46 protein-coding genes, 1 tRNA gene and 1 other RNA gene (2 of these 48 cut by a window edge) are annotated in these 57671 nt (G+C 71.4%); 12 read left to right on the top strand and 36 right to left on the bottom strand.

Annotated features, from left to right (window positions below):
- The 3 genes in view from AOQ37_RS27705 to AOQ37_RS27695 are tightly spaced (each overlapping or abutting the next) and all read left to right on the top strand, a layout consistent with a single transcriptional unit that may run on beyond the window.
- Positions 1–984: the 3' portion of a betaine/proline/choline family ABC transporter ATP-binding protein gene (locus AOQ37_RS27705; RefSeq protein WP_062648024.1), read on the top strand. It extends 267 nt beyond the left edge of the window; the window shows 984 of its 1251 coding nt (coding positions 268–1251); its start codon lies beyond the left edge, outside the window; it ends in the stop codon at positions 982–984.
- Entirely contained in the window at positions 981–1844 is an 864-nt protein-coding gene (locus tag AOQ37_RS27700; protein ID WP_062648022.1) for an ABC transporter permease, read from the top strand. Before AOQ37_RS27705 ends, AOQ37_RS27700 begins: the two co-directional genes overlap by 4 nt.
- Positions 1841–2812, top strand: a complete 972-nt coding sequence (locus AOQ37_RS27695; RefSeq protein ID WP_062648020.1) for a glycine betaine ABC transporter substrate-binding protein — start codon at positions 1841–1843, stop codon at positions 2810–2812. Before AOQ37_RS27700 ends, AOQ37_RS27695 begins: the two co-directional genes overlap by 4 nt.
- A gap of 16 nt (positions 2813–2828) precedes the next feature.
- Here AOQ37_RS27695 and AOQ37_RS27690 read toward each other — a convergent pair whose 3' ends face one another.
- From AOQ37_RS27690 to AOQ37_RS27675, 4 genes are all read right to left on the bottom strand, one after another.
- Positions 2829–3620, bottom strand: coding sequence for a S16 family serine protease (locus AOQ37_RS27690; protein ID WP_062648018.1), 792 nt, complete (start codon positions 3618–3620; stop codon positions 2829–2831).
- Between the two features lie 272 nt (positions 3621–3892).
- The gene (locus AOQ37_RS27685) at positions 3893–4543 is read right to left on the bottom strand and encodes an IclR family transcriptional regulator (protein WP_062648016.1); all 651 of its coding nucleotides are present in this window, start codon (positions 4541–4543) and stop codon (positions 3893–3895) included.
- 418 nt (positions 4544–4961) lie between these two features.
- Positions 4962–6764, bottom strand: coding sequence for a DEAD/DEAH box helicase (locus AOQ37_RS27680; RefSeq protein WP_062648013.1), 1803 nt, complete (start codon positions 6762–6764; stop codon positions 4962–4964).
- A 184-nt stretch (positions 6765–6948) separates the two neighbouring features.
- Entirely contained in the window at positions 6949–8424 is a 1476-nt protein-coding gene (locus AOQ37_RS27675) for an MFS transporter (protein WP_062648011.1), read from the bottom strand.
- Between the two features lie 219 nt (positions 8425–8643).
- Between AOQ37_RS27675 and AOQ37_RS27670 the strand changes: the two genes are divergently transcribed.
- Positions 8644–8715 (top strand) — tRNA-Cys (locus AOQ37_RS27670).
- A gap of 158 nt (positions 8716–8873) precedes the next feature.
- Here the strand turns inward: AOQ37_RS27670 and AOQ37_RS27665 are convergent.
- On the bottom strand, positions 8874–9281 hold the full coding sequence (locus AOQ37_RS27665) for a hypothetical protein (protein ID WP_062648009.1): 408 nt from the start codon (positions 9279–9281) through the stop codon (positions 8874–8876).
- A 386-nt stretch (positions 9282–9667) separates the two neighbouring features.
- Positions 9668–10141 (bottom strand): hypothetical protein, encoded by a 474-nt coding sequence (locus tag AOQ37_RS27660; protein ID WP_159401374.1) that lies wholly within the window; start codon positions 10139–10141, stop codon positions 9668–9670.
- Positions 10142–10876: 735 nt separating this feature from the next.
- Between AOQ37_RS27660 and AOQ37_RS27655 the strand changes: the two genes are divergently transcribed.
- Positions 10877–13312, top strand: a complete 2436-nt coding sequence (locus tag AOQ37_RS27655; protein WP_062648005.1) for a DUF8508 domain-containing protein — start codon at positions 10877–10879, stop codon at positions 13310–13312.
- A 32-nt stretch (positions 13313–13344) separates the two neighbouring features.
- Here the strand turns inward: AOQ37_RS27655 and AOQ37_RS27650 are convergent, their stop codons facing one another.
- From AOQ37_RS27650 to AOQ37_RS27605, 11 genes are all read right to left on the bottom strand, one after another.
- Entirely contained in the window at positions 13345–14583 is a 1239-nt protein-coding gene (locus tag AOQ37_RS27650; protein WP_062648004.1) for an SUKH-4 family immunity protein, read from the bottom strand.
- A 257-nt stretch (positions 14584–14840) separates the two neighbouring features.
- Positions 14841–14969, bottom strand: coding sequence for a hypothetical protein (locus AOQ37_RS41885; RefSeq protein WP_267888021.1), 129 nt, complete (start codon positions 14967–14969; stop codon positions 14841–14843).
- Complete coding sequence (locus AOQ37_RS27645) at positions 14966–17278, bottom strand: xanthine dehydrogenase family protein molybdopterin-binding subunit (protein WP_062648002.1); 2313 nt, start codon at positions 17276–17278, stop codon at positions 14966–14968. Before AOQ37_RS27645 ends, AOQ37_RS41885 begins: the two co-directional genes overlap by 4 nt.
- A complete protein-coding gene (locus tag AOQ37_RS27640) occupies positions 17275–19056 on the bottom strand; it encodes a 2Fe-2S iron-sulfur cluster-binding protein (RefSeq protein WP_062648000.1) in 1782 nt (593 codons plus the stop codon). Before AOQ37_RS27640 ends, AOQ37_RS27645 begins: the two co-directional genes overlap by 4 nt.
- Positions 19053–19946, bottom strand: coding sequence for an FAD binding domain-containing protein (locus AOQ37_RS27635; RefSeq protein ID WP_062647998.1), 894 nt, complete (start codon positions 19944–19946; stop codon positions 19053–19055). The genes AOQ37_RS27640 and AOQ37_RS27635 overlap by 4 nt, the downstream gene beginning before the upstream one ends.
- Before the next feature lie 237 nt (positions 19947–20183).
- Positions 20184–21875 (bottom strand): beta-N-acetylhexosaminidase, encoded by a 1692-nt coding sequence (locus AOQ37_RS27630; protein ID WP_062647996.1) that lies wholly within the window; start codon positions 21873–21875, stop codon positions 20184–20186.
- A 1-nt stretch (position 21876) separates the two neighbouring features.
- Positions 21877–22722 (bottom strand): carbohydrate ABC transporter permease, encoded by an 846-nt coding sequence (locus AOQ37_RS27625; protein WP_062647994.1) that lies wholly within the window; start codon positions 22720–22722, stop codon positions 21877–21879.
- Between the two features lie 11 nt (positions 22723–22733).
- Positions 22734–23681, bottom strand: coding sequence for a carbohydrate ABC transporter permease (locus AOQ37_RS27620; RefSeq protein ID WP_062648437.1), 948 nt, complete (start codon positions 23679–23681; stop codon positions 22734–22736).
- A 32-nt stretch (positions 23682–23713) separates the two neighbouring features.
- Positions 23714–25009: an extracellular solute-binding protein gene (locus AOQ37_RS27615; RefSeq protein WP_062647992.1), complete on the bottom strand. Its 1296-nt coding sequence runs from the start codon at positions 25007–25009 to the stop codon at positions 23714–23716.
- A gap of 234 nt (positions 25010–25243) precedes the next feature.
- Positions 25244–25546: a DUF3039 domain-containing protein gene (locus tag AOQ37_RS27610; RefSeq protein WP_062647990.1), complete on the bottom strand. Its 303-nt coding sequence runs from the start codon at positions 25544–25546 to the stop codon at positions 25244–25246.
- Positions 25547–25588: 42 nt separating this feature from the next.
- Positions 25589–26161: a YqgE/AlgH family protein gene (locus tag AOQ37_RS27605; RefSeq protein WP_062647988.1), complete on the bottom strand. Its 573-nt coding sequence runs from the start codon at positions 26159–26161 to the stop codon at positions 25589–25591.
- A gap of 279 nt (positions 26162–26440) precedes the next feature.
- Here AOQ37_RS27605 and murA point away from each other — a divergent pair, with 279 nt between their 5' ends.
- A complete protein-coding gene (gene murA, locus AOQ37_RS27600; protein WP_062647986.1) occupies positions 26441–27787 on the top strand; it encodes a UDP-N-acetylglucosamine 1-carboxyvinyltransferase in 1347 nt (448 codons plus the stop codon).
- A gap of 160 nt (positions 27788–27947) precedes the next feature.
- Here the strand turns inward: murA and AOQ37_RS27595 are convergent, their stop codons facing one another.
- The 11 genes from AOQ37_RS27595 to AOQ37_RS27545 all read right to left on the bottom strand — a co-directional run bounded on the left by AOQ37_RS27595 (position 27948) and on the right by AOQ37_RS27545 (position 43563).
- Positions 27948–28229 (bottom strand): HU family DNA-binding protein, encoded by a 282-nt coding sequence (locus AOQ37_RS27595; RefSeq protein ID WP_004000874.1) that lies wholly within the window; start codon positions 28227–28229, stop codon positions 27948–27950.
- A gap of 339 nt (positions 28230–28568) precedes the next feature.
- Positions 28569–29987 (bottom strand): NAD-dependent malic enzyme, encoded by a 1419-nt coding sequence (locus AOQ37_RS27590; RefSeq protein ID WP_062647984.1) that lies wholly within the window; start codon positions 29985–29987, stop codon positions 28569–28571.
- A 425-nt stretch (positions 29988–30412) separates the two neighbouring features.
- Complete coding sequence (locus AOQ37_RS27585; RefSeq protein WP_062647982.1) at positions 30413–32791, bottom strand: HelD family protein; 2379 nt, start codon at positions 32789–32791, stop codon at positions 30413–30415.
- A gap of 64 nt (positions 32792–32855) precedes the next feature.
- On the bottom strand, positions 32856–33638 hold the full coding sequence (locus AOQ37_RS27580; protein WP_062647981.1) for an anti-sigma factor family protein: 783 nt from the start codon (positions 33636–33638) through the stop codon (positions 32856–32858).
- Positions 33639–33688: 50 nt separating this feature from the next.
- On the bottom strand, positions 33689–34210 hold the full coding sequence (locus AOQ37_RS27575; protein ID WP_010039908.1) for a sigma-70 family RNA polymerase sigma factor: 522 nt from the start codon (positions 34208–34210) through the stop codon (positions 33689–33691).
- Positions 34211–34545: 335 nt separating this feature from the next.
- Complete coding sequence (locus AOQ37_RS27570) at positions 34546–35121, bottom strand: CGNR zinc finger domain-containing protein (RefSeq protein WP_062647979.1); 576 nt, start codon at positions 35119–35121, stop codon at positions 34546–34548.
- A 323-nt stretch (positions 35122–35444) separates the two neighbouring features.
- Positions 35445–36620 carry a uroporphyrinogen-III synthase gene (locus AOQ37_RS27565; protein ID WP_062647977.1) on the bottom strand — a complete coding sequence of 392 codons (1176 nt, stop codon included), beginning with the start codon at positions 36618–36620 and terminating at the stop codon, positions 35445–35447.
- A gap of 99 nt (positions 36621–36719) precedes the next feature.
- Positions 36720–38114: a nitrate/nitrite transporter gene (locus AOQ37_RS27560; protein WP_062647976.1), complete on the bottom strand. Its 1395-nt coding sequence runs from the start codon at positions 38112–38114 to the stop codon at positions 36720–36722.
- A 310-nt stretch (positions 38115–38424) separates the two neighbouring features.
- A complete protein-coding gene (locus AOQ37_RS27555; RefSeq protein WP_062647974.1) occupies positions 38425–39753 on the bottom strand; it encodes an acyltransferase family protein in 1329 nt (442 codons plus the stop codon).
- Complete coding sequence (locus AOQ37_RS27550; protein WP_078890385.1) at positions 39753–41876, bottom strand: bifunctional polysaccharide deacetylase/glycosyltransferase family 2 protein; 2124 nt, start codon at positions 41874–41876, stop codon at positions 39753–39755. Before AOQ37_RS27550 ends, AOQ37_RS27555 begins: the two co-directional genes overlap by 1 nt.
- Positions 41877–42741: 865 nt before the next feature.
- Positions 42742–43563 carry a hypothetical protein gene (locus AOQ37_RS27545; protein WP_062647973.1) on the bottom strand — a complete coding sequence of 274 codons (822 nt, stop codon included), beginning with the start codon at positions 43561–43563 and terminating at the stop codon, positions 42742–42744.
- 701 nt (positions 43564–44264) lie between these two features.
- Here AOQ37_RS27545 and AOQ37_RS27540 point away from each other — a divergent pair.
- From AOQ37_RS27540 to AOQ37_RS27520, 5 genes are read left to right on the top strand one after another with little or no spacing between them, the layout of a single operon-like run.
- The gene (locus tag AOQ37_RS27540) at positions 44265–45578 is read left to right on the top strand and encodes an extracellular solute-binding protein (protein ID WP_062647972.1); all 1314 of its coding nucleotides are present in this window, start codon (positions 44265–44267) and stop codon (positions 45576–45578) included.
- Positions 45575–46540 carry a carbohydrate ABC transporter permease gene (locus AOQ37_RS27535; protein WP_062647971.1) on the top strand — a complete coding sequence of 322 codons (966 nt, stop codon included), beginning with the start codon at positions 45575–45577 and terminating at the stop codon, positions 46538–46540. Before AOQ37_RS27540 ends, AOQ37_RS27535 begins: the two co-directional genes overlap by 4 nt.
- Entirely contained in the window at positions 46537–47367 is an 831-nt protein-coding gene (locus AOQ37_RS27530) for a carbohydrate ABC transporter permease (protein WP_062647970.1), read from the top strand. Before AOQ37_RS27535 ends, AOQ37_RS27530 begins: the two co-directional genes overlap by 4 nt.
- Positions 47368–47396: 29 nt before the next feature.
- Positions 47397–49667 carry an alpha-xylosidase gene (yicI, locus tag AOQ37_RS27525; protein ID WP_062647969.1) on the top strand — a complete coding sequence of 757 codons (2271 nt, stop codon included), beginning with the start codon at positions 47397–47399 and terminating at the stop codon, positions 49665–49667.
- A complete protein-coding gene (locus AOQ37_RS27520) occupies positions 49667–50683 on the top strand; it encodes a LacI family DNA-binding transcriptional regulator (RefSeq protein WP_062647968.1) in 1017 nt (338 codons plus the stop codon). The genes yicI and AOQ37_RS27520 overlap by 1 nt, the downstream gene beginning before the upstream one ends.
- On the opposite strand, the gene AOQ37_RS27515 is transcribed toward AOQ37_RS27520, so the two are convergent.
- The 6 genes from AOQ37_RS27515 to ftsE form a co-directional block, all read right to left on the bottom strand.
- Entirely contained in the window at positions 50670–51032 is a 363-nt protein-coding gene (locus tag AOQ37_RS27515) for an immunity protein CdiI family protein (RefSeq protein WP_062647966.1), read from the bottom strand. The two genes, AOQ37_RS27520 and AOQ37_RS27515, sit on opposite strands and share 14 nt — an antisense overlap.
- An 86-nt stretch (positions 51033–51118) precedes the next feature.
- Positions 51119–51505: a transfer-messenger RNA gene (gene ssrA, locus AOQ37_RS27510) on the bottom strand.
- A 158-nt stretch (positions 51506–51663) separates the two neighbouring features.
- Positions 51664–52212 carry an SsrA-binding protein SmpB gene (gene smpB / locus AOQ37_RS27505; protein WP_062647964.1) on the bottom strand — a complete coding sequence of 183 codons (549 nt, stop codon included), beginning with the start codon at positions 52210–52212 and terminating at the stop codon, positions 51664–51666.
- Positions 52213–52305: 93 nt separating this feature from the next.
- Positions 52306–53478 (bottom strand): S41 family peptidase, encoded by a 1173-nt coding sequence (locus AOQ37_RS27500; protein WP_078890384.1) that lies wholly within the window; start codon positions 53476–53478, stop codon positions 52306–52308.
- A gap of 67 nt (positions 53479–53545) precedes the next feature.
- Complete coding sequence (gene ftsX / locus AOQ37_RS27495; protein ID WP_062647960.1) at positions 53546–54463, bottom strand: permease-like cell division protein FtsX; 918 nt, start codon at positions 54461–54463, stop codon at positions 53546–53548.
- A gap of 60 nt (positions 54464–54523) precedes the next feature.
- Positions 54524–55213 (bottom strand): cell division ATP-binding protein FtsE, encoded by a 690-nt coding sequence (ftsE, locus tag AOQ37_RS27490; RefSeq protein ID WP_020132390.1) that lies wholly within the window; start codon positions 55211–55213, stop codon positions 54524–54526.
- A 236-nt stretch (positions 55214–55449) separates the two neighbouring features.
- Here ftsE and AOQ37_RS27485 point away from each other — a divergent pair, with 236 nt between their 5' ends.
- The gene (locus tag AOQ37_RS27485) at positions 55450–55644 is read left to right on the top strand and encodes a hypothetical protein (RefSeq protein WP_062647958.1); all 195 of its coding nucleotides are present in this window, start codon (positions 55450–55452) and stop codon (positions 55642–55644) included.
- Positions 55645–55731: 87 nt separating this feature from the next.
- On the opposite strand, the gene AOQ37_RS27480 is transcribed toward AOQ37_RS27485, so the two are convergent.
- A complete protein-coding gene (locus AOQ37_RS27480) occupies positions 55732–56607 on the bottom strand; it encodes a hypothetical protein (RefSeq protein WP_062647956.1) in 876 nt (291 codons plus the stop codon).
- A gap of 271 nt (positions 56608–56878) precedes the next feature.
- A protein-coding gene (gene prfB, locus AOQ37_RS27475; RefSeq protein ID WP_062647954.1) for a peptide chain release factor 2 crosses the window boundary here: on the bottom strand, positions 56879–57671 show its 3' portion. Its footprint extends 314 nt past the window's final position; the window shows 793 of its 1107 coding nt (coding positions 315–1107); the start codon falls outside the window, past its right edge; the stop codon is at positions 56879–56881.

Genomic DNA, 57671 nt, shown 5'->3' with positions numbered 1-57671 from the left:
CGCAAGGTCGGGTACGCGATCCAGTCGTCCGGCCTCTTCCCGCACATGACGGTCGCGCAGAACATCGCGCTCGTGCCGAAGATGATCGGCTGGCCGAAGGGGCGGATCCGGGACCGGGTGGAGGAGATGCTCGACCTGGTCGGGCTCGACCCCGGCGAGTTCCACGGCCGCTATCCCCGGCAGCTGTCCGGCGGACAGCAGCAACGGGTCGGTGTGGCACGGGCGTTGGCGGCCGATCCGCCCGTCCTGCTGATGGACGAGCCGTTCGGCGCGGTCGACCCGATCACCCGCGACCACCTCCAGGACGAGCTGATCCGGCTCCAGCACGAACTGCACAAGACGATCGTGTTCGTCACCCACGACTTCGACGAGGCGATCAAGCTGGGCGACCGGATCGCGGTGCTGCGCGAACGCTCGCACATCGCCCAGTTCGACACCCCGGAGGCGATCCTCACCAACCCGGCGGACGACTTCGTCTCCGGATTCGTGGGGGCGGGGGCGGCGCTGAAGCGGCTCAACCTGAGCCGGGTGCGGGACGTGGAGATCACCGACTACCCGACGGTGACCGTCGACGACCCGCTCCAGACCATCTTCAACAAGCTGCGCTCCAGCGGTACCAACGAGATCCTGCTGCTCGACCAGCGCAGACGGCCGTACAAGTGGCTGCGCCGCGGCGACCTGATGCGGGCCAGGGGCTCGCTGGCGCGGGCCGGAACCCTGGTCAGCGACACGGTGACCCGGGACGCCACCCTGCGCGACGCGCTGGAGGCGGTGCTCACGGACAACACCGGGCGGGTCGCGGTCACCGGGCGGCGGGGCGAGTACATCGGGGTCGTCGACATGGAGACGCTGCTGAACTCCGTCCACGAACTGCTGGAGGCCGACCGGCTGGAAGCGCTGGAGGCGCAACACGAACTGGAGGAGGCCCGGGCCGCGCAGACGCACGCGGAACAGGAGGGACCGGGCGGAGAGGCGAAGGCATGAGCACTCCCGACCTGGACCAGAACGCCGGCGGCAGGGCCGGCCCGGCCGGGACCGCCGGGCCGGGCGACGGGACCGAGGGCGAGCCCGGGGAGACCAGGACGCGGCCCCAGGCGCCGCCCCGCCGCCGCCTCACCTGGCAGAAGCTGACCTTCCTGCCCGCCTTCCTGGTCGCCCTGCTGCTCGCGACCTGGCTGTGGTTCCAGCAGGCGGACCTGGACCCGATCTCCGAGAACGCGCTGTCGAACGGACAGGTGTCGAAGGCGCTGTGGCAGCAGGTGCAGCTCACGGTGATCTCCACCTTCTTCGTGCTGATCATCGCCATCCCGCTCGGCATCCTGCTGACCCGGGGCTCGCTGCGCAGGGCCACGCCGTTCGCGATGGCCGTCGCCAACATGGGGCAGGCGACACCCGCGATCGGTCTGCTCGCGCTGCTGGTGATCTGGCTGGGCACGGGCACGAAGGCCGCCCTGATCGGCATCATCGCCTACGCGATCCTGCCGGTGCTCGCCAACACCATCGCGGGCCTGAAGTCGAACGACCCGACGCTGCTGGAGGCCGCCCGCGGCATCGGGATGTCCGCGCTGGGCGTGCTGCGCAAGGTCGAGCTGCCGCTGGCCGTCCCGCTGATCCTGGCCGGGGTGCGCACGGCCCTCGTCCTCAACGTCGGCACGGCGACCCTGGCGACCTTCGGCGGGGGCGGCGGCCTGGGCGTGCTGATCACCACCGGCATCACCAACCAGCGCATGCCGGTGCTGGTCCTGGGCTCGATCCTCACCGTCTCGCTCGCCCTGCTCGTCGACTGGCTGGCCTCACTGGCGGAAGTGCTGCTGCGGCCGCGGGGACTGGAGGTGGACGCGTGAAGCGCTCCCGCCCGGTGATCGCCGGGACGCTGGCGGCACTGACCGGCTGCGCCCTGGCCGGATGCGGGCTCACCAGCGGCTCCCCCATGGTCGACGACGTCTCGCCCGGGTCGATCGGACAGGGTGAGCCGCTCGAGGGCGCCCATCTCACCGTGACGTCCAAGTCGTTCACCGAGAACCTCATCCTCGGCGCGATGATGGGCATCGCCTTCCAGGCGGCCGGCGCGGACGTCCTGGACCGCACCGGCATCCAGGGCTCCATCGGCTCGCGCGAGGCGGTCAGGAACGGCGACGCCGACGCCATGTACGAGTACACCGGCACCGCCTGGATCACCTACCAGGGCAACAGCGAGCCCATCCCCGATCCGCAGGCGCAGTGGCAGGCCGTGCACGACGCCGACCTGAAGAACGGCGTGACCTGGCTGCCGCCGTCACGGCTGAACAACACCTACGCGCTGGCGATGAACCAGGCCAACTTCAAGAAGTACGGCACCAGGACGCTGTCGCAGGTGGCCGCGCTCTCCAAGTCCGACCCGCAGGCCGTGACGCTCTGCGTGGAGAGCGAGTTCGCCAACCGGGCGGACGGACTCCCGGGCATGGAGAAGGCGTACGGGATGTCGGTGTCGGCGTCGCGGATCACGCAGATGGACACCGGGATCATCTACACCCAGATCCAGAAGGGCGCCTGCACCTACGGGGAGGTGTTCACCACCGACGGGCGCATCAAGTCCATGAACCTGGTGGTGATGGACGACGACAAGAACTTCTTCCCCAACTACAACGCGGCCCCCGTGGTCAACTCCAAGACGCTGAAGAAGTGGCCGGCGATCGCGAAGGTCATCGACCCGGTGACGAAGAAGCTGGACAACACGGTGGCCCAGGACCTGAACGCCAAGGTGGACGTCGACGGGGAGGACCCCCACCAGGTGGCCCTGGACTGGATGAAGAAGGAGGGGTTCGTGAAGTAGCGGGGGGCGCGGCCGCCTAGCAGCTCGGTACCGAGCCCTTTCCCTTCTCCAGGGCCGTCAGTGCGGTCACCGTGCCCTTCAGGGTGGTGACCGGGATCAGCCGGAGGCCCTTCGGCAGCTGGGCCTTGGCGTCCGCGCACTCGGCCTTCGGCACCAGGAACACGGTCGCCCCGTCCCGCCGGGCGGCCTGCGTCTTCAGGGACACACCGCCGACGGCGCCGACCGTGCCGTCGGCCTCGATGGTCCCGGTACCGGCGATCGTGCGACCGCCGGTGAGATCGCCGCCGCTGCCGTCGCCGTCGAGCTTGTCGACGATGCCGAGCGAGAAGAGCAGCCCGGCGCTGGGGCCGCCCACATCGGACAGCTTCAGCGTGACCTCGATGCCGTCGTCGCTGCGGCCCAGGTACTTCAGCGCGGCCTCGGTCGCGGCGTCCTGGGACTGCTCCATCTGCTCGGTGTTGTGCCGCTCGATCTCCTTGGTGGTCTCCCCGCTGGGGTAGACGGAGTCGCGCGGCATGATCGCCTGGTCGGTGGCGAACCAGCTGTCGATCAGGTCGGAGAGCCTGACGTCGGTGTCGGGGTTGGTCGCCTCGATCGTCGTCATCCGCAGCTGCCCGGTCGTCTTCCGGACCGGCGCGCCGGTGATCGTGATGACCGGGGTGCCCTTGTTCTCGCCGAGGACGTTCGCCGTCATGCCCGGCTGCGCCACCGAGAACGGCAGCGGTGCGAACGCGGCCGCCGCGAGCAGCGCCACGAGCGGCAGAGCGCAGACGGTGAGGGCCTTGGGGCGTGAGAGGCGTGAGAGCACGAGGTCAATCTAACGTGACCACGAGTTCCCGCTCGCGGCTGGAGGCATACGGGGGCGGCCCGGGGCGACGGAGGGCGGCCCGGGGGCTGGGTCGCCGCCCGGTCCGCGGCAGGGCGGTCGCGAGGCAGGCTCCTCGCCTCCCCGGCTTCCCGCGCCTCCCGCGCCTCCCGCGTCTCCCGGCTTCCCCGCCTCCCCCGCCTTCGTCGGCCGTCACGTCCGTTCATGCGCCCCGAGATCCTCGGGGCGCCGGCGCGGTACGGCGGCGTGCCGCGTCAGCGCAGGGCTTCCGCCACCTCCCGTGCCGCGTCGACGACCCGCGGTCCCACCCGCTCCGGCACCGAGTCGGCCAGCATCACCACGCCCACGCTGCCCTCGACGCCGGTCACGCCCAGCAGCGGAGCCGCGGCCCCGCTCGCGCCGGCCTCCAGATCGCCGTGCGTCAGCGTGTAGCCGGGTTGGTCCGTCGGACGCACCGGGTTCTGCCGTCCGAAGAGAATCGCCCGGCCGGCGGCACCCCGGTCCAGCGAGTGCCGGAACCCGGCCCGGTAAGCCACGTGATAGTCCGTCCAGGACGGCTCGACGACGGCGACGGCGAGCGCCTCCGTCCCGTCCACCAGGGTCAGGTGCGCGGTCGCCCCTATGTCCTCGGCCAGCGATCGCAGCGCGGGCAGCGCGGCCTCCCGCACCAGCGGATGCACCTGGCGGCCGAGCCTCAGCACCCCCAGGCCGACCCTGGCTCGCCCGCCCAGGTCACGCCGTACGAGTGCGTGCTGCTCCAGCGTGGCGAGCAACCGGTACACAACGGTCCGGTTGACGCCCAGTTTGTTGGAAAGTTCGGTGACGGTCAGCCCGTGGTCGGTGTCGGCCAGCAGCTTGAGGACCTTCAGTCCTCGATCGAGCGTCTGGGAGGTCTCCGCGGTCACGACGCCCACTCCTTAAGTGGTGAGGTCGGCAACCTCCGTCGCGGCGGATGCGTCACCGAGTCCCGTCAGTGACGCGCTTCAGAGGCCGCCGATCGACAGATGGGCCGGCGTGTCCGGGCCCAGTCGCTTCACGGCTGCGCTCCGCGGCGGCGCTGCCACGGGGCGTGTGCGTAGCGGGACAGTAGCGAAGCCGGTTCGCTGAGCGGAAGGCTCCGTCCAGAATCCGGTCACTGGCCGGTATGGACTACTTGCATTTATCCCGATACGTACGGAGCGTCACGCCACGACTCACGCCCCCGCCAGAGACCCACGAAGACCCACGGAGACCCACGGAGACCCACGGAGGTCCCGCAGCGGTCCCGCAGAGGCCCGGCAGAGGCCCGACGGGGGTGCGGGAGCGGGGGTGGCACGGGCACCCTCACTTCATCCGGGTCGCCCACTCCTGCACCTTGGCGATGCGCTGCCGCAGCTGCCCCGCCGTCGCCTCCGCGCTCGGCGGCCCACCGCACACCCGGCGCAGCTCGGTGTGGATCACACCGTGCGGTTTGCCGCTCTGGTGGACGTACGCCCCCACCATCGTGTTGAGCTGCTTGCGCAGCTCCATCAGCTCCTTGTGCGAGACGACCGGCCGCCGCTCGGCCGGCAGCTCCAGCAGGTCCGCCTCGGTGTCCGGCTTCTTGCGGCTGTGCGCGATCTGCTTGGCCTGCCGCTTCTGGAGCAGCATCTGCACCTGGTCGGGCTCCAGCAGACCCGGGATGCCGAGGTAGTCCTGCTCCTCCTCGCTCCCCGGGTGGGCCTGCATGCCGAACTCGGCGCCGTTGTACATCACCCGGTCGAAGACGGCCTCGGACTCCAGCGCCTCGAAGGCGAACTGCTCCTGCTCGCCGGTGTCCTCGTCCTGCTCCTTGTTCGCCTCGTCCATCTCCTGCTCGGACTCGGCGTACGGATCCTCCTCGCCCTCCTTCTTGGGCTTGTCGAGGGCGTGGTCGCGCTCGACCTCCATCTCGTTGGCGAAGGTGAGCAGGTCGGGCACGGTCGGGAGGAAGACGGAGGCGGTCTCACCGCGCCGCCTGGACCGCACGAAACGCCCGACGGCCTGGGCGAAGAAGAGGGGTGTGGAGATGGTCGTCGCGTACACCCCGACGGCGAGCCGGGGCACGTCGACGCCTTCCGACACCATCCGCACCGCGACCATCCAGCGGTCGTTGCTGCCGCTGAAGTCGTCGATGCGGCTGGACGCGCCGGTGTCGTCGGACAGGACGAGGGTCGCCTTCGTCCCGGTGATCTCCCGGATCAGCTTGGCGTAGGCGCGGGCCGACTCCTGGTCGGAGGCGATGACGAGCGCGCCGGCGTCCGGGATGGCCTTCCTGACCTCGGTGAGCCGCTGGTCGGCGGCGCGCAGCACGCTCGGCATCCACTCCCCGCGCGGGTCCAGCGCCGTACGCCAGGCCTGGCTGACCGCGTCCTTGGTCATCGGCTCGCCGAGCCGCGCCGCGATCTCGTCGCCCGCCTTGGTCCGCCAGCGCATGTTGCCGCTGTAGGAGAGGAAGATGACGGGCCGGACGACCTGGTCGGCGAGCGCGGACCCGTAGCCGTAGGTGTAGTCGGCCGCCGACCGCCGGATCCCGTCGTTGCCCTCCTCGTACGACACGAAGGGGATGGGATTGGTGTCGGAACGGAACGGCGTACCGGTGAGCGCCAGACGCCGGGTCGCCGGCTCGAAGGCCTCGAGGCAGGCCTCGCCCCAGGACTTGGAGTCGCCGGCGTGGTGGATCTCGTCGAGGATGACGAGGGTCTTGCGCTGCTCGCTGCGGTTGCGGTGCAGCATCGGGCGGACGCCGACACCCGCGTACGTCACGGCGACACCGTGGTAGTCCTTGCTGAGCGGGCCCGCGCTGTACTCCGGGTCCAGCCGGATCCCTATCCGCGCGGCCGCCTCCGCCCACTGCTTCTTCAGATGCTCGGTCGGCGCGACCACCGTCACCTGCTGCACGACATGGTGGTGCAGCAGCCAGGAGGCCAGGGTCAGCGCGAAGGTCGTCTTGCCGGCGCCGGGTGTGGCGACGGCCAGGAAGTCGCGCGGCTGCTCCTGGAGGTACTTCTCCATCGCCCCCTGCTGCCAGGCCCGCAGCTTGCTCGCGGTGCCCCAGGGGGCTCGGCCCGGGAAGGCCGGTGACAGGTGGTGGGAGTGGGAGGTGGAGGAAGCGGCGGTGGTAGTCACGGTCTCCGGGTTCAGGGTCGGGCGGGCTGCTCGGCTCTCGGCTGCGTATGACAACCGGGCCACCCTACCGGCGGCCCGACACCGTCAACGAGCGAACGAGGCCGGGTCGTGTCCGGGTGGGACTGAGGTCACAGAGACGGACGGCGCCGGCTCGGCACGCGCAGCACCGCGACCCGGCCCGATGTCAGCGTGGCCGCGCCCGCAGCCGTGTCGTCACCCAGGCCCCGAACAGCGCGACGGCCGCCATGGGCAGGAAGACGGCGGCGAAGGCGGCCGGATGCGAACCGGCGGCGCTCGTGGCCGTCGCCGCCGTCGCGTGCGCCACGCTCCCGCCACCGAGCGCCGCGAAGGCGGCACCGCCCGCCGCCAGCAGCAGCACATTGGACAGACCGTCCGAGATCTGGAGGGCGGCGGAGTTGGCCCCGGCCTCCGCGGGAGCGGACAGCTTCAGCAGCAGCACGCTCGACGCGGCGATCACCAGCCCCATCCCGAAGCACCCGAAGCCCCAGGCGACGGCCACGGTCCAGACGGGTACGGAGTGGATCAGGACGCTGGGCGCGGTGGCGATGGCGGCGGCCGTCAGCACCATCCCGAGGGCCATCAGCCGCTCCCGGTACGGCTCCGCCCACGGACGGGACTGCACCCACGACCCGAGCGCCCAGGTCGCCCCGCCGGCCGCGAGGGAGAACCCGGCCAGTGTCGGGCTCAGCCCCCGCTGCGTCACCAGCATCAGCGGCACGAAGGACTCGGCGGCGACGAAGGACCCGGCGGCCACCCCGCGCAGCAGCACGACGGACGGCAGCCCGCGGGCGGCCCGCCAGGTGCCGTGCGGCAGCAGCCCGAGCACGGCGGGCACGAGCAGCGCGACGCCCGCGGCGCCGGGGAGGAGGGAGACGGGCCGCAGGTCCTGGGCGGCGTACTGGAGCAGTCCGGCGCCCAGCGAGATGCCGAGGGCGAGCCTGATCCGCCGCCGGTCGAAGGCGCCCGCGGTCAGGCCCTCCACGGGCCCGCCCGCCCGCCGCCGTATCTGCGGCAGCGCGAGCGCGAGCGGAAGCACCACGAGGGCGGGCGTCCCGAGGAAGACCCAGCGCCACCCGAGCCGCTCGGTGACCGCACCGGCGGCCAGCGGCCCGACCACGGACGGCACGACCCAGCAGGCGGCGAACGCGGCCATGATCGCGGGCCGCAGCCGCTCCGGGTAGGCCCGACCGACGACGACGTACAGGGCGACGATCACCAGCCCGCCGCCCAGCCCCTGCACGGCCCTGCCGAGGATGAACACCCACATGCTCCCGGCGCTGCCGGAGAGGAGCAGCCCGGCGGCGAAGGCCGCGATGCCGCCGCCGAGCGCCCCGAGCGGTCCCCGCCGGTCCGACCACTGCCCGGCGAACACCATCCCGAACAGGCTGGTGGTGAAGTAGCCGGAGAACGCGAACGCGTACAACGCCACCCCGTCGAGCTCGCGCGCCGCCACCGGCATGGCGGTCCCCACGGCGGTCGCCTCGAAGGCGATGAGCAGCACCACGGAGACGATCCCGATGGTGAGGGCCCGGTAGGACCGCCCGAGAACGGTCTCGCCGGCCCGCTCCACGGCGGCGGCGGACGGAGGGGACGGGACGTCGTCGGCGACACCGGTGTCGCGGGGTTCGAGGGCAGCCATGGTCGCCAGCGTAAGGTCCGCAACCGACATTGACCCCTGTCGGAAGGCGGGTCCCGGCCCGGGACGATGGTCCTACGACCACCGCCCCGCACCCCCGCTTCATGAACGGCGTGTGGCAGTCCCGTTGCGGCCCCCGCGTCCCCCTTGAGCCCCGTCCCTCCCCGCCCGTACGGTCGACGTACCGAGTTCGGAAAGGGGCCGACGCCCCGCACCCGACCCGGCCGTGTGCCCGAGTGGCTTAGGGACTCGCCTGCAAAGCGAGGTACGTGGGTTCAATTCCCGCCACGGCCTCTGACCGGCCTGACCGGACGGAACGAAATGGGCGGCACCCCCGAGGGTGCCGCCCATTTCGTTCCGCCGTCTCAGTTCCTCGGCCGGCCTCAGAGGTTCGACGACCACGAGGAGAGCGGCGCAGGACTCACGGGGACAGCTCCGCCCCTGCGGACCGGCTAGTGGTCGTTGACGTAGTAGTGCGTGGTCACACTGCCGTAGTCCGGGCCCAGCCAGACCGCGACGCTGATCGAAGTGTCCTCGGGGAGGTCGTAGATACCCCCCTGCGAAGCACGAGCCGAGGCGCATGCGCCCTCTCCGCCCGAGGCGGTGAGTGTGTAGCGGATGTGATACGCGCCGCTCGGGTACTGGACGGCGATCTGGACCCGGGGAGAGACTCCGTCGGCGTCCGTGTCACAGACCGAGACGATGTCGCCGTACTCGGCGATGTAGGCCGTGCCACCCGGATTGGAGTCCGAGGTCGTCCACGTGTGGTCCCAACCACCGCTGGGCGGATCGACGGTCGCCGATGCCGACGTCGCGTTGGCGAGTGCTCCGCCGGTCAGGATCACGGTGGTTGCGACCATGGCCGCAATCTTCTGACGCATCATGTACCCCCTGTTTTTGCTCGCTCGGTCATTCCGGCGAGCCGTAGTGACCCTACGTCAGGTGGGCATATTTTTCGATCATTTTTTTTACCGTGACATCGCGGACCACCTCGCCTCCCCTGCTGTTCCGTGCTTTGGTGCGGATTTTGGGGAATTACCCGGTAGCGACATGACAAATGGGAGGCAGTAACGAATGCCCACCCCCCTTTGAAAGAAATTCGAAAGAAAAAGAAAAGGGCGGCACCCCGAGGGGTGCCGCCCTTTCGTCGTCGGCCTGTCGTCGGCGTGTCGTCAGCCTGCGGAGCAGAGGCCGCCGTCCGGGCGGAACATCACCCAGGTTAAGTGGGCCCTGTCGGCTGTTCGTCTCAGCTCTCGGTCGACTCCGCTTCCTCCGCCGTTTCGTCCAGGTCCAGTTGGGCCTGCACCCGCCTGATCAACGCGTGAACGTGCTTCATGTCGAGCGGAGTCCGCCCCAGCGCGGCCCGGAGCATTCGCAAGTCGTGGCGCAGGGCACCTCGCGTTTCCTCGGAGCTCAGTTCCAGCAGTTCGAGCCGGTCCAGCAGACCACTGAGCGCCTCCAGGAGCGCTGTCCGACAATTCTCCTCGACACTGGTCAGGGTCCCGTTTCGCCGGTCGGCCATGTTCATCGGCGAGGACTCCCACGGCGGTTGGACCGAAAGGGAACGCTTGCCGCGCGGGGAGTCGCTCCCCGGTTCCGGCAGTGTCCGAGCCCGACTCGTCTGATGCGGCCCGGACGGCTCCCTCGTCGTGTTCTGGGTCACCGTGCCGTTGTTGAACGCCAGCTGGCTGTTGGTGATCTGTCCGAGGAACACCACCATCAAGCGGTCCGGCGCGTCGGCGCCCGGGGGCCGCATCCCTGCGAGCGAGCCGCCAGGGGCGGAGGGGGAACCCGTACCGGGGTCCGGAGTCCGGATCCGCTGCCGTTCCTCGACACGCTCCGCCCGACTGCGCGGTGCAGTCGGCTGTCGCTTCACCTCGGGCGCAGCCCGCTGCCCACGCGGTGAGGTCGGCTGCGGCCTCACCTCCGGCGTCACCGTCCGGGCAGCCCGCTGCCCACGCGGTGAGGTCGGCTGCGGCCTCGCCTCCGGCGTCACCGTCCGCTGTCCAGGCGAGGACGTCGGCTGCCGCTTCACCTCAGGCGAGGACGTCGGCTCCCGTTGTCCCGGGGGCTGTGCAAGCGGCCGCGACACGCGCTGTCGGCTGGTGGACCGAACCGGTTTGAACCGCGCACTGGTCATGTAAACCCCCACAGTGCAAGTGACTTCCCCAAAGCCTAGCGAACCTGGCTCACCGACCAGTGGCGTGTGGGAGACGTGAGGTGTCGGCGCCTTCCCTGTCTCACAGTTGTCGGTGACATCGCGTAGGACCGGATCCAGCGGCACGGGTCGGCCTCCTCGATCCGCCGGCCACACCCGCCGCCACGGCGACACTCACCTTTCCGTTCCTCCGAATTAACCTGCGCCCCCTTAACAACCACCTCTCTACGCGCGTAACTTGAGCCGGATCCCCCACACCGACATCGGCCGTACACGACGTACGAGGAGACCTCCAGCGTGTCCAGATCCGTAGGGAACAGACCCCGCCGTGCCGCCTGCGCGCTCATCGCCGTGGGTGTGGCGAGCGCGTTCGCCATCACCTCGCTGCCCGCCGCCTACGCGGCGCCGTCCGCCTCCGCGGTGATCTCCGAGGCGTACGGCGGGGGCGGGAACTCGGGGGCGACCCTGACCCGGGACTTCGTCGAGCTGGGCAACGCGGGGTCGGCTGCCTACGACCTGGCCGGGTACAGCGTGCAGTACCTGCCGGGTGCGCCGTCGGCGTCCTCGCTGTGGCAGGTGACCACGCTGAGCGGGACCGTCGCGCCCGGCGGGCGATTCCTCGTCGCCGAGGCCGCCGGCACCGGAGGGAGCACCGCGCTGCCCACCGCCGACGCCACCGGGACCATCGCCATGAGCGCCACCAGCGGCACCCTCGCGCTCGTCTCCGGCACCACCGCCCTGACGTGCAGAACGGCCGCCGACTGCGCCGCCGACAGCCGGATCGTCGACCTGGTCGGCTACGGCAGCGCCCTCGTACGGGAGGGCAGCGGGCCGGCCGCCGGGGCCTCCAACACCGCCGCCGTGGCGCGCGGCGCCGCCCTGGGCGACACCGACGACAACGCGTCCGACCTGGCGGCGGGAGCCCCCACGCCGGTCAACTCCGCCGGGCAGACGCCCGGTTCGGGGGACGGTGGCGGGGACGGCGGCGGCGATCCGAGCACGCCCGGTACCGTCCGCGTCCACGACATCCAGGGCACCACCCGGCTCTCCCCGCTCGCCGGGCAGAGCGTCGGCCGGGTGCCGGGCGTCGTCACCGGGGTGCGGACCTCCGGGTCCAAGGGGTACTGGATCCAGGACCCGGCCGCGGACGCCGACCCCCGCACCAGCGAGGGCGTGTTCGTGTACACCGGGTCCGTCACCCCCACCGTCGCCGTCGGCGACTCCGTGCTGGTCAGCGGCAAGGTCAGCGAGTACTACCCGAGCAGCACCAGCCAGTCGGTCACCGAGCTCACCGCGCCGACCACGACCGTGCTGTCCGGCGGCAACGCGCTGCCCGCCGCCGTCACCGTGGACGCCACCAGCGTCCCCGGCGCGTACATCCCCAGGGCCGGGGGCGGCAGCGTCGAGTCGCTCGCCCTCGAACCGGGCGTGTACGCGCAGGACTTCTACGAGTCGGCGGAGGGCATGCGGGTCGCGTTCTCCGACGCGCGTGTGGTCGGCGCGAGCGACGCCTACGGCGAGCTGTGGGTGACCGTCAAGCCGGACGAGAACGCCACGCCACGCGGCGGGACCCTCTACTCCTCCTACGACCGGCCGAACACCGGGCGGCTGGAGGTCATGTCGCTCGACACCACCTCCGCCTTCCCCTCGGCCGACGTCGGCGACGAGCTGTCCGGCACCACCACCGGGCCGCTCGACTACTCCACCTACGGCGGCTACAACGTCCAGGCCACCCGGCTCGGCACGCTGGTCGACAACGGGCTGAAGCAGGAAGTGACCCGCCGGCAGAAGGGCGGCGAGCTCGCGGTCGCCACGTACAACGTGGAGAACCTGGACGCGCTGGACGCCCAGGAGAAGATCGACCGGCTGGCGCACGGTGTCGCCGTCAACCTCAACTCCCCCGACATCGTGGCCCTGGAGGAGATCCAGGACGACAACGGCGCCACCGATGACGGCACGGTCACCTCCGAGGCCACCCTGAAGCGGTTCACCGACGCCATCCGCGCGGCCGGCGGCCCCCGCTACCGGTGGCGCTACATCGCCCCCGCCGACAACCAGGACGGCGGCGAGCCCGGCGGCAACATCCGCCAGGTCTTCCTCTTCAACCCCGAGCGGGTCTCGTTCACCGACCGGGCCGGCGGTGACGCCGTGACGGCCACCGGCGTGGTGAAGACCAGGAAGGGCGCGAAGCTCACCGCCTCCCCCGGGCGCGTCGACCCGGCCTCCGGCGCCTGGGACGACAGCCGCAAGCCGCTGGTCGGAGAGTTCGTCTTCCACGGCGAGACGGTCTTCGTGATCGCCAACCACTTCACCTCCAAGGGCGGCGACCAGCCCCTGCACGGGCGCTACCAGCCGCCGTCGCGCAGCTCCGAGACCCAGCGCCAGGCGCAGGCGGCGGAGGTGAACACCTTCGTCGAGTCCCTGCTCGCGGCGGACAGGAACGCCAAGACCGTGGTGCTCGGCGACCTCAACGACTACGAGTTCTCGCAGACCGTCGGCACCCTGACGGCCGGCCAGGTCCTCAAGCCGCTGATCACCACGCTGCCGGCCGCCGAGCGCTACACCTACGTCTACGACGGCAACGCGCAGACCCTGGACCACATCCTCACGAGCCCGGCCGTCACGCACTACGACTACGACGTGGTGCACATCAACGCCGAGTTCGCCGACCAGGCCAGCGACCACGACCCGCAGGTCGTGCGGATCGACGTCGGCCGGTGCCGCAAGGGCTGACCGCGGAGCGGACGACCGGTGCGGGCGCGGGGCTACGCGTACAGGCCCCCGCCCGCCTCGTCCTCGAAGACGCCCGGCCAGTACCGCTCTCCGTCGTCCGTGGGGACGGAGGGGACCGGGGTCGGGTCGCAGGCGACCGGGTCGACCGCGGCCAGGGTGCGGGACATCGTCTCGGCGAGCTGGTCGTAGGCGTCGGTCAGCCGGTGCACCGCGTCCAGGGCCCGCTCCCGGCGGATCAGCCAGAGGGTGAACGCCAGCGTGGAGATGTCGGCGTTGAGCGGGCGCAGGCCGAGGTCCGGCTCGCTCCAGCTCAGCACCGCGCCGGTGGCGCCGTCGACGACCAGGCTGGTGTCCTCGAGGAGATGCCCCAGGCGGATCAGCCGGCCGGCGTTCGCGGGCAGCAGTTCCTCGGTGAGGTCGCCCGCGCGGTCGTCCGCGTAGTACTCGGCGAGGGTCTGGAGCGGCATGTCGGTCTCCAGCGAGAACCAGACGACCTCCTCCGGCAGGCCCACCTCGCGCAGAAAACGGCGGGTCGGCGCGTGCGTGAGCGCTCGCGGGCAGTCGACGTCCTCGAAGCGGACGATCCCGCCGGCGCCGAACTCCTCGTCCAGGAGCCGGACCGGCAGATCCAGGGCCAGGCCGGACGCCGTGCCCGGACCCGCCACCAGTGCCAGCGGGCGGATCACCGCGGCCAGCTTCCAGAAGGGGCCGGACGCGCCGCCCGTGTCCCGCGCGCCCTCCTCGAAGACGGCCAGCAGCTGCTGCGACGCCTCCGCCACCGCCTTCGGCCCGAGCCGGCTCGCGTAGCAGGCGAACTGGCCGCGCAGGGCCGCCAGTTCGTCCACCGCCGTGGCGAAGCGCACCAGCTTCTCCAGGGAGGGCGCGAGCGGGCGCGGGTCCATCAGGTCGGGGCGGTCGTGCAGGAAGTACGTCGTGGAGATCTCGCCGGTCATGCCGTCGAGCAGGACGGACTCCGTCTCGCGGCCGTCGGCGCCCAGGAGGCCGCCGATCACCAGCCGGTCGCGCAGCTCGGCCGCGAGGCGGCCTTCGGGGTCGCCCGTGGAGTCCCCGACCGTGCGCAGACCGTCCGTGCGCAGCGCCTCGAACGTCAGCAGGCCGGCGTCGCCAGGCGTCGCGGGCAGGCCGGGGCCGGTGAGCCAGCGGCGCGTCGGCGCGTGCGTGACGTACGGGGAGAGCTCGTCCTCGGTGAGGACGATCGTCGTCGTGGCGGTGGTCCTGGTCGTGGTGGTCCTGCTCCTGGTCGTGCCCATCGGATCCCCCGTGCGGAAAGTTGCGTGCGCCGTCCCACTGCTCCGCAGCCTATGCGGCACCACTGACAACGGCTCTGACCAGCGACCGCACCCAGGACACACCCAGCACACCCGTCACCGGTCCCGCACTGACAGACGCCGGGGCGGCCCCGCGCGTTCCCTCTCCGGAGCGCGCGTTCCCTCTCCGGCCCGATCGGCCCCCACCGGACGGCTCGGCCCGATCGGCCCCTTTCCGGACCGATCGGCGCGATCGCCTCTCAGGTGAGGTACACGCCGCCCAGCACCACGACCACCGCCGCCACCACGAACAGCGCGATCCAGCCCAGCAGCCTGCCCACGCTCGGCGGGGGCTCGTACTGCCGGGAACCCGGCTCCGGCGCGCTCACCGGTCCGTCACCACCGCCGCCTGGGGCCTTATCGGCAGCCGGTTCACCGGGCGGCCCGTGGCGGCCCGCACGGCGGAGGCGATCGCCGCGGGCGAGGTCACCACCGGGACCGCGCTGGCGGCCTTCGCGCCGAACGGGGCGACCACGTCGCGTTCCTCGACCAGCTTGACGATCCGGATGTCCGGGGCGTCCAGGGCCGTGGGCAACGCGTAGCCGGTGAGGTCGGGGTGGCGGATCAGGCCCCTCGGCGTGCGGAGGTTCTCGGTGAGCGCGATGCCGACGCCCTGCGTGACCCCGGCCTCGATCCGCGCGGTGAGCTGCGCCGGGTTGAGGACGCGGCCCACGTCCTGGGCCACCGCCAGTTCGACGACCCGGACCGAGCCCAGCTCGATGTCGACGTCCACGACCGCGCGGATCGCGCAGAAGGCGAGGCCGACGAAGGCGTCGCCCTGGCCGGCCGCGTCCAGCGGCTCGGTCGGGTGCGGGCGGCACTGGGCCGTCGCCCACAGCTCCTTGCCGCGCATCTCCTCCGTGACGGTCGTCGACAGGACGCCGTCGTACGAGGTGATCTTGCCGTCGGTGATCTGGAGCAGCTCCGTGGACATGCCGAACTTGTGGGCCAGGGGCTGGAGCAGCTGGGTGCGGACCATCTTCGCCGCGCGTTCCACGGCGCCGCCGGACACCCATGTGTGGCGCCCCCGGCAGCCGGGGCCCGCGGGCGGCTGGTCGGTGTCGACGGGGGCCACGTGGACCTCGTCGACGCCCAGCGTCTCCTGGACGATCTGGCGGGCCAGCGTCGTGAAGCCCTGTCCCGTCTCCACCGCCGCGCACAGGACCGTCGCGACGCCGTCCTGGACCTTCACGGTCGCCGTGGAGACCTCGTCGGCGCCCTCCGCGCCCAGCATGTGCACCATGCCGAGCCCGTAGCCGACGCCCCGGCGCACCGCGCCCGGTTCGCCCGCGCCCTCGGGGCCGCCGGGCAGCAGCCAGTCCTCCTCGGGCGTGTCCTTGGGGAGCGCCGGAAGGGGGAACTCCTGGACGGCCCGGAGGAGTTCGGCCACGGGCGCCGGGCAGGTCACCGTCTGGCCGGTCGGCAGGACGTCCCCGGTCGCCATGGCGTTGCGCAGCCGCAGTTCCGCCGGGTCGACGCCGAGCTTCTTGGCCAGCTTGTCCATCTGCGCCTCGTAGGCGGCGCAGACCTGCATCGCGCCCTCGCCGCGCACATGGCCCGACGGCGGGTTGTTCGTGCGGACCGCCCAGCCCTCGATGAAGGCGTTCGGGACGACGTAGGGACCGCAGGCGAACGAGACGGCGGCGGCGAGGGCCTCGGCGGAGGTGTCGGCGTACGCGCCCGCGTCCAGCAGGATCTGCGCCTCGACCTTCACCAGCCGGCCCTCGGCGTCGGCGTGGTGGCGGTAGCGCAGCAGCGTCGGATGTCTGTGGGCGTGCCCGAGGAAGGACTCCTCGCGGGTGGCGGTGAGTTTCACCGGGCAGCCGGTCTTCAGCGCGAGCAGGCCGAGCGGGAGCTGGAAGCCCTGGTCCTCGCGGTCGGCGGTGGCACCGGGCACACCGGTGACGACGATCTTCACGCGCTCGGGTTCGAGGCCGTAGCAGGCGGCGGCGGTGTCGCGGTCGGTGTGCGGGTCGGTGGAGGCGAGGTACAGCTCCACACCGCCGTCGGGTCGGGGCACGGCGAGGCCGGCCTCGGCGCCGATCGGGGCGGGGTCGGCGCGGCCGATGCGGTACTGGCCCTCGACGACGACGTCGCCCGCCGCGGACGGGTCGCCGTGGTGCAGCGGGATGTGCCGGATCAGGTTGCCGTCGGGGTGCAGCGCCTCCGCCTCGAAGGCCTGCTCGGGGTCGATCACCGGGTCGAGCACCTCGTACTCGACGATGACGGCCGCGGCGGCCATCCGCGCGGTGTCCGGGTGGTCGGCGGCGACGGCCGCGATGGGCTCGCCGTGGTGGCGTACGACGTCGGAGGCGAACACCGGGCGGTCGGCCTTGCCGCGGCCGTGCAGCGCGCGGCCGGGGACGTCCTCGTGGGTGACGACGGCCCGGACGCCGGGCATCTCACGCGCGTGTGACGTGTCGATGGACACGATGCGCGCGTGCGGGTGCGGCGAGCGCAGTACGGCCGCCCACAGCAGGCCCTCGGCCCACAGGTCGGCGGCGTACGGGAAGGTGCCCTCGGTCTTGGCGCGCGCGTCGGCGGGCTGGAGGGAGGCGCCGAGGCCGTGCGGGATCGGCTCGGAGGCCGGGGTGGCGGGGTCCAGGGGGGTCGTCGTGGTGACCGTCTCGTTGCTCACGCCTGGCCTCCGTCCTGGCCCTGTCCGTACGCCGGGTCGTGCGGGTGGGGCTGTGCAGGGTTCTCGAACGCCGACGGGTGGACGCCTCCGGCGCCCGGTCCCGCCTGGTGCGGAATGCGCGCCTCGTCGCCGTCCGCCTCGGCCTCGGCGGCGGCGACCGCCTCGCGTTCGGCGACGACGTCCTGGACGGCGCGCAGGACGCCCCGGTAGCCGGAGCAGCGGCACAGGTTGCCGCACAGGGCCTGGCGCGCCTCGAGTTCGGTGGGGGCGGGGTTGCCCTCCAGCAGGTCGTGCACGGTCATCGCCATGCCGGGCACGCAGAAGCCGCACTGCACGGCACCGCACCGGGCGAGCGCCCGCTGCACGTCGGAGGGCCGGCCGTCGACGGCGAGGCCCTCGACGGTGCGGATCTCGCTCCCGGCGGTGGTGACGGCCGGGACCAGGCAGGAGGCGACGAGCCGGCCGTCCACCTGGACGTTGCAGGCTCCGCACTCGCCCTGCGAGCAGCCGTCCTTGGCGCCCGCGAGACCGAGCCGCTCGCGCAGGACGTAGAGCAGCGACTCGCCGATCCAGGCGTCGGTGACGGGTCGGTCGGAGCCGTTGACGCGCAGGGTGTAGGCGGCGAGGGGGTGTTCCTCGTGGAACGGCGCCGGGGCGTCGTCGGTGTGCTCGGCCGTCCCGTCGGGATCGTCCGGCCCGGTGGCCGCGTCCGCCTCGGGCTCGCCCTCGGTGTCCGCGGCGGCGGACCGGTCCTCGGGGGCGTCGGCCGGGCCGTGCTCGGCTCCGTGCGGGGCCGCGGGCTCGGCCGGCGGCTCCGCGGGGCCGTGGGCGGCCTCAGCGGGCTCGTGAGCGGCCTCGTGGGCGCGCTCGGCCTCCCCGGACGTCTCGGCCCTTCCCTCGGCCTCAGCGGCCCGCTGAGCGTCCCGCCCGGCGTCCGCCGGGGGGCCTTCGGGGGCGACCGTGTACGCCTCGGCGGAGATCTCCGGGGCGAACGACCCGGTGGGGTGCGTGAGCTGCCCGGTGTGGTCGGCGGCGGGGTGGTACCGGTCGGCGTCCACGGCCGTGGGGCCGTGCTCCGGGGCGTGTCCGTACGCGGGGGTGTCCGTCGCCGGCCGCGCGGCCGTGTCGGCCTCGTCGGTGTGCCGGCCCCAGGCCTGATCCGTCCCGCCGTGCTCGGTCGGGCCGTGGTCGGTCGGGCCGTGGTCCGTCGGGCCGGCCGGGGCCCAGGGCGCGGAGGCGCCGCCGGGCAGGGTGGCCGGGGGCGTGCCGCCCCACTGCTCGACCAGCGAGGAGGTGGTGAACTCGCCGGACTCGTCGGGCAGGTCGCCGCCCGCGACGGGGATCGACCACTGGCCCGTCACGTCGTGGCCGGGCGCGGGCCGCGGTGCGCCCGCCTGTCCCGAGGTGTCCTCGAAGGCCCACTGACCGGTCGCGCCGGGGTGGTACGTGAACCGGTCGTCGCCCACCGTCTGCGGGGTGTCCTGCGGGACGGGCCAGTCGGAGCCGCCGGCCGGAGCCGCCCAGGTGTCGTCCGTGGGGGGCGCCACCGCTATCTGCGGCGGCACGTACCCGTGGCCGGGCGCGGCGAGCGGGCTGTCGCCGCGGGCGGCCAGGAAGGCGTCGATGCCGCCCTCGGGGAGCTTCACGAAGGCGGTCGCGCCGTCGTCGTAGTCCCCCTGGGGCAGCGGGTCCCAGCGGCCGCCGCCCTGCGGCGCGCCCCGGCCCTGCCCTTCTTCCTGTCCGTTTCCGTGTCCGGGTCCGTGCTGGTCGTCGCTCACGACAGCGCCCTCCCCAGTGCTCGTCGGGCCAGCGCGGCGACGGTGCGCCGCAGGTGCAGTACGGCGGGCGGAAGTTCCGGTACGGAGCCGTCCACGCCCGGCACCGGGTCGGGGATGCAGGCGGCGGCGACGTACTCCCCGAAGGCGCTCAGCGCCTCGGGGACGATGGTGCGGTTGTTGTCCCAGTCGATGAGCCGGGCGACCCACTGCTCGGCCTCCAGCGGCCGCAGCGGCATCGGCGCTATGGCCCCGACGGCGCACCGGACGCCCCGTCGGGCGGGGTCCAGGACCAGCGCGACGGAGGCCACCGCGCGGCCCGGGCCGGTACGGCCGGTCGCCTTCAGGAAGATCTGCGGGGCGTGCAGCAGCGGCACGCGCACGTACCCGATGAGTTCGCCGCCGCGCAGCATCTCCATGCCGGCGAGCAGGTGCGACACCGGCATCTCACGGCGGGCTCCGCCCGGGCCCGCGATGATCAGGGTCGCCTCCAGCGCGGCCAGCACGGGCAGCGCGTCGCCCGTGGGCGCGGCCGAGGCGATGTTGCCGCCGAGGGTGCCCGCGTTGCGGATCTGCGGCGGGCCCGCGGCCCGCGCGGCCGCGGCGAGCGCCGGGATCAGGGCGGCGAAGTCGGGGCGGCCCATCCGCGCGTGGGTGAGTCCGGCGCCGAGCAGCGCGTGGCCGTCCTGGTACTGCCAGCCGCGGATCTCGCTGATGCGGCCGAGGCCGACCAGTCCGGTGGGCCTGAGCTGCCCCGAGTTGACGGCGGCCATGAGATCGGTGCCGCCCGCCACGGGCACGGCTGCGGGCATGGCGGCCAGCGCCGCCACGGCCTCGTCCAGCGTCGTGGGCAGCGTGACGGCCTGCCCCGCCTGCGGTGCGTGCGTGGTCAAAACCGGCTGCCCCTTCCCGCTGCCCCACCTGGTCCCACCTGTGCTGCCGTACGGTACGTGCTGACAGGGCGGACGTGGCAACTCTGGCACATCTTCGCAACACCCGAACGCGGGGGTCCGCTAGGAGGCATTCGCCCACCTCATCGCGGAGATGGTCCGTTTTCGTACGGCATCACCGATGCGCGTGAATTGCCACTCTTCGGTGAGCATGCCGGGGGTTGTCCAGGACGCGCGGTATCACCGGTTCGGGGGCGGGCCGTCGACCGGGCGCCCCAGGACACCCGGCCGCCGCTGCCACGGCCTGGGGCCGGCCGGCGGGCGGTAGCCGACGCCCAGTGCGTCGAGCCGCTCGTAGTGGGCCTCCATCCGCCGCTCGAAGTCGGCGAAGTCCCGCTCCCGAGGGGCGGGCAGGGCACTCCAGGCGACCTCGGCGAAGGCGGCGAGCCGGGGGAAGGCCTGGTAGTCCACGCGCGCCTGGTCCTCCATCACCTCGGTCCACAGGTTGGCCTGGGTGCCGAGCACCCGCCCCGCCTCCCGCGGTGTCAGCTCGGCGGGAACGGGTTCGAACCGGTAGACGTCCTCCAGGGTGCGCACGAACCCGATCGGCACGGGCTCGTCCGCGCCGGCGTCCTGCCGGTGGTCCAGGTACACCTGCTGCTCGGGGCACATCACGACGTCGTGCCCGGCCCGCGCGGCGGCGATCCCGCCCGCGTAGCCCCGCCAGGAGGACACCGCCGCCCCGTCCGCGAGGCCGCCCTCCAGGATCTCGTCCCAGCCGATGAGGCGCCTCCCGCGCGCGGAGAGCCAGGTGTCGAAGTGCCTGATGAACCAGGACTGGAGCTGGTCCTCGTCGGCGAGTCCGAGTTCCGTGATGCGGGCCTGCGCGGCCGGCGACCGCCGCCACTGGTCCTTGAGGCATTCGTCGCCCCCGACGTGAACGAACTCCGAGGGGAACAGCTCCAGGACTTCCTCGAAGACCCCTTCGTAGAAGCGCAGGGTGTTGTCGGAGGGGGCGAGCACGTGCGGACTGATCCCCCAGGTGTCCCACACGGCAACACCGGGGTCCCCCTCGCCGGACGCGTCGACGACATCGGTGTTGCCGAGTTCCGGATACGCGGCGATCGCGGCCTGCGAGTGGCCGGGGACGTCGATTTCGGGGACCACGGTGATATGCCGTTCGGTGGCGTAGGCGACGATCTCGCGGATGTCGTCGCGTGTGTAGAAGCCGCCGTGCGGCTTCTCCTCCCACAGCGGCGAGGCCCGGTGGCCGAATTTCGTGCGCGCCCGCCAGGAACCGACCTCGGTGAGCCGGGGGTACCGCTCGATCTCGATCCGCCAGCCCTGGTCGTCCGTCAGGTGGAAGTGGAAGACGTTGAGTTTGTGCGCCGCCATCAGGTCCAGGCAGCGCAGGACGCCGTCCTTGGGCATGAAGTGCCGGGCGACGTCGAGCAGGAGGCCGCGCCAGCGGAAGCGGGGGGCGTCCTCGATGATCCGGTGCGGGACGCCGATGCCGGTCCCCGGCCGCACGGGGGCGCGCCGGAACGCGTGCGGGCCGAGCAGCTGACGCAGGGTCTGCGCGCCCCAGAAGACGCCGGCCGGGCTTCCGCCGCGGATCTCGATGCCGCTGGTGGCGAGGACGCTCAGCCTGTAGGCCTCCGGCTCCATCGTGTCGTCCAGACACAGCCGTACGGAGTCGCGGACGTCCCGCGGGCCCGGACGCAGGGGCAGCCCGAAGGCCGCGCCGAGGGTGGCGCGCAGCCAGCGTTCGGTGCCCTCCGTGCCCGGCGCGGCCCACAGGGTGGTGTTCTCGTCGAGGTCGACACCACCGTGCCGGGAGCCGTCGACGGCACGCGGCGCGGGGACGAGGTCGGCGAGGTCGACGAGGTCGGCGCCGTCGACGCCGTCGACGCCGTCGAATGCGGAAGTCACATCAGTCCTTTACCGCTCCGTCCGGTCCGGAGACCAGCCGTCGCTGTACGAGTACGAAGAACACCAGAACCGGAATCGTCATCACCGTGGAACCCGCCATCACGCCGCCCCAGTCGGGGTCGTCCGGGTCGTAGAAGACCAGCAGGGCCATCGGCAGGGTCGACTGCGCGGTGTCGCTGATGATGAACGACTTGGCGAACAGGAAGTCGTTCCAGGCGGAGATGAAGGAGAACACGCTCGTGGCCACCAGACCCGGCAGGACGAGCGGGAAAAGGATCTGCCACAGAAAGCGCGTACGGCTCGCCCCGTCGAGATACGCGGCCTCCTCCAGCGCTTCCGGAACCGCTTTCACGAATCCTCTCAGCATCCAGATCGCGAAGGGCAGCGAGAAGGCGATGTGAGGCAGGATCAGCGACCCCAGGGTGTTCAGCTGACCGAGGTCCCGCATGAGGAAGAACAACGGGATCGTGAGCGCTTCCACGGGCACCATCTGGGCCACCAGGAACATGATCAGCAGGGTGGTGCGGAAGCGGAACCGGAATCGGGTCACCGCGGTCGCGGCGAGAAAGGCGATCGCTCCGGACGCGATCACCACCGCACCCGCGACGACAAGGCTGTTGAGGAAGTAGCGGCCGAATTCCTGCTGCCCGAGGACGCGCCGGAAGGAATCCAGGGAGGGCGCGAGCGTCCACGGCCGCGGCTCGCTCGAGCGGACCTCCCCGGCCGGTTTGAAGGCGCCCAGCACCATCCAGTAGAGCGGGAAGGCGACGACCACCGCGACCAGCAGCGCGCAGGCCTCGGCGGCGAACCGCCACGGGCGGGCCACCAGGCCCCGCACGGAACGCACGCCTGCTCCTTTCACAGCTCCTCCCCCTGCCGGCGCAGCAGCCTCAGGTACACCAGCGTCACGGCGAGCAGGATCAGCAGCATCACGACGCCGATCGCCGCGCCCAGCCCGTACTGGGAGGACGCGAAGGCCTGTTGGTAGGCGTAGACGTTCAGGACGAGGTTCTGCCCGGCGATGCCGCCCCCGTTCGTCATCACATAGATCTGGGTGAAGACCTTGAAGTCCCAGATGACCGACTGGATGGTCACGACCACGAGGATCGGCCGCAGCATCGGGGCCAGCACGGACCGCCAGATCCGCCACTGCGAGGCGCCGTCCAGGGCCGCCGCCTCCAGGACCTCGGAGGGCACGGAGCGGATCCCCGCGTAGACGGTCACCATCACGAACGGGAAGGAGCACCAGACCACTTCGAGCAGGACGAGGAGGAAGGCGCTGAGGCGGCCGTACGTCCACGAGTGGTCGCCGAGGCCCAGCAGCCGGTTCACCGGACCGAAGTCGGGGTCGAACAGGAACAGCCAGACCGTGGAGCCGGTGACCGCGGGGGTCGCCCAGGCGCCCGTCGCGGCCAGCATCAGCGCCAGCCGCGGCAGGGCCCGCACGCGGGTCAGGAGCACGGCGAGCGCGCAGCCGACGGCGAGGGTGGACACGACACAGGCCGCGGCGAAGACGACGGTCGACGCGAGCACCTGCCGGAACAGGTCGTCGGAGAAGACGTCCGCGTAGTTGCCGAAGCCCCGGAAGGCGGTGGGTTCACCGCCGCTGACCTGGGCCTGGGTGTAGCGGAAGAGCGATATCAGGCCGAGCTGGTAGACGGGGTAGGCGAGCAGGGCGGCCAGGACGACGAGAGCGGGCGCGAGGTACAGCCAGGGGGTCGCGGGACGCCGCCCGCCACGACCGGCCCGGGGGCGCGGGCAACTGCGCGCCCGGCCGGGTGGTGCGACCCGCGGTCGCCCGCGCACCTGCGTGCCCGAGCCGTGGGGCGTCACCGGCGTCACCCGGCGGAGCCGAACGCGGCGTCCATCTTCCGCGCCGCCTCAGCCGAGGCCGCGGCCACGTCCTTCTTGCCGCTGACGACCTCCTGGAACATCGTCGGCAGGACGAGGGACGAGTCGATCCGCGACCACGCGGGCGACGCGGGCACGAACCTGGTCCCGGCGGCCAGGGTCCGAACGAAGGGCTTCACGAAGGGCTCCTCGGCGGCGGCCTGGTCCCGGACGTCCGTGAAGGTGGGCAGGAAGCCCATGGCGTCGAACAGCGAGGCCTGGGTCTTCTTCGAGGCGAGGGCCTCCATCAGCCGGACGGCGAGCGTGCGGTGCGAGGTGCTCTTCAGCACACCGATGTTGTTGCCGCCCGCGAACGCCGGGGCGATCGAGCCGGCCGTCACTCCCGGCAGCGGTACGACGGCGTACGCGCCCTTCACCTTGCCGGCCTCCACGGCCGCGTGGCTGAAGTCGCCGCCGATGGCCATGCCCGCCTTGCCCGCGGCGAACGCGGTGACGGTGTCGTTGCCGCCCATGCCCGCGCACTTGGCGGCGGGACAGTTGTCGTCGGAGAAGAGGGACGTGTACGCGGTGATGCCCTTGCGGGCGGCCGCGCTGTCGATGCCGGAGGCGTACGAGCCGCCCTTGCCGGTGGCGAGCTCGCCGCCGTTGGCCCACACGAAGGGCATCGCGCCGTAGGTGTAGGCGCCACCGACCACCAGCCCGTACAGGTCGGGTTTCGCGGCGCGGATCCTGCGGGCGGTGGCCGCCAGCTCGGCCATGGTCCCCGGGACCTTCAGCCCGAGTTCCTCGAAGACGTCCGTGCGGTAGTACAGGGCGCGGACGCCGACGTAGAAGGGCGCGCCGTAGACCTTGCCGTCGACGGTGACGGACTGCCGGGCGGTGGGGTCGGTCGCCTCGGCCTCGCTCCAGTCGGCGAAGTCCCGGGTGACGTCGAGGAGTCCGCCGTCGTGGACGTAGCCGGCCGTGTCGGTGTTGCCGTACTCGATGACGTCGGGAGCGGACGCGGGGTCGTTGAAGGCGGCCTTCACGCGCTGGGCGCGGGTCTCGACCGGGATGTACTCGACGTCGACCCTCACGCCGTCGTGGGCCTTCTCGAAGGCGGCGACGGCCGCGTCGACGACCCGCTCCTTGGGCTTGTTGCCGACCTCCTGGAAGAGCCAGACGCGCAGGGTGCCCGTCTTGTCGTCGGTGCCGGAAGAGGAGTTGTCGGACGTCTGGGGGGCGCAGGCGGTGACGACCAGCGCGGCGGCCGCGAGCGCGGCCAGCCGGATGGGGAGCTTCATACGCGATCCTCCGAGCGTTGCAACATATGCAATAACTGTTTCGCTCTGCACAACACTTCGGAGGCTAGGGACAACATGAACATGCCGACAAGAGGTCTCCACCACTCTGTGACCACCTGACGCACCCCGTGCAACGACAAAGACGACAGCTCATGTCAAGACATGACACCGGGACGCCGAAGGCCCCCGGGGCGCGTCACATCGCGCCCCGGGGGCCCCGGAAAGTTCCTGCGGCTACTTCTTGTCGCCGCCGCCCTTGCCCTTGTCGTCCCCGCCGCCGGCCATGGACTCGAAGATCTCCTTGCACATGGGGCAGACGGGGTACTTCTTCGGGTCGCGGCCCGGCACCCAGACCTTGCCGCACAGCGCCACGACGGGCGTCCCGTCGAGGGCGCTCGCCATGATCTTGTCCTTCTGGACGTAGTGGGCGTAGCGCTCGTGGTCCCCGTCGCCGTGCGACACCTGCGGCGTCGGCTCTACGAGGGTCCCCGTCCCAGTGCCTCGCTGGGGCTGGGTCTCAGGCTCAAGAGTGCTCATAGCGCCAAGGGTACTGAAGCCCGGTCCCGAAGCTCACACCCGTCAGTTGAGCGAGGCGTCGTCCGGATACGTCGCCACCATCGCGAGTTCGCTGCGCTGGCGGCGCAGCACCTCGCGCCAGAGTCTCTCGGGGGACGGCGAGGAGACGTCGCCGGGTTCGGACTCCACGACGTACCAGGCGCCCTCGCCCAGCTCGTCCTCCAGCTGGCCGGGGCCCCACCCGGCGTATCCGGCGAAGATCCGCAGGGAGCCGAGGGCCGAGGCCAGCAGTTCCGGCGGGGCCTCCAGGTCGACGAGGCCGATCGCGCCGTGCACCCGGCGCCAGCCGATCGGGGTGCCGTCGACGGCCGTGCCGCCCGGGATGACGGCGATCCCGAGAGCCGAGTCCAGCGACACCGGGCCGCCCTGGAAGACGACGCCGGGTTCACCGGTGAGATCCGCCCAGCCCTCCAGGATGTCGCTCACGCCCACCGGTGTGGGCCGGTTGAGGACGACACCGAGGGAGCCCTCCTCGTCGTGGTCGAGAAGGAGCACCACCGCACGGTCGAAGTTCGGGTCCGCCAGGGCGGGCGTTGCCACGAGCAGCCGCCCCGTGAGCGAGGACACCTCGGTCATGCCAGACATGATCCCGCATCTTCGCGGGAAGTGGGGAGGCAATCCGGGCACAGGGGACGCGCACGGGTGCGGTCCGGGCGCACGGGCCCGCGGGGGCGTCCGACGGTGACCCCACGTGCCCGGCGGGAAACGGTTCGTGTTGTGACACAGCTATGACGTACCTGGGTGGTCCCTGGGCTTACGGGACAGGGGCCGACGGCGATTACTCTGTCTCATCTGGCCCTGCCCCCGACACCAACGGCCCTTGCCCCAACCCACCATCCATGGAACGCGAGATACATGACCGTCAACGGCTCTGACGACGTACTGCTTGTCCACGGCGGCACCCCGCTCGAGGGCGAGATCCGTGTCCGCGGTGCGAAGAACCTCGTACCCAAGGCCATGGTCGCCGCCCTGCTGGGCAGTGAGCCGAGTCGGCTGCGCAACGTTCCGGACATCCGTGACGTGCGGGTCGTACGCGGCCTGCTCCAACTGCACGGTGTGACGGTCCGGCCGGGCGAGGAGCCGGGCGAGCTGGTGCTCGACCCGACCTACGTGGAGAGCGCCAACGTCGCCGACATCGACGCCCACGCGGGTTCGAGCCGGATTCCGATCCTGTTCTGCGGCCCGCTCCTGCACCGCCTCGGCCACGCGTTCATCCCGGGCCTGGGCGGCTGCGACATCGGCGGCCGGCCCATCGACTTCCACTTCGACGTGCTGCGGCAGTTCGGCGCGAAGATCGAGAAGCGGGAGGACGGCCAGTACCTGGAGGCCCCGCAGCGGCTGCGCGGCACGAAGATCCGGCTGCCGTACCCGTCCGTCGGCGCGACCGAGCAGGTGCTGCTGACCGCCGTCCTGGCCGAGGGCGTCACCGAGCTCTCGAACGCGGCCGTGGAGCCGGAGATCGAGGATCTCATCTGCGTGCTCCAGAAGATGGGCGCCATCATCGCGATGGACACCGACCGCACCATCCGCATCACCGGTGTCGACAAGCTCGGCGGCTACAACCACGCCGCCCTGTCGGACCGTCTGGAGGCCGCCTCCTGGGCGTCCGCGGCGCTGGCGACCGAGGGCAACATCTATGTCCGCGGCGCCCAGCAGCGCTCGATGATGACGTTCCTGAACACCTACCGCAAGGTGGGCGGCGCCTTCGAGATCGACGACGAGGGCATCCGCTTCTGGCACCCCGGCGGCCAGCTGAAGTCCATCGCGCTGGAGACGGACGTCCACCCCGGTTTCCAGACGGACTGGCAGCAGCCGCTGGTCGTCGCCCTGACGCAGGCCACGGGCCTGTCGATCATCCACGAGACGGTCTACGAGTCCCGGCTGGGCTTCACCTCCGCGCTCAACCAGATGGGCGCCCACATCCAGCTGTACCGCGAGTGCCTCGGCGGCTCCGACTGCCGCTTCGGGCAGCGCAACTTCCTGCACTCCGCGGTCGTGTCGGGCCCCACGAAGCTCCAGGGCGCCGATCTGGTCATCCCCGACCTCCGCGGCGGCTTCTCGTACCTGATCGCCGCCCTCGCGGCCCAGGGCACCTCCCGGGTCCACGGCATCGACCTCATCAACCGCGGCTACGAGAACTTCATGGAGAAGCTCGTCGAGCTGGGCGCGAAGGTCGAGCTGCCCGGCAAGGCACTGGGCTAGCACCAGCGCTCGCGGAACGCCGATGGGCGGCCACCCGGATCCGGGTGGCCGCCCATCGGCGTTCGACGCGCCCTTGACGGGCACACCCCGAAGAGACGCGGGGAACAGCAGGACCGGCCACTGACGGCCGGCAGCTGCCCACGGCGCTCCGACGGAGCGCTTACTTGCCCTTGGCCGCTTCCTTGAGCTTCGAGCCCGCGGAGACCTTGACGCTGTAGCCGGCCGGGATCTGGATCGGGTCGCCGGTCTGCGGGTTGCGGGCGGTGCGAGCGGCACGGTGGGTGCGCTCGAAGGTCAGGAAGCCGGGGATCGTGACCTTCTCGTCGCCCTTGGAGACGATGTCGCCGACGACCTCGGCGAACGCGGCCAGCACTGCGTCGGCGTCCTTGCGGGTCACCTCGGCGCGGTCGGCCAGCGCGGCCACCAGCTCACTGCGGTTCATGTTGTTACTCCCGTGTTCTTCTTGCCGTTGCGGCGTGCCACGCGGCGGAGCCGCATGTTGGGCACAGCGAAAGTCGTTGTGCACGCGCCCAGAGACGCATCCTGCCCCTACCAGCGGCGGGAAAGCCAATCCGGCACCCGCACGGAGTCGTGAGACAACCCTTGGGAGTCACACGATGGGCGGTTGGGTCGGGCGCAACCCTAGAGGGCTGTCCGCGGCGCGGGGTTCCGCGACGCGCCGTTGTGAGGGCCGCCGTGGCGATCCTCACAGCCCCCGCCTACCCTGCGCCGCCGGGACCATGGGTCCGGATGTCGTCGGGCGCGGGGGCCGGCGTCGAGCCTACGAGGCCGAGGCTCCCGCCGCCTTCGCGGCCTCACGCACCGCGCCCGCCACCGCGCCGGCGACCTTGTCGTTGAAGACGCTCGGGATGATGTAGTTCGGGTTGAGCTCGTCGTCGCTCACGACCTCCGCGAGGGCCTTCGCCGCCGCGAGCATCATCTCCGTGTTGACGGTGCGGGACTGCGCGTCCAGCAGGCCCCGGAAGACGCCCGGGAAGACCAGCACGTTGTTGATCTGGTTGGGGAAGTCGGAGCGGCCGGTGGCCACCACGGCGGCCGTCTGACGGGCGATCGCCGGGTCGACCTCGGGGTCCGGATTCGCGAGCGCGAACACGATCGCGTCGTCGGCCATGGCGGCCACGTCGTCGCCGTCGAGGACGTTCGGGGCGGAGACGCCGATGAAGACGTCCGCGCCGCGCACGGCCTCCTTCAGGGTGCCGGTGAGGCCCTCGGGGTTGGTGTTGTCGGCGATCCAGCACAGCGCCGAGTCCGGGGCCGCGTCGACCAGGTCCGCGCGGTCCGCGTGGACGACGCCGTGGATGTCGGCGACCACCGCGTTCTTCACGCCGGCCGCGAGCAGCAGCTTGAGGATGGCGGTGCCGGCCGCGCCGGCGCCGGACATGACGACCCGCACGTCCCCGATGCCCTTGTTCACGACACGCAGGGCGTTCGTGAGGGAGGCCAGGACGACGATCGCGGTGCCGTGCTGGTCGTCGTGGAAGACGGGGATGTCGAGGGCCTCGCGCAGCCGGGCCTCGATCTCGAAGCAGCGGGGGGCGGAGATGTCCTCCAGGTTGATGCCCGCGAAGCCGGGGGCGATGGCCTTGACGATCTCGACGATCGCGTCGGTGTCCTGGGTGTCCAGGCACAGCGGCCAGGCGTCGATGCCGGCGAACCGCTTGAAGAGGGCGGCCTTGCCCTCCATGACCGGCAGCGCGGCCTTCGGGCCGATGTTGCCGAGGCCCAGGACGGCCGAGCCGTCCGTCACGACCGCAACGGAGTTGCGCTTGATGGTGAGGCGGCGGGCGTCCTCGGGGTTCTCGGCGATCGCCATGCAGACGCGGGCCACGCCCGGCGTGTAGATCATCGAGAGGTCGTCACGGTTGCGGATGGGGTGCTTGGACGCCATCTCGATCTTGCCGCCGAGGTGCATCAGGAACGTACGGTCGGAGACCTTGCCGAGGGTGACGCCCTCGATGCCGCGCAGCTGCTCGACGATCTCGTCGGCGTGGGCGGTGGAGGTGGCGGCGATGGTGACGTCGATGCGGAGCTTCTCGTGGCCGGACGCGGTGACGTCGAGGCCGGTCACCGAGCCTCCGTGGGACTCCACGGCCGTGGTGATCTGGGAGACCGCCGTTCCGCTCGCGGGCACCTCCAGACGGACCGTGATCGAGTAGGAGACGCTGGGCGCCGTTGCCATGGCCGACTTCCTCTGCACTGCTGGGTCGCGGGTTTGCCGTCCGATCGTCGCACCTACCGACGAGTACGTGAAAGCCGCCCCGGGTTGCGATCGTTTTGTTCTCAATCAAGTCGTTCCGGCCGCCGGGAGCAGGGCCGTGGGGGGCGGCGGAGATCGCGGAGAGCGGCGACAGAGTGAGAAAAGTGCGAGAAAAGAGCAAGGAGAGGGCGGGGCGAGGGCAACGAGAGAGGCCCACATCACAGTGATGTGGGCCTCTCTCACGTTCATGACACCGGCCCGCCATGCTCGCCTCGCGGCAAGTGGTCGCTCGTAGCGACGAAGGTTGGGCCCGGGGGCTTGGATCGAGCCGGTGTCACGACCAGGCTAACAAACGGATGGCCGAAGACCATTCCCGTGCGGGGAGTTCACAGGAAACGATCCGCCGTTCAGTCCCTCAGGAGGTCCGGGACGCCGTTCGCGTCCGGTTCGTCGCGGTCCCCGGAGACGACCGTGAGCTGCTGGGTGGCCCGGGTGAGGGCCACGTACAGCACCCGCAGGCCGGCCGGGCTCTCGTCCGCGATCTCCGCCGGGGAGACGACGACCGTGGCGTCGTACTCCAGGCCCTTGGCCTCCAGGCTGCCGAGGGCCACCACCCGGTCGCCGAGTCCGGCGAGCCAGCGTCTCGCCTCCTCGCGGCGGTTCATGGCGACCACGACGCCGACGGTGCCGTCCACCCGCTCCAGCAGGCGCCCGGCCTCCGCGCGGACGGTGGCACCCAGGGTGTCGGTGACGGCCTCGAAGCGCGGCACGACCCCCGTCGACCTGACCGCCGACGGGGATTCGGCGCCCGGCATGGCCAGCGCCAGCACCTTGGCGGCCAGCTCGGCGATCTCGGCCGGGTTGCGGTAGTTCACCGTCAGCTGGAAGCGGCGGCGCGGGCGGGTGCCGAGGGCCTCGTCGCGGGCCTCGGCGGCCTCGTCGGGGTCGGACCAGGAGGACTGGGCCGGGTCGCCGACGACCGTCCAGGTGGCGTGCCGGCCCCGGCGGCCTACCATGCGCCACTGCATCGGAGTGAGGTCCTGTGCCTCGTCCACGATGACGTGGGCGTACTCGGTGCGCTCCTGGGCGAGCCGCTCGGCGCGCTCGCGCTGCGTCTCCTCGCGGACCGGCATCAGCTCCTCCAGTCCGGTGAGCTGGTCCAGCGGGTCGTACTCGCGCCGCTTCCTCGGGCGGAACGGCGCGCCGAGGATCGCCTCGAGCTCGTCGAGCATGGCGATGTCGTGCACCGAGCGGCCCTCCCGCTTGAGGGCACGGGCGACCTTGCGGACCTCCCCCGGGTTGAGGATGCGCCGGGCCCAGCGGCCGAGCCGCCGTTCGTCGGACATGGCCGCGAGGACGGCCTGCGGGGTCAGCTCGGGCCACCAGGCGTCGAGGAAGGCGATGAACGAGTCCTCGCTGGTCACGTCCTCGTCGAAGGAGGAGCGCAGCTCGGCGGCGAGCTCGGGGTCGCTGTGCCGGCCGGCCGCGCCGGAGCGCTCCCACAGGGCGTCCAGGAGCAGCTTGCGGGCGCGGGGGCGCAGGAGGTTCACCGGAGCGGTGCCGCTGAGGGCGCTCTGCCGGACGCGGTCCAGGTCGGCGGCCTCCAGCTCCAGCCGGCGGCCGAAGGCGACGACCCGCAGCCGGGTCGGCGTCCCGGTCGGCGCGGGGGTCTCGCCGCTCTCCTCGTCGGGGTCCGCGAAGGCCATCTGGGCGGGGGGCAGGCCGCCGCTCTCCAGCGCGCCGCGGGCGGCCTTGCGCAGCACCCTCAGCATCCGGTACGACCCCTTGGCCCGGGCCACCGCAGGGGAGTCGTACAGGGTGGCCTCGACGCCGTCGACCAGGGAACCGATGGCGCGGATGGCGACCTGGCCCTCCTCGCCGAGCGAGGGCAGCACACCCTCGGTGTACGCCACGAGCAGCGGGGTGGGCGAGACGATCAGGATGCCGCCCGCGTACCGGCGCCGGTCCTGGTAGAGCAGATAGGCGGCCCGGTGCAGCGCCACGGCGGTCTTGCCGGTGCCCGGGCCGCCCTCGACGTACGTCACGGAGGCGGCGGGGGCGCGGATGACCAGGTCCTGCTCGGCCTGGATGGAGGCGACGATGTCGCGCATGGTGTGGCTGCGGGCCTGTCCGAGGGCGGCCATGAGGGCGCCGTCGCCGATGACGGGCAGGTCACCGCCGTCCAGGACCGCCTTCAGCTCGGGACGCATCAGGTCGTCCTCGACGCCGAGGACGCGACGCCCCTTCGAGCGGATCACCCGGCGCCGTACGACCCGACCCGGATCGACCGGGGTCGACCGGTAGAAGGGCGCCGCGGCCGGTGCCCGCCAGTCGATGACCAGCGGGGAGTAGTCGGAATCGAGGACTCCGATACGGCCGATGTGCAGGGTCTCGGCGATGTCGGCGGTGTTGTCGGCGCGGACGGCCCCCTCCGCGGGCTCCACCGCGGTGTAGGCGCCGTCCGGGCCCTTCTTGCCGTCCTTCCCGGCGAGCAGGTCGATCCGCCCGAACAGGAAGTCCTCGAACTCGTTGTTGAGCCGGTTGAGGTGGACACCGGCGCGGAACACCTGGGCGTCCCGCTCGGCGAGGGCGCCGGGCGTGCCGACCTGCCCCCGCTTGGCCGCGTCGTGCATCAGGAACTCCGCCTCGTGGATCTTCTCCTCGAGGCGCCGGTACACCCGGTCGAGGTGTTCCTGTTCGATGCCGATCTCTCGGTCCCGCACCGAATCCGGCGCGGTGGGCCGAACCGATCCGACCGCGGTCTCCTGCTGTGCCTGAACGGCCACCGGGCCCCCTTCTGACGTGCTGGGCAGCCGTCAACCGTACGCGAAGGGGACCCCGTGTAGGAAGTTACGCGTCGATCTGGACGAGCTTCTTGCCGTCGAAGGTCATGACCTCGAAGTGATCGATCTCGTTGGTCTTGAAGGCGGCGCCGCCCACGACGTAGAGCGGGTTCTTGGCCTGCTCGGTCTTGGCGTTCGCGATGCCGTAGCCCCACTCCGGGACCGACCAGGAGGAGACCGTCTCGCGCTCGCCGTTCTTGCCGACGGCGATGAGCGAGCACTTCTCCGGGCCCGTCACGTTCTTCAGCTCGACGCCGATCTCCGTGCCCCACGCCTTCTCGCCCATGGCGACGGTCGCGGCGACCTTCGAGGCGGAGTCGGTCGCGGAGACCCGGTCGGTCAGGGTCGCGAAGGTGTCCTTGGCGGAGTTCGCGGACTTGGTGGCGCTCGCCTCGGTCCCCTTGGTGCCGCTGTCCCCGCCGGTCGCCGCCAGCACGGTGAGCGGACCGCCGATGATCAGCGCGGCCGCGGCCGCCACCAGGAAGAACGAGCGGCGGCGCTTGGCCGCGCGGCGCTCGGACACCTCGTCGACCAGCCGTTCCGCGAGCCGCGGGCTGGGGCGGGCGGACAGGGACTCGCCGATCGCGGGGGTGCCGGTGCCCGGCAGGTCCGCGAGGGCGGCCAGCATGGGTTCCATGCCGGCGAGCTCGTCGAGCTGCTGGGCGCACCACTCGCAGCCGGCGAGATGCATCTCGAAAGCGGTTGCTTCGGCGTCGTCGAGAATCCCGAGGGCGTACGCGCCGACGGTCTCGTGTTCGCTCGGGCTCGGAGATCCCGTAGATCCCTGCATGGCTCCAGACATACCCGAACCACCTGCTCCGAATCCCCCGTAAACGCTCATCACGCCGTCACCCCCCGCTCCTCCAGAGCCAGCTTCATCGACCGCAGGGCATAGAAGACCCGTGAGCGCACGGTGCCGCTGGGTATCCCCAGCGTCTCGGCCGCCTCGTTGACGGTACGCCCCTTGAAGTACGTCTCGACGAGCACCTCCCGGTGGGCCGGGGTCAGGTCGTCGAGCGCGTCGGACAGCGTCATCAGCCACAGCGCCTTGTCGATCTCGTCCTCCGCAGGAATGACCTCCAGCGGCGACGGGTCGACCTCCTGCGGCCGGGCCTGCCGGCTGCGGTGGCCGTCGATGACGATGCGGCGTGCGACCGTCACCAGCCAGGGGCGTACAGATCCGGTCGCACGATTGAGCTGACCGGCGTTCTTCCAGGCACGGATGAGCGTCTCCTGCACGACGTCCTCGGCGCGCTGCCGGTCTCCGGCAACCAGGCGCAGGACATACGCAAGCAGGGGTCCGGCATGCTCCCGATACAGAGCACGCATCAGCTCCTCGTCAGGTTCCGAGGGCTGGGACATGCGATGTCGGGCCCTCGATCCACGTTCATTGGCCACGGCCGCATCCTTGCGCACGCCCACCTCCGGTGTCCGGGGGTTCCCCCAGTCGGTCGCTCGCTGACGGGTACGCAGGCGGGGCGTCGAGCGTTCAAACCCGGGAGACAGTTTTCTTCGGGGTGTCATGACGAGCGGGGACATGGCGGCACATTCCCACCGCTTCTTCTTTACATTTTCGCCACATCGACAAGATCGCGGCGACTGCCCGGCGCGCGGCCAAGGTAAACGGCGTGTAATCGAAATCACTTCGACAGCCGGACGAGGGCGCCTCCACGAAAGCCGCATACCAGGCAGGGCAGTTACGGCGGTGAGGCGAGTGCCGCCCGCCGACGGTGGCGCGCAACCCGCTCCCGGTTCCCGCAGACCTCGCTGGAACACCAGCGGCGCCGACGCCCCCGGGACATGTCGACGTACACGATGGGGCAGTTGTCCCCGGCGCACTGCCGCAGCCCCGCGCGGGCGACGGGATCGGTGAGCAGCTCCACCGCGTCCCGGGCCACGGCGGCCAGCAGCGCGCCGCACGCCGGCGGGCCGGCCAACTCGCGCACGAGTCCCCCGTCTTCGCCGCGCACCGCACGCGGGACCGGGGGCACGGCCCGGGCGGCGTCGTTGACGCGGGCCAGGGCGAGGTCGAACGCGCCGGTCTCGGTGCGGGCGAGCCATCCGTGCACCAACCGGCCGGTGTTGCGCCGCAGTTCACGGAAGGCGGGCGGCCAGGAGGCGTCGGCGTGGCCGAGCGCCGTGTCCGGCGGGACGAGTCCGGAGCCGCGGATCCACGCGCACAACGGCGCGACCGCGTCGAGCCGTTCGATGGGATGCGCGGTCGCGAGCAGGTCGAGACAGATCCGCCCGGCGTCGAAACGGAGCTCGTCCATGCGCGTGTCACCGCCAACCGAGGGGCACTGCCCGGGAATCCGTCCCTTCACAGTGCCAGCGCCGGACGCCGATCACCAGCCCGCCCGACGATCCAGGACGAGACCCTTCCGTCCACCGCCGGCCGAGAGGCACCGCCCGGGAATGCGCCCCCACAGCGCCGACGCCGGACGCCGATCACCGACCCGCCGGCCGGAAAGGACGCGACCCTTCCGTCCACCACCGACCGAGGAGCACCGCCCGGCGATCCGTCCGAGGCGGGGATCAGGGGCAGCAGCGGCCCCCGGTGACGGCCGAACCGGCTCCGGGGCCGACGCCAGCGCGCCTACTCGTCGGCGTACTTCGCGTCCGCCGCCGGGTCCAGGGCCAGCCGGTACCCCCGCTTCACCACCGTCTGGATCAACTTCGGCGCCCCGAGGGCCGTCCGCAGCCGGGCCATCGCCGTCTCGACGGCGTGCTCGTCCCGCCCGGCGCCGGGCAGCGCCCGCAGCAGATCCGAGCGCGGCACGACCCAGCCGGGCCGCCGGGACAGCGCCCGCAGCAACGACATCCCCGCCGGAGGCACCGGCTTCAGACACCCGTCCACCAGCACCGCGTGGCCCCGGATCTCCACCCGGTACCCGGCGATCGGCAGCGTCCGTGCTCGCGAGGGCAGTTCCTGGCACAGCAACTGCACGAGCGGTCCGAGCCGGAACCGCTCCGGCTGGACGGTGTCCACGCCCCGCGCCTGGAGCGGCAGCGCGGTGACCGGCCCCACGCAGGCGGGCAGCACGTCGTGGGCGAGGGCGGCGAGCAGCTCGGGCAGCAGCCCGCGTTCCTCCGCGCGCGACAGGAGGGAGGCGGCGGCGGGCGCGGAGGTGAAGGTGATCGCGTCCAGCCCGCGGGAGACGGCGGCGTCGAGAAGCCGGTCGAGCGGCGAGACGTCCTCCGGCGGCATCCACCGGTAGACGGGCACCCCGACCACTTCCGCACCCGCGACCCGCAGCGACTCCACGAACCCGGGCAACGGCTCCCCGTGCAGCTGGACGGCGACCCGGCGCCCGTCGACGCCCTCCTCCAGCAGCCGGTCGAGCACCTCTGCCATGGACTCGCTGGACGGCGACCAGTCCTCCGTCAGCCCGGCGGCCCGCACGGCGCCCTTGACCTTGGGGCCGCGCGCCAGCAGTTCGACGCCGCCGAGCCGCTCGAGCAGTTGCTCCCCGAGCCCCCAGCCGTCGGCGGCCTCGACCCAGCCGCGGAAGCCGATGGCCGTGGTGGCGACCACGACGTCCGGCACCTGGTCGATGAGGTCCTTCGTGGCGGCGAGCAGCTCACCGTCGTCGGCGAGCGGCACGATCCGCAGGGCGGGCGCGTGCAACACCGCCGCTCCCCGCCGCTGGAGCAGCGCACTGAGCTCGTCGGCCCGGCGCGCGGCCGTCACGCCCACGGTGAATCCCGCGAGGGGCCCGTGCTCGACGGCTCCCTGGGGGCCGGCGTCGGATCGCTGCTGTTGCTCGTACATCACTCTCGTCCCGCTCGAGTCCCGTTTGCACCTACATGCCGACGAGCCTGTCAACGGTGCGTGACAGGCTCGGTTCGGCCACGTGTCGCCGGTGTTACGTCACACCTCGGCGTAGCTGAGCTGCTGCTTCGCCTCGGAAGCGGTGCTTCCTGCCGTGATCCTGCCGGACGGACGCCGAAGGTATACGGCCCAGGTGACCCCGAAGCACGCCGCGTAGAAGGCGAGGAAGGCGACGAAGGCGCCGGTCCCCGAACCGTAGGACAGGAAGGACTGACGGAAGGCCAGGTTGATCGCGACACCGCCGAGCGCGCCGACCGCGCCGATCAGCCCCATGGACGCGCCGGACAGACGCCGGCCGTAGGCGGCCGCCTCCTCGCCCTGAAGTCCCCTGGCCACGGCCTTCGCCTGGAAGATGCCGGGGATCATCTTGTACGTCGAGCCGTTGCCGAGGCCGCTGAGCACGAACAGCACCACGAAGACGGAGACGAAGAGCGGCAGCGACTTCTGCATGCTGGCGAAGACCAGGACGGCGGTGGCCGCGGCCATGCCGACGTAGTTGTACAGGGTGATGCGGGCACCGCCGTAGCGGTCGGCGAGCCAGCCGCCGACGGGCCGGATCAGGGAACCGAGCAGCGGGCCGATGAAGGTGAGGTAGGCGGCCTGGAGGGGCGTCCGGCCGAACTGGTTCGTCAGCACCTGCCCGAAGGCGAAGCTGTAGCCGATGAAGGAACCGAACGTGCCGACGTAGAGGAAGGACATGATCCAGGTGTGGACGTCCTTCGCGGAGTCGATCGCGGCACCCGTGTCGTTCTTCACCGAGGCCAGGTTGTCCATGTACAGCGCCGCCAGGGTGGCCGCGACGACGATGAGCGGGATGTAGATCCCCAGCAGGACCCTCGGCCCGCCGCTCGCGCCGATGACGGCGAGGGCGATCAGCTGGATGACCGGCACGCCGATGTTTCCGCCGCCCGCGTTGAGCCCGAGCGCCCACCCTTTCTTACGGAGCGGGAAGAAGGCGTTGATGTTCGTCATCGAGGAGGCGAAGTTGCCGCCGCCGATGCCGGCGAGCAGGCCGACCAGGAGGAACGTGCCGAAGGAGGTTCCCGGGTCCATCACCGTGAACGCGGCGATCGTGGGGATCAGCAGCAGACCGGCGGAGATGATCGTCCAGTTCCGGCCGCCGAAGACCGCGACGGCGAAGGTGTACGGCACGCGGACGACCGCGCCGACCAGCGTCACCATCGACGTGAGCAGGAACTTGTCGGCCGGGGTGAGGCCGTACTCCGGGCCCATGAAGAGCACCAGCACGGACCACATCGTCCAGATCGAGAACCCGATGTGCTCGGAGAGGACGGAGAAGACGAGGTTGCGACGGGCGATCTTCTCGCCCTTGTCGTTCCAGAAGGCCTCGTTCTCCGGGTCCCACTCCTCGATCCAGCGGCTCCCCTGCTTCGCGGGGGGCGGCGATGCGGGGGCTGTACTCGGGGCTGTCATGACGCCTCCACGGTGCTCCGGGGCTCGGGTGGTTCGGGGGGATGAGCGGTGATGAGTCCCGAAGGTAGGGAGGGCGCGTTTCCGCGCTGTGGCTGTGGGTGACCGGAAAGGAACGTTGCTCTCACCTTGCGTGGAGGGCCGGTGAGAGGTCGCGCGCCGCGCTCGCCGCCGGGAGCGTCCCGCGCGGGGGCGGGACGGCCGCCGGGGTGGGCGGTCCCGCGGCCGCACCGCGCGGGGGCGGAACGGCCGCGGGGGTGAGCGGCCCCACGGCCGCCCACCCCCGTCCGATCACCGACCCGACCCGGCGCGGTCAGGCCCGGTGCGCCGCCGCCCGTCCGTCCGGCCACAGGCGTGGCCTGCGGCGGGCCGCCAGGTCCTCCACCCAGCCGAAGCAGAGCACACAGGCCGCCGTGAGCAGCCAGACGGCCGGCAGTTGCGGCCAGGGACTCGTCAGGACCCAGGCCGCGTTCGCCTCCAGCCAGGAGACCCCCCACAGCCGGTCCCACAGGGCCTCCACGATCCCGATGCACACGTTGTGCCACAGGTAGATCGTCACGGCCCGCGAATTGAGCAGGGTGATCAGCCGGTCCCAGCGGCGCAGCGGGGCCGGCCACTCGGACCAGGACGGGCTGATGTGCAGGAGCAGCAGCACCGCGGCGAAGGACCACAGGGACTGGGCGAAGGGCATGTCGTCCAGGTCGTGGCCCTCCTTGAGGTCATGGGCCAGGGTGTACCAGAGGCCGATTCCCGCCACCGCGGGCGCCAGGGACGGCACCACGTAACGCGGCAGCCGGCGCAGGACGCCCTCCTGGTGCGCCATGCCCAGCAGCCAGCACGCGCCGAACGCGCCGAAGTCGCTGAGCTGGGCCTCGAGCCGCCAGCCCGGCACCGACAGCGCGCCGAACTCCAGGGCGGCGGACAGCGCCACGGGCGCGAGGATCGTCGGCCACGGCAGCCGGCGCAGGGCACGCAGCAGCAGCGGGGAGAGCAGCACGAACCAGAGGTAGGCGCGGATGTACCACAGGGGCACGCCCATGTCGGCGGCCCAGCCGTCGCTGATCAGCCCGTGCACGCCGGGCAGGCTCTCGCCGTACGGCGGGTCGCTCAGCGGCAGGATCCAGTAGGCGAGGTGGAGCCACCACCAGCCGGGGTGCCCCTCCTCGTCCGGGCTCCAGCCGGCCGCCAGCATGCCCGTGACGCCGACCGCGCCCAGCAGCCACAGCGGGGGCAGCAGCCTGCGCAGCCGGCCCCGGACGACACCCGGCGCGGGGCGTCGGGCCAGCGAGCGGGCCATGAGGTTGCCGGCGAGCGCGAACATCACGCCCATGGAGGGGAAGACGACGGGCAGCCAGGCCCAGCCCATCAGGTGGTAGAAGACGACCCGGAAGAGGGCGACCGCCCGGAGCAGGTCGAAGTAGCGGTCCCGCCCACCGCCCTTCTGCCCGGCACTGCGCGGTTCGGCACCCCGCTGCTCGGCATCCCGCTGATCCTGACCCTGCTGTTCGGGACCGTGCCGATCCGAACCCTGCTGATCCGAACCCTGCCGCTCCGAACCTTGCTGATCCGGCGCGGTGGTCCGGGTCCGCGGGAGGGGCAGTTCGGGCAACTCGGCCGTGGCGTCCGTCGGGTGGGTGCTCATCAGGCCGCTCCTCCGTCCGCGGTCGCCACCGCGCCGGGCGGCGCCGCCACCTGGCCCTTGCGGCGGAGTTTCTGCCAGCGCAGCCGGCCGCCGGTGAGGGCGGTGATCCAGGACTGGAGCAGGACGATGTACATCAGCTGGCGGTACAGGAGCTGCTGGAGCGGGAGGGAGATGAGGGGGGTGAGCCGCTCGCGGTCCAGGACGAAGGCGTACGCCGCGCAGCCCGCCTGGACGGCGAGGACACCGAACCAGGCGGCGATCGTCTTGCCGGTCGGGCCGAACAGCAGACCGTAGACGAGGAACAGGTCGATGAGCGGGGCGAGGAGCGGGGCGACGACCATGAAGAGGGAGACCAGCGGGAGGCCGACGCGGCCGAAACGGCCCGACGGCCCGCTCTCGACGAGGGCGCGGCGGTGCTTCCAGATCGCCTGCATGGTGCCGTAGCACCAGCGGTAGCGCTGGGACCACAGCTGCTGGACGGACTCGGGCGCCTCGGTCCAGGCGCGCGCCTTCTCCGCGTACACGACGTGCCAGCCGTCCCGGTGGATGGCCATGGTGATGTCGGTGTCCTCGGCAAGCGTGTCGTCGCTCATGCCGCCGACCCGGTCGAGCGCGCTGCGGCGGAACGCGCCGACGGCTCCCGGAATGGTGGGCATGCAGCGCAGGACGTCGTACATGCGGCGGTCGAGGTTGAAGCCCATCACGTACTCGATGTGCTGCCAGGCGCCGATCAGGGTGTCCTTGTTGCCGACCTTGGCGTTGCCGGCGACCGCGCCGACCTTCGGGTCGGCGAAGGGCTGGACGAGTTCACCGACCGTGGAGGGCTCGAAGACCGTGTCGCCGTCCATCATCACGATGAGGTCGTGGCGGGCGTTGGCGATGCCCCGGTTGAGGGCGGCGGGCTTGCCCGCGTTGAGCTGGCGGACGACACGGACGCCGGGCAGGTGCAGGTCCTCGACGATCCGGGCGGTGCCGTCGCTGGAGCCGTCGTCGATGACGACGATCTCGATCGGGTGCTCGCTCTTCATCAGCGAACGCACCGTGCTCTCGATGCACTTGGCCTCGTTGTACGCCGGGACCAGCACCGACGCGGGTTCGGTGACGGGCGCGTCGGGGCCCCAGACGAAGCCTTTGCGGCGGGTACGGCGGGTGTGGATCGCGGAGAGCAGGAGCATCAGCCCGAAGCGGGCGAAGACCAGGACGCCGATCACGGCGAGGCCGACGACCAGGACGGCGGTGATGTCGTCGGAGGCCTCGACCAGGAAGACCCAGGCCTTGCCCTTCCACAGGTCGAGGCCGGTGACCGGGGTGTGCGCGCTCGGCGCCGCCAGCGCCCCGGTGAGGTTCTCGAACGTGTAGCCCTGGCGCTGGAGTTCGGGGAGGTAGGTGTCGAGGGCCCGGACCGTCTGGTGACGGTCGCCGCCGGAGTCGTGCATGAGGACGATGGCGCCCTTGCCGCCCTGCGGCGTGGAGTTGCGGATGATCTCCTCGACGCCGGGCCTGCGCCAGTCCTCGCTGTCGGCGGTGGTGAAGACGGTGAGGTAGCCGCGGGTGCCGACGAACCGGGTGACCGGCCAGGAGGCGTTGTCGAGGGCGTCCGTGCTGGAGGAGTAGGGCGGCCGGAAGAGCGACGTCCGGATCCCGGCGGCGCCCGCCAGGGCCAGCTGGTTCTGGGTGAGCTCCCAGTCGATGCGCTTCTTCGACTGATAGGAGAGGTCGGGGTGGTTGAAGGTGTGCAGCCCGATCTCGTGGCCCTCGTCCACCATCCTCCGCACCAGGTCCGGGTAGCGGGAGGCCATGGTGCCGGTGATGAAGAAGACGGCGTGCGCGTGGTGCTTCTTCAGGACGTCGAGGACCTCGGGGGTCCACTTCGGGTCGGGTCCGTCGTCGAAGGTGAGCACGATCCGGTGGTCCGGCACGTCCAGGCTGGTCTGCTGCCCGTTCCGGGTGTCGACGACCGGTCCGCCGTCGAGCACCTCCTGCGGCACCTTGTCCGCGGCGGCCTCGGGGCGGATGCGGTAGTCGGCGAGGATCTCGCTGTGCACGTAGCCGCGCAGCATCAGCATCGCCATCATCGCCAGGAGTACGACGAGCGGCAGCAGGTGACGCAGCCGGAGCGACACCAGGCGCCGGCGTTCGGGGGACGGCGGCGCGGCGTGCGCGGAGCCGCCGGAGGCATGCCCGGGGGCCCTGCCCCGCCCCGGCCGCGGGCCGGACCGCCGCCCGGAGGACCGGCGCCCGGCGCCGCGTGGGCCGCCGGCCGGCTCACCTCCTGACGCGTCCCCCGTCGACGGTGGGGCGGACGCGGCGTGACCGCCGGACGAGTGCGCGGGCTGCCCGACAGCTGACCGTCGGGTCGAGCGGCGGCTGGTACGTGGTGCCATGAGAGGTGGTTCTCCGGGGACGAGGTCGGGCGAAGGTACGCGCCGCGAGCTGGAGCGGCGAGGAGCGAGCACCAGGGCATCGCTGACAGGATGCGGACTTCATGTGCCGGGCGCCGGTGCGCAGGAGCGTTCGGAGCGTCGGGGCAGTGGCGCCCGGGCCGTCGTGCCGGGTGTGCCCGGGCGGTTGAGCCTGATGCGGTCGGGCGGTTGAGCCTGATGTGCCCGGGCGGTTGAGCCTGGTGCGGTCGGACAGTTTGGCCAATGTGGTCGGGCGGTCGTGCCGGTGCGGTCGGGCCGTTGAGCCTGATGCGGTCGGACGGTCGTGCCGGGTGCGCCCGGGCGGTTGAGCCTGATGTGGTCGGGCGGTCGTGCCGGCCGGTCACACCGGACCGGTCGCGGCGAGGCGGCCGTGCCGACCCGCCCAGCACGACCGTCGGCAGCTCGGCGAAGCGGGGTCGCTCACCACGACCGGGGTCGCCGCCACCGCGGTCGCCGCAAGCCTGTTCACCCGAGCCCGTCCCCGGCGGCGGACCCCACCGCGCCGGGAACGGTGACGCCGTGGGGTCCGTCGGCCGACGACTCTCACAGGTCCGCACGGGTCCGTTCAGGCCGCCGGGCTCGATGCCGCCGGGACCGGTTCGGGCGGGCCGTCGGCGACCGTGGTGGAGGCCCCTCCGGCCGGGGACGGTTCGGAGGACGCGGAGGGGGAGGCGGCGGGCGAGGACGCGGGCGGTGGCGAGGACGCCGGCGGCGGTGCGACCACCGGACCGCTCGGGCCGGGCACCGAGGGAGCCGTGGCGGTGGGGCCGGTGCTGGGGCGGGCGGCGCCGCTCGCGGAGGGCCGCGCCGCCGCGGGCGCTCCGCTCGACGGAGCCGCGCTCCCCGACGCGCCCGGCGCCTTGCTCGCGCCGGGCTTGCCCGACATCGCGCCGGAGACACCGGTGGTGGCGCCCGCGCCGCCCGGGAGCCCGCCGCCGGGAAGCCCCTGGAACGGGCTCGCGGACGGGTCGGGCGTCGACGTGCCCTCCACCTCGCCGGCCGCCGGCTTGTCGTCGGCCCGGCCCGGCACGGGTACCGGCAGCCAGGGAGCGCCCGCGTTGCCCGAGAGCAGCGCGGCCACGATGACGACCGCGTACGCCCCGCAGGCGGTACCCACCACGATGCCGATGCGGCGGAACGTTCGACTGCGCCGGCCCGACTCGTCGACGAACACCGGGACGTCGGAGGCGGCCTCCGGGCCGTCGGGTCGCCCCTTCTTCAGGGAGTCGAGCTGGACGGTCACCTCGGCCGGGTCGCTGCTGTCCCCGTCCGCACCGCCGGGCTCCTCGCCCCAGGGGTCGCGGAGATCGCTCGACCGTTCGTTTTCGGAAAGACCGTTCGAGGTGTCCGAGGCCGGCAGGAGACCGCTTTCACGCGGTACGTCCATCAGTGACCTGTATCTGGTGCTCTCTCCCGCCGAGGACGCCAGAGGCTGCCCCGCGACCCCGGCCAGGCTCTGGGATCCCGCCCCCGTGACCGGCACGTCCCGGGTCGGCGATGCCGGCTCAGGCCACTCCGGTTGGGCGTCTTCCCGCCAATTCTTCATGTACGTACTTCCCCCCACGCAACTGTTCCGGGTGCGCCGACGACCATGAGCGCACGCCGATGAACCGGGCCCCCACCCAGCTCTCGCGCCCCATTTATCCCATTGCGCTCAGGTCTACGAATCTAGCGCAGGCTTGGGCCCTGTGTTCGCGATGTGTCATACATGGACAGAATTCACGCCCTTGTCCATGGCTGAAAACCACCCCTGCTCACACCTCGGCGGTCGCACTCGATCACCGCGATCACGAAAGTGACCTCTCGATGTGCATCACGGATCAAGATGGTCAGCACCTTTCGCCGCACAAGTGACATACAGGGGCAAAGGCGCAGCTCCGGGAGGGTGCCAGAGAGCCGTCCCAGGCATGGCCGGAAAGTTCACCGGCACCGACACCGTGTCGCCCGCTTTCCCCACCCGCCCCATTGACGTGACCACAGCAGCCACATAACTTCCCCCGTCGAAGCGCTTCGACGTCACCCATCGAATCGATTCGATGGACGCACAGTGACGCTCTCGGATCCATCCGACTCCCCCGGAGGCACAGGATGTTGACGGCACGAAGGCGTGTGAGGACACGACGGGCGACGGCGGGCGCGGCGGCGGTCCTCGCCGGCTCACTGCTCCTGACCTCCTGCGGCGGCTCGGACGGCGGCGGCACCTCCGACGCCAGGACCCTGCGGCTGTGGCACTACGAGGCACCGAACAGCGCGATGGGCGTGGCCTGGACGGCGGCGGTCAAGGAGTTCGAGGCCCAGCACCCGGGCGTGAAGGTGGAGTTCGAGGAGAAGAGCTTCGACCAGATCCAGAAGACCGCCCCCATGGTCCTCAACTCCTCCGACGCACCCGACCTCCTGGAGTACAACAAGGGCAACGCGACGGCCGGTCTGCTCTCCAGGCAGGGGCTGCTCACCGACCTGTCCGCCGAGGTGACGAAGCGCGGCTGGGACAAGCTGCTCAGCCCCGGCGTGCGCACCACCAGCCGGTACGACACCAACGGCGTGATGGGCTCCGGCAAGTGGTACGGGGTGCCCAACTACGCCGAGTACACGATGGTCTACTTCAACAAGGACCTGTTCGCGAAGTACCGGCTCGCCGAACCGAAGACGTTCGACGACCTGGTCGCGGCGATGGACACCTTCGCCGGGAACGACGTCACCCCGCTCGCCAACTCCGGCGCCGAGTACGTCGCCCAGCAGTACGTCTACCAGCTGGCCCTGTCGAAGGCGGACCGTTCCTGGGTCGACTCCTACGAGCTGTACCGGGGGAAGCCCGACTTCCACGACGCGGCCTGGACATACGCGGCGGACACCTTCGCCGACTGGGTGAAGAAGGGCTACATCGGCAAGAGCTCGACCAGCGCCAAGGCCGAGGACGCGGGCGTCTCCTTCCTCCAGGGCAAGGCGCCGATCCTGTTCTCCGGCAGCTGGTGGTACGGCCGCTTCCAGGACGAGGCCACGTTCGACTGGGGCACCACCCTGTGGCCCGGCGCGAACCTCTCCCCGGGCTCCGGCGGCAACCTCTGGGTGGTCCCCGAGAGCGCCCGCAACAAGGAACTCGCCTACGACTTCATCGACATCACCATGTCGAAGAAGATCCAGAACCTGCTCGGCAACACGGGCGGCGTCCCGGTCGCGGCGGACACCGCCGCCATCACCGACCCGAAGTCCAAGGAGCTCATCGCCCAGTTCGACACCCTGTCCGGGCGCGACGGCCTGGCCTTCTACCCCGACTGGCCGGCCCCCGGCCTCTACGACGTCCTCGTCTCGGAGACCCAGAAGCTGATCACCGGCAGCGAGGGGCCGGACGGCTATCTGGACGCGCTGCGCAAGGCGTACGACAAGGGCGTGCCGAAGACATGACGGTGACCGTCGAACGCGGCGGGCGGGTGACCGGCAAGCGGGACGGGGCGGTCCGCCCGCGCCGCGCCCGTGACCCCTACGTCCTGTTCCTGCTGCCGGGGGCCCTCGCCTTCCTCACCGTGGTCGTCGTCCCGTTCCTGATGAACACCGGGGTGAGCCTCACCGACTGGCAGGGAGTCGGCCGGCCCGAGTGGACCGGGGCGGCCAACTACCGCGAGCTGATGGGCGACGCGGAGTTCTGGGAGAGCTTCCGGCACAGCCTCTTCATGGTCGTCGCGATGGCGGCGCTGCCCACGGCGATCGGACTGGTCCTGGCGGCCGCCCTGTTCGACCACGTCGGCAAGCACTTCGGCAGCCGGACGGCGGCGGTGCTGCGGGCCTGCTTCTACCTCCCGCAGGTGCTGCCCGTCGCGGTCGCCGGCATCGTGTGGAGCTGGATCCTCGCCCCCGACGACGGCTCGCTCAACGCGCTCCTCCAGGCCGTCGGTCTCGGCTCCTGGCGACAGGACTGGCTCGGCGATCCCGACCTGGCGCTCTGGAGCGTCATGGGCGTGATGGTGTGGGTGCAGCTCGGCTTCCCGCTGGTCGTCTTCATGGCGGGGCTGGAACGCGTCGACCCGCAGCTGTACGAGGCGGCCGAGCTGGACGGCGCCGGCTGGTGGCGGCGTTTCCTGCACATCACCCTGCCGCAGATCCGCCCGGAGACGTACGTCGTGCTGACCTGGTGCACGATCGCCGCGCTGAAGGTGTTCGGCGCGGTGTACGTCCTGACGAAGGGCGGCCCCGGCGGCGCGACGAACGTGCCCTCGTACTTCTCCTTCGCCACGTTCTTCGAGAAGACGCAGGTGGGCTACGGCGCGGCGATCTGCACCGTGCTCACCATGATCATCCTCGCCCTCTCCCTGGTCGGTCTGCGGCTTCAGACCCGGGCGGAGGACGCGGAGGAAGGACTGCGGACATGAAGGCCGTGCGGGCCCTGCGCCGCTACCCGGTCCTGGCGGCCCTCTGCCTGGCCGCCCTCTTCATGATCGTCCCGTTTCTGATCGTCGCCGTGAACGCGGTCAAATCCCCGGCGGAGTACTCGCGCGACGGCCCGCTGAGCCTGCCCGACGGTCTGTACCTGGACGGCCTGCGGGATTTCTGGGAGCGCGTCGACTACAGCCGCAAGCTGCTGAACTCGGTCCTGATCAGCGGCTCGGTGGCGGTCGGGGCCGTGGTCCTGTCGGTGCTGAACGCGTACGCGATCGGCATCGGGCGGATCAGGGGCCGGACCTGGATCCTGGCCTTCTTCGTGCTGGCCGACATGCTTCCGCAGGAGGCGCTGGTCTATCCGGTCTACTACCTGAGCAAGCAGGCCGGCCTCTACGACACCCGGCTCAGTGTGATCATCGTCTTCACGGTGATCCAGGCGGCCTTCGGCACCTACCTGCTCTCCTCCGTACTGAGCCGGTTCCCGCGCGAGATCATCGAGGCGGCCCGGATCGACGGCGCCGGCACCTGGCAGGTGCTGTGGCGGATCGTCGTCCCGGTCAGCCGCCCCACCCTCGGTGTGCTGCTGGTCTTCTTCTTCGTCTGGACCTGGAACGAGTTCCTGCTCCCGCTGGTCATGCTGATCTCCAACGACAACCAGACCGTGTCGGTGGCCCTCGGCGTCCTCCAGGGGCAGCGCCTGATGGACGCCACGATGACCGACGCGGCCGCCCTCCTCGGCGTGCTCCCGGCCCTCGTCTTCTTCCTCGTCTTCCAGCGGACCCTCACCCGCGGCATCGCCGTGGGCGCCGTGAAGTAGTGCGGACCGAGCAGTAAGGACCCCCACCGATGAAGTTCACCGACGGTTACTGGCTGCTGCGCGAGGGCGTCACGGCGGCCCACCCGGCCGAGGTCCTCGACGTCGTCGAGGCGGACGGCGTCCTGGAGATCCACGCGCCGACCCGGCCCGTCCGCGGCCGTGGCGACCTGATGACCGGACCGGTCATGACGATCACCGCCCACACCCCGATGCCCGACGTCGTCGGCCTCACCCTCACCCACTTCACGGGCGAGCGGCCCCGCGAGCCGTCCTTCGGCCTCACCGGGGCGAAGACCGCTCCCCTGCTCTCCCACGACGACGCGTACGCGACCCTGACCTCCGGCGAGCTCTCCGTGAGGGTCGCCCGCTCCGGCCCCTGGCACGTGGAGTTCCTCGCCCACGGCCGCACCCTCACCTCCAGCGGCCCCAAGGACATGGGCATCCTGCGGGACGCGGCCACCGGCGGCCACTACCTGCGCGAGCGGCTCGACCTGGGGGTGGGGAGCTGCGTCTACGGCCTCGGCGAACGCTTCGGCCCGCTGGTCAAGAACGGCCAGGTCGTCGACATCTGGAACGCCGACGGCGGCACGGCGACCGAACAGGCCTACAAGAACGTGCCGTTCTACCTCACGGACGCCGGCTACGGAGTCTTCGTCGACCACCCGGGCAAGGTGTCCTTCGAGGTCGGCTCGGAGACCGTGTCCCGGGTCCAGTTCAGCGCCGAGACCCAGGAGCTGACGTACTACGTCATCCACGGCCCCACCCCGAAGGACATCCTCCGCAAGTACACCGCCCTCACCGGCCGCCCCGCCCTCCCGCCCGCCTGGTCGTTCGGCCTGTGGCTGTCGACGTCGTTCACCACCTCCTACGACGAGGAGACGGTGACCTCCTTCGTCGAGGGCATGCGCGAGCGCGGACTCCCGCTCTCCGTCTTCCACTTCGACTGCTTCTGGATGCGCGAGTTCCACTGGTGCGACTTCCGCTGGGACCCCCGGGTGTTCCCCGACCCGGAGGGCATGCTGACCCGACTGAAGGCGAGGGATCTGCACGTCAGCGTGTGGATCAACCCGTACATCGCCCAGCGCTCGCCGCTCTTCGCGGAGGGCAGGGAGCTCGGCCATCTGCTGAGGCGACCGGACGGGAGCGTCTGGCAGTGGGACCTGTGGCAACCCGGCATGGCCCTCGTCGACTTCACCAGTCCCGCCGCCCGCGACTGGTACGCGGCCAAGCTGGAGGCGCTGCTCGCCCAGGGCGTCGACTGCTTCAAGACCGACTTCGGCGAGCGCGTCCCGCTCGACGTGACCTGGTCCGACGGCTCGGACCCGGAGCGGATGCACAACTACTACACGTACCTCTACAACCGCACCGTCTTCGACGTGCTGCGCGAGCACCGGGGCGAGGAGGAGGCCGTCGTCTTCGCGCGGTCGGCGACCACCGGCAGCCAGCGGTTCCCGGTGCACTGGGGCGGCGACTGCGAGGCGACCTACGCGTCGATGGCGGAGTCGCTGCGCGGCGGGCTGTCGTCGGGCCTGTCCGGGTTCGGCTTCTGGAGCCACGACATCGGCGGCTTCGAGGGCACCCCGGCACCGGCGCTGTTCAAGCGCTGGCTGGCCTTCGGCCTGCTGTCCTCGCACAGCAGACTGCACGGCAGCTCCTCCTACCGGGTGCCCTGGCTGTTCGACGAGGAGTCGGTCGACGTGGCCCGGCACTTCACCCGGCTGAAGCTGCGGCTCATGCCCTATCTGTACGAGGCCGCCCGCGTCGCCCACGAGGAGGGCACCCCGGTGATGCGGGCGATGGTGCTGGAGTTCCCGGCGGACCCCGGCTGCGCCCACCTCGAACGGCAGTACATGCTCGGCCCGGACTTGCTGGTCGCGCCGGTGTTCAGCGACGCGGGCGACGTGACGTACTACGTCCCCGAGGGCACCTGGACCCACTACCTCACCGGGCGGACGGTGACCGGGCCGCGCTGGGTGGCGGAACGCCACGGGTTCCTCGGCCTGCCGCTGCTGGTGCGGCCGGGCGCGGTGCTCCCGGTCGGCGCCCGCGCCGACCGGCCGGACTACCCGCACGCCGACGGGGTCACCCTGCGCGCCTATGGCCTGGAGCGCGGCGCCCAGGTGACGGTACGGGTCGGCGAGGCGGCCTTCACCGTCGTACAGGAGGGGGACACCCTGCGGGCGTCCGCGAGCGACCCCTCGACGCCCTGGGCGCTGGCGGCCGGGGACCGGGTCGCGCGGGCGGCGGCGGGCACCGGATTCCTGACCCTGGAGACCCCGGACGAGGGAGAGCGGGTCTGATGGCGAAGATCACCGATGTGGCACGGCACGCCGGGGTCTCCCCCAGCACGGTGTCGTACGCGCTGAGCGGCAAGCGGCCGATCTCCGACGAGACCCGGCGGCGCGTGGAGGAGGCCGCCCGCGCGCTCGGCTACCGCCCGCACGCGGGCGCCCGGGCCCTGGCCAGCAGCCGCTCCAACGTGCTGGCACTCGTCGTGCCGCTGCGGGCCGGCATCCATGTCCCGGTCGTCATGCAGTTCGTGGTGTCGGTGGTGACGGCGGCCCGGCGGCACGACCACGACGTACTGCTGCTGACCCAGGAGGAGGGCGAGGAGGGGCTGCGCCGGGTCGCGGACACGGCCCTGGTCGACGCCCTGATCCTGATGGACGTCCAACTCCACGATCCACGGCTGTCGTTGCTGCGCTCCCTGGAGCGGCCGTCCGTGATGATCGGTTTCCCGCTCGAGGCCGACGGGCTGACCTGCATCGACCTCGACTTCCGGGCGGCGGGCGAGCGGTGCGTGGAGCACCTGGCGCAGCTCGGGCACCGGGTGGTGGGGCTGGTCGGGTCGCCGCCGGAGGTGTACGTGCGCGGAACGGCCTTCGCGCAGCGCGTGGTCCAGGGATTCACCGCGGCCGCCGACCGCGCCGGGCTCGCCTCCGCGGTCCACCCCTGCGAGGCGACACCGGCCGCGGCCCGCCGGGTGGCGGAGCGGCTCCTGCGCGAGCAACCCGCGCTGACGGGGGTGGTGGTCCACAACGAGGCGGTCCTGGAGCCCCTGATCGACGCGTTCGAGCAGCTGGGCTTGCGGGTTCCCGCCGATCTGTCGGTCACGGCGATCTGCCCGGACGAGCTGGCCGCGGGGCTCCACGTGCCCGTCACCTCCGTCGCACTGCCGTCGGCGGAGGTGGGTGAGCGGGCGGTGGGGCTGCTGATGCGCAAGCTCGACGGCGGGACCGTACCCGAGGCGACCCTGCTGCCGCCGGCGCTGACCCTGCGGGCGAGCACCGCGCCCCGGACGGTCAGTCCACGCTGACCGGGTTGCCGAGGCGGGTCCCCAGCAGCGCGCAGGACACGCCCTGGACGCCTTCGTAGGCGACGGTCCGGCCGGGGGCGAGTTCCCGGGCGAGGCGTTCGGCGAGCGTCTCGCCCTCCTCGTGCAGGCGCAGGAAAGCGGCGTCCCAGCGGAGGTCGTCCCGGTCGGCGAGCCAGGTGTTCATGGCCGCGTCGATACCCCTCGCCCAGGCGGACAGGTCGGCGACCAGTGCGTCGGACAGACCGAGGGCGGCCCGGGAGTCGTCCGGGGCGAAATCGTCGTAGAGACCCCTGCGGAGAGGGTGCGCACGGTATTCGCCCAGGAGCGTGATGTGCGGCGGGTCTTCCACCGGGCCTCCCTCTTCACGACGTCGTACAGCCGACACGACAAGAACCCCGCCGCTCGGGAGCGACGGGGTTCCTGTTCACATGGGATGAGTGGAGATGGCGGGAATCGAACCCGCGTCCAACGGTGCAGAATCAGGGCTTCTCCGTGTGCAGTTCGCTGTGATTTTCTCGGCCCCGGTGATCACGCGAACAAGTCGCCGACGGGCCCAGTCACTGTTTGATTTCCCATCCGACCCCGTGACCGGGCCAAATGGTTTAGTTCCCTAGATTATGCCAGGATCCGGGCCGGGAACACTCCCGGGCTGACACCCTTTAGGGTCCTACATCACTGCTTATTAGGCAGCGAGAGCGTAGGACTGGGAATCGCTCTTGGTATTGGCGATTATTTTTTGCGACATATGGTTTACGAGATCATTGCCGCTTCCTCGACACGCTTCCCCTGCTTCAACAGTCGCTGTCGAAACCGATCATCCCCATGTTGATTTTTCAATCCCTCCGAAGAGGGCCCCTCCGGAGAGGGCTTCGTGCCTGCTGTGCGGCACAGGTGCCATCGTACGTGACCAACGCACGACGATGCCACTGTATTCCCGGGGGTCCCGGGTGCGGCGGGCGCGGCGGCCGCGCGCGGGGCGGCTAGGCGTGCCGCTGCCTCCGCTTCGCCGCGGCGATCACCCGCTCCGTCTCCCGGCGGTCCTGCTGCTCGCGCAGGGTCTGCCGCTTGTCGTACTCCTTCTTGCCGCGCGCCAGCGCGATCTCGGCCTTCGCCCGGCCGTCCTTGAAGTAGATGGCCAGGGGCACGATCGTGTGCCCCGTCTCCTCGGACTTCACCGCCAGCTTGTCGATCTCCTCGCGGTGCAGCAGCAGCTTGCGCTTGCGGCGCGCGGAGTGGTTCGTCCAGCTGCCCTGGAAGTACTCGGGGATGTGCGCGGCGTGCAGCCACGCCTCGTTCCCCTCGATCTGGACGAAGCCGTCGGTCAGCGAGGCGCGGCCCTCGCGCAGCGACTTCACCTCGGTGCCGGTGAGGACGAGGCCGGCCTCGTAGACGTCGACGATCGCGTAGTCGTGCCGGGCCTTCTTGTTCTGCGCGACGATCTTGCGCTTGCCGTCCTTGGCCTTGCCGGACGCGGCCGCCCCGCCCTGCTTCGGCTGGGACTCCTTCGGTACGTACATTCCCTTGCTCATAGTCCCGCCATTTTCGCACCCCGAGGCCCGCCGAGGGAAAGCCGATTACGCGGCGGCCGCACCGCGCCCCCTCGGGGCTCGCTCAGGACACGCTCAGGGGACGTCCCCGAGGCCGCTCAGCACGGTCTCGGCCCGCTCCAGCGCCCCGTCGTCCGCCTCCAGGTCGGGGGTGATGCCCCGGCCGTCGACCCCGTGCCCGGAGGGGGTGCGGTAGTGCCCGACGGTCAGCTCGGCGACGGAGCCGTCGGGCAGCCGGCTCGGCATCTGGACCGAGCCCTTGCCGAAGGTGCGGGAGCCCACGACGACCGCGCGGCCACGGTCCTGGAGGGCGCCGGTGAGCAGCTCGGCGGCGCTCATCGTGCCGCCGTCGACGAGGGCGACCAGGGGGCTGGTGGTGTCGCCGCCGCCCTCTGCGTGCAGGGCGCGCTGGTCGCCGTCGACGTCGTAGGTGGCGACGAGGCCGCCGTCGAGGAAGGCGGAGGCGGTGGAGACGGCCTCGGTGACCAGGCCGCCGGAGTTGCCCCGCAGGTCGAGGACGATCCCGGCGCCGGCCGGGGTCCGGCGGACGGCGCTGCGCACACTGTCACCGACCCCCTTGGTGAACGCGGCGACGGTGATCACGGTGGTGTCGTCGGACAGCCGGTGGACGGTGACGGAGTCCGTGGACAGGAGCGCCCGGCGCAGGGTCTCGGTCCACGCGCGCGTGCCGCGCTCCAGGCCGAGACGGACGCTGCTGCCGGCGGTCGCGCCCTTGGTGTCACCGCGCAGTAAGGAGACGACGTCGGTGACCGGGAGCCCTGCCACGGACCGTCCGTCGACGCTGCGCAGCCGGTCGCCCGCGCGGACCCCGGCGACGGCCGCGGGCGAACCCGGCTGCACCTTGGTCACCTCGATCCGGCCGTCCCGGTCGCCCCGCGCCTCCAGGCCGACGCCGGTGTACCTGCCGTCGAGGGACTCCTCGAAGTCCTCGTACTCGCCCTCGGAGTAGACGGCCGCCCAGCGGTCCCCGCTGCGGCTGACGGCGCGCTCGGCGGCCTCCATCGGCGACTTGCCGTCCGCGGCGGCCTCCTCGGCGGCCCGCGTCACGTCCTCGGAGCGGCCCACGGGGGAAGGGGCCGCGCCCGAGGCGCGGCGGCCGCCCGCCCCGGGGTCACCCGGCAGGGATCCGGTGGCGGCACCGGCGACGAGCACGCTCGCGAACACCAATGTCAGGGCGGCCCCGCGGCCGAAACGGCGGGGCTGACAGAACAGGTCACGGCCTGACATGGCGGTGAGTCTAGGGGAACGCGAAGGGCCGCACGGTCGGTTGACCGTACGGCCCGCGGGGCGTGCGTCACACCTTCAGGTACTTGCGCAGCGCGAAGAACGCGGCCAGCGCGGGCATCAGCAGGCTCGTGGCGAGGATGAGCGGAAGCTTCGTCAGCACCGCGTCCCAGCCGATGAAGTTGATCAGATTCAGCTTCTCGGACAGGGCCAGACCGTTGTCGATGATGAAGTAGCGGGCGATCACCAGGAACCCGCAGGCGACCGTGCCGCCGATCAGCCCGGCGACCGCCGCCTCCGCGATGAACGGCGCCTGGATGTAGAAACCGGAGGCGCCGACGAGCCGCATGATCCCCGTCTCCCGCCGCCGGCTGAAGGCCGAGACGCGCACGGTGTTGACGATCAGCATCAGCGCCACGACGAGCATCAGCGCCATGACCGCCCGCGCCGCCCAGTTCATGCCGTTGAGCAGCCCGAAGAGGTTGTCCAGGATGCCCTTCTGGTCCTGCACGGACTGCACGCCGTCCCGCCCGTCGAAGGCGGTCGCGATGACCTGGTACTTCTCCGGGTCCTTCAGCTTGATGCGGTACGACTCCTGCATCTGGTCCGGCGTGAGGGAGCTGGCCAGCGGGGAGTCGCCGAACTGCTCCTTGTAGTGCTTGTACGCGTCGTCCTGCGACTCGTACGTCACCTTCTCGACGACCCCCATCTTGTCGAGGTCGGTCTTGATCTGCTTCTTCTGGTCCGTGGTGACCGCGCCCTTGGCGCAGTTCGGGTCGGACTCGGCGTCGCTCTTGTTGCAGAGGAACACCGAGACGTTGACCTTGTCGTACCAGTAGCCCTTCATGGTGCTGACCTGGTCGCTCATCAGGAGCGACCCGCCGAAGAGCGCCAGGGACAGGGCGACGGAGACGACGACGGCGAAGGTCATCGTCAGGTTGCGGCGGAGACCGACGCCGATCTCCGACAGTACGAACTGGGCGCGCATGGCGAGTTGTTCAGGCCTTTCCGGGGACGTCCGCGAGGGCGGGGGCGATGGCGGGGGCGGTCAGTGCTGGTAGCCGTAGACGCCGCGCGCCTGGTCGCGGACGAGGCGGCCCTGCTCCAGCTCGATGACGCGCTTGCGCATCTGGTCCACGATGTTCTGGTCGTGCGTGGCCATCAGCACGGTCGTGCCCGTCCGGTTGATCCGGTCGAGCAGCTTCATGATGCCGACGGAGGTCTGCGGGTCGAGGTTGCCGGTGGGCTCGTCCGCGATCAGCAGCTTGGGCCGGTTCACGAAGGCCCGCGCGATGGCGACGCGCTGCTGCTCACCGCCGGACAGCTCGCCGGGCATCCGGTCCTCCTTGCCGCCGAGCCCGACGAGGTCGAGCACCTGCGGCACGGACTTGCGGATCTCGCCCTTCGACTTGCCGATGACCTCCTGCGCGAAGGCGACGTTCTCCGCCACCGTCTTGTTCGGCAGCAGCCGGAAGTCCTGGAAGACCGTCCCCAGCTGGCGGCGCATCTGCGGCACCTTCCAGTTGGAGAGGCGCGCGAGATCCTTGCCCAGGACGTGCACCTGACCGTGGCTCGTGCGCTCCTCGCGGAGGACCAGCCGCAGGAAGGTGGACTTGCCGGAGCCGGAGGATCCCACGAGGAACACGAACTCGCCCTTCTCCACCTCGAGGGAGACATCCCTGAGTGCGGGGCGGGTCTGCTTGGGGTAGACCTTGGAGACGTTGTCGAATCGGATCACGGATGCACCACGGGTCGCCGGGGGTAGATGAGCGTGACCATACGCGAACCGGGGAGGGCGGCGCAGGCGTCGCGAGGGGTTGAGTGGGGCTTGTGCGTTTTTGTACGGGACTTTGTACGCCCCCCGCTCTCCGGGGGAGCCGCGCGGGCCCCGGAGGAACCTGGCACAGTGAAGGGGGAACGTTCCCGTTCCCCGAAGCGTTGTGTACGTGGAACCGGTGCAAGGAGGGCGAGCGCATGACGTACGACCGGCTGGTGTGCGCTAACTGCGCCGCGCCCGTGAGCGAGGGCCGGTGCCCGGTGTGCCGCGCGAACCGCGAGCGGATGCAGCAACAGGACAACTTCTTCGCGGGGCTGAACCCGATGGCGCTGATCGCGCTGCTCGCGGTGCTGGTCGCGGCGCTGGCGCTGCTGGCCCACCAGACCGCGTAACCGCCGAACACGCAGACGAAGGGGCCCGGAGCTGGCTGCTCCGGGCCCCTTCGCGTGTACGTCACGTACGGACGCGACTACCTGGCGTCAGGCAGCGGCGCCGTCACGGCCGGCCGCGAGGCGCGGCAGCACACGGAAGCCGATGCCGCCGGCGATCATCGTGGCGGCGCCGATGATCAGGAACGTGGTCTGACCGGCACCGGTCTCGGCGAGCTCCTTGCCACCACCCTGCGCGCTGGTGTCGGCGGCGGCGTCCGAGGTGTCGGTCAGCGCGGAGCTGCCCTCCTCCTGGGTGGAGGTGCCGTCGGTGTCGGTACCGCCGGTGGTGCTCGACCCACCGGTGCTGCTGGAGCCGCCGGTCGAGTCGTCGCCGCCGGTGGTGGAGGAACCGCCGGTGGTCGAGCTGCCACCGGTGGTGGAGGAACCGCCCGTGGTGGTGCCGCCGGTGGTGGAGGAACCGCCGGTGGTCGAGCTGCCACCGGTGGTGGAGGAACCGCCCGTGGTGGTGCCGCCGGTGGTGGAGGAACCGCCCGTGGTCGAGCTGCCACCGGTGGTGGAGGAACCGCCCGTGGTGGTGCCACCGGTCGTGGAGGAACCACCCGTGGTGGTGCCACCGGTCGTGGAGGAACCACCCGTGGTCGAGCCGCCGCCCGTGCTGGACGTTCCACCGACCGAAGCCGTGCCACCGACGGAAGCCGTGCCACCGACGGAAGCCGTGCCACCGACGGAGGCGGTGCCGCCGGTCGAGGAGCTGCCGCCGGTGGAACCCGTGCCGCCGGTCTCGCACTCCGGGGTGACGATGATGGTGCAGTCGTCCTCGCCCTCCATGGGGACGATCGTGCTCGTGTCCACCAGAGCGTCATCATCGGCCGAGGCGACGCCGGCGACCGTCAGCGAGGCGCCCGCGGCGATCACGGCGCCGGCGGCTATGCGCGCGAACCGGATCCGCGTCTTCTTGGTCATATAACTGCTACCCCCAGTAGCTGAATCGTCGATGAGGCCGCGTCCGGGGCCGTGATCGACGGAGGTAGCTGAGACGCAGCTGAAGCCCCCCGGTTCACATGCGCCCCGGAGATACGCATGCCACACTGCACCTTCCCCACTTTTCAAAGCATCGTCAAGGTCGTTGCGTACGCAATGTCCAAGTCGGGGCGCTTTGCGCGACGTTGGTGCTGTGAATGTGATGAAAAAAGCAACCGCCCCTGAATCAGGGGCGGTTGCCTTGTCGACAAAGTTACTTCTCCTGCTGCTTGCGCCAGCGAATTCCGGCCTCCAGGAAGCCGTCGATCTCTCCGTTGAACACGGCCTCGGGGTTACCGACCTCGAACTCGGTACGCAGGTCCTTGACCATCTGGTACGGGTGCAGGACGTACGAACGCATCTGGTTTCCCCAGGAGTTGCCGCCGTCGCCCTTGAGCGCGTCCATCGCGGCCTGCTCCTCCTGGCGGCGCCGCTCGAGCAGCTTCGCCTGGAGCACGTTCATCGCGCTCGCCTTGTTCTGGATCTGCGACCGCTCGTTCTGGCAGGAGACGACGATGCCGGTGGGCAGGTGGGTGAGGCGCACCGCGGAGTCGGTGGTGTTCACGCCCTGGCCGCCGGGACCGGAGGACCGGTACACGTCCACCCGCAGCTCGGACTCGTCGATCTCGATGTGGTCGGTCTGCTCGACCACGGGAAGGATCTCGACGCCCGCGAAGGAGGTCTGCCGACGCCCCTGGTTGTCGAAGGGCGAGATCCGCACGAGCCGGTGCGTGCCCTGCTCGACGGAGAGCGTGCCGTAGGCGTACGGGACCTGCACGGAGAAGGTGGTCGACTTGATGCCGGCCTCTTCGGCGTACGACGTCTCGTAGATCTCGGTCTTGTAGCCCTTCTGCTCCGCCCACCGCAGGTACATCCGCTGGAGCTTCTCCGCGAAGTCGGCGGCGTCGACGCCACCGGCCTCGGCACGGATGTTCACCAGCGCCTCGCGGGAGTCGTACTCACCGCTGAGGAGCGTGCGGACCTCCATCTCGTCCAGCGCCTTGCGC

The organism is Streptomyces maremycinicus, from assembly GCF_001184025.1.
Classification (GTDB): Bacteria; Actinomycetota; Actinomycetes; order Streptomycetales; family Streptomycetaceae; genus Streptomyces; species Streptomyces maremycinicus.
This window is presented reverse-complemented; position numbering and strand designations above follow the sequence as displayed.

Coding starts and splice junctions, on each gene's coding strand:
- AOQ37_RS27700 (WP_062648022.1), top strand. CDS start 981: ATGAGCACTCCCGACCTGGACCAGAACGCCGGCGGCAGGGCCGGCCCG.
- AOQ37_RS27675 (WP_062648011.1), bottom strand. CDS start 8,424: ATGGCTGCCCTCGAACCCCGCGACACCGGTGTCGCCGACGACGTCCCG.
- AOQ37_RS27665 (WP_062648009.1), bottom strand. CDS start 9,281: ATGGTCGCAACCACCGTGATCCTGACCGGCGGAGCACTCGCCAACGCG.
- AOQ37_RS27660 (WP_159401374.1), bottom strand. CDS start 10,141: ATGGTGGTGTTCCTCGGACAGATCACCAACAGCCAGCTGGCGTTCAAC.
- AOQ37_RS27650 (WP_062648004.1), bottom strand. CDS start 14,583: ATGGGCACGACCAGGAGCAGGACCACCACGACCAGGACCACCGCCACG.
- AOQ37_RS27615 (WP_062647992.1), bottom strand. CDS start 25,009: ATGAAGCTCCCCATCCGGCTGGCCGCGCTCGCGGCCGCCGCGCTGGTC.
- AOQ37_RS27610 (WP_062647990.1), bottom strand. CDS start 25,546: ATGAGCACTCTTGAGCCTGAGACCCAGCCCCAGCGAGGCACTGGGACG.
- AOQ37_RS27605 (WP_062647988.1), bottom strand. CDS start 26,161: ATGACCGAGGTGTCCTCGCTCACGGGGCGGCTGCTCGTGGCAACGCCC.
- murA (WP_062647986.1), top strand. CDS start 26,441: ATGACCGTCAACGGCTCTGACGACGTACTGCTTGTCCACGGCGGCACC.
- AOQ37_RS27595 (WP_004000874.1), bottom strand. CDS start 28,229: ATGAACCGCAGTGAGCTGGTGGCCGCGCTGGCCGACCGCGCCGAGGTG.
- AOQ37_RS27590 (WP_062647984.1), bottom strand. CDS start 29,987: ATGGCAACGGCGCCCAGCGTCTCCTACTCGATCACGGTCCGTCTGGAG.
- AOQ37_RS27580 (WP_062647981.1), bottom strand. CDS start 33,638: ATGCAGGGATCTACGGGATCTCCGAGCCCGAGCGAACACGAGACCGTC.
- AOQ37_RS27575 (WP_010039908.1), bottom strand. CDS start 34,210: ATGTCCCAGCCCTCGGAACCTGACGAGGAGCTGATGCGTGCTCTGTAT.
- AOQ37_RS27570 (WP_062647979.1), bottom strand. CDS start 35,121: ATGGACGAGCTCCGTTTCGACGCCGGGCGGATCTGTCTCGACCTGCTC.
- AOQ37_RS27565 (WP_062647977.1), bottom strand. CDS start 36,620: ATGTACGAGCAACAGCAGCGATCCGACGCCGGCCCCCAGGGAGCCGTC.
- AOQ37_RS27560 (WP_062647976.1), bottom strand. CDS start 38,114: ATGACAGCCCCGAGTACAGCCCCCGCATCGCCGCCCCCCGCGAAGCAG.
- AOQ37_RS27555 (WP_062647974.1), bottom strand. CDS start 39,753: ATGAGCACCCACCCGACGGACGCCACGGCCGAGTTGCCCGAACTGCCC.
- AOQ37_RS27545 (WP_062647973.1), bottom strand. CDS start 43,563: ATGGACGTACCGCGTGAAAGCGGTCTCCTGCCGGCCTCGGACACCTCG.
- AOQ37_RS27540 (WP_062647972.1), top strand. CDS start 44,265: ATGTTGACGGCACGAAGGCGTGTGAGGACACGACGGGCGACGGCGGGC.
- AOQ37_RS27535 (WP_062647971.1), top strand. CDS start 45,575: ATGACGGTGACCGTCGAACGCGGCGGGCGGGTGACCGGCAAGCGGGAC.
- AOQ37_RS27530 (WP_062647970.1), top strand. CDS start 46,537: ATGAAGGCCGTGCGGGCCCTGCGCCGCTACCCGGTCCTGGCGGCCCTC.
- yicI (WP_062647969.1), top strand. CDS start 47,397: ATGAAGTTCACCGACGGTTACTGGCTGCTGCGCGAGGGCGTCACGGCG.
- AOQ37_RS27520 (WP_062647968.1), top strand. CDS start 49,667: ATGGCGAAGATCACCGATGTGGCACGGCACGCCGGGGTCTCCCCCAGC.
- smpB (WP_062647964.1), bottom strand. CDS start 52,212: ATGAGCAAGGGAATGTACGTACCGAAGGAGTCCCAGCCGAAGCAGGGC.
- AOQ37_RS27500 (WP_078890384.1), bottom strand. CDS start 53,478: ATGTCAGGCCGTGACCTGTTCTGTCAGCCCCGCCGTTTCGGCCGCGGG.
- ftsX (WP_062647960.1), bottom strand. CDS start 54,463: ATGCGCGCCCAGTTCGTACTGTCGGAGATCGGCGTCGGTCTCCGCCGC.
- AOQ37_RS27485 (WP_062647958.1), top strand. CDS start 55,450: ATGACGTACGACCGGCTGGTGTGCGCTAACTGCGCCGCGCCCGTGAGC.
- AOQ37_RS27480 (WP_062647956.1), bottom strand. CDS start 56,607: ATGACCAAGAAGACGCGGATCCGGTTCGCGCGCATAGCCGCCGGCGCC.